This is a genomic window from Longimicrobiales bacterium (assembly GCA_035764935.1).
Classification (GTDB): domain Bacteria; phylum Gemmatimonadota; class Gemmatimonadetes; order Longimicrobiales; family RSA9; genus DASTYK01.
The window spans coordinates 1-43,635 of the sequence record DASTYK010000043.1; the positions used below are offsets into that span (position 1 = coordinate 1).

Here is a 43,635-nt window from a genome sequence, read left to right on the forward strand (position 1 = left end):
ATATCCATGAAGCGGGCCGGGGCCCGGGGCCCAGGGCCCGGGCCTGGGGTGCAGAGCGGGAACAGGTAACCGACATGCGCACGAACCCGCCTGGATCCCCGGCCCCGGCCCAGGGCCCCGGGCCCCGGCCCGCCTAACTCACGTCGACTCCCCCACTGACATCGATCTCTGCAACTTCCGAGCGCTCGCGCGTCGGCTGCTTCAGGACGAAATCGGGGTCGCCGTAGTACAGGTAGTTGGTCCAGTCGCGCGAGCCCGCGTCGCGCACGGCCTTGCGGCCGCGCTGGATCGCGTCGTTCATGGTCGCACCCTGCAACAGCGCGTCATACAGCACACTCGCGAAGGTGCTTGCCGCGATGTCGCCCACCGGCCAGTACGTTCCGATGAAGCTGGCCAGCCCGCCACGCAGGAAGGCCTCTGCCATGCTGGCTGCCGCCTGAACGCGACGCAGCCGCTCGGCGTTGCTCTCGATGCGCGTGGTGCTGCTGCCCGTGTCGCGCGCGTCGCGGCGGCTGCGCAGGCGGGCGGACTCGCACGCATTGAAGAACATCAGCGTCGGCAGTCGGCCGATCGTGGCGAGGTCTGCGCCCGAGAGGACCGTGTCGTCCGCGCACAGGATGCCGCTGCGCACGGGCTGCGCCTCGTCGAACTGTGCGTGCCCTGCGTAGTGCACGGCGTCGTACTTGCCGGACCCGAACGCGTCCAGCAGCGCAGGCCGGGTGGCCTCGCCCTGGTACAGCAGGTCGATCTGGACCCACGCGCGTCCCGCGAACATCTGCTGCACTGCGCGTCCTTCCTCGCGCGCGCCCTGGAGATCGCGAGTCGGGTCGACGACGAGCAGCATGTTCAGGACGTCGTCGTGGATGCGTTCCTCGAGCCACTTGGCGACGGACAGGTTCTCCGCAGCGTACAGGTGGCTCAGTCCCGCACCCGCCGCGGGCATGAAGGCGCTGCTGCCTGCGCCGATGCTCAGTGTTTCCCATGGCACGCGCGCCAGAAACGAGTCGTGCACGACGACGAGGTGGTTGCTCGAGAACTGCGGCAGCACCTGCGCGATCTCCGGAGCAAGCACCAGGTCGGCCATCTCCGCACCGGCCGTCGCGAAGTCCGGTGTCTCGTCGTCGACCAGTGCGCCGCGCACGCGCTCGAAGTCGGTGACCTTCACCTCGCATGTGCCGGTGACGATCGTCGCCTTGCGGCCGGCAGTGAGCAACGACGAGCGCACCGTGAACTCCTTGTCGCCGCTGCGCTCGCGGCGCACGATCAGGTAGACGGGTTGTGTGCGCGGCAGTGCGCGGGGGCGGCGCGTATCCGCGGCAACCATGGGCGCGGGAAGCATCACCTCGTCGAACGTAATCTCGACGTCCTCGGTGAGCACCGTGCTGGACAGGCGGAACAGCTCTTCCTTGAGTTGCGTGTAGCGGGCGGGATCGTTCTCGCACAGCACGATGCGGCGGAACTGGTGGTCGCGATCCGCGTCGCGCAGCCCGCGCAGGAAGCCGATGAGCAGGTTCCGCAGCCCGCTGGCGGGCGATGCGCCCGACCCACCGCCGAACAGCACCGTGGAGAATTCCTCGACACGCGCGCGCACGAACGTGCGCATCAGGTTCTCCGCAGCGACCTGCAGCGCCTGGTCCGTGAAGCGGTCGAAGGAGCCGAGCCCCACGAACGAGATGATCTCGGCGCTCAACGGGTGTCGTCCCGTCGGCAGCATGAAGATCTCGCCGACTTCGCCGTTGAACATGCGCCGCCGGGTCATCTCGCCGATCGCGCCGTCGAGCCGTGCGTCGAGCGCGCTGGCCGCACCCGCGGGCGCGACGTCCTGGAAGATGCCGAGCGCGATCGCCCGCGTATCGGCCTCCGTGATGCTGCCGAGCGCGAAACGCAGATCGAGGCGGTGCTGTTTCCTGCGACCGACGATCACCTGCTCGAAGCGGTGTGCGTAGCCGGAGGCGATCGCGGGTGCGGCGGCATCGATGCCGGGTGCGACGGCGAGCACCGTGCTCTCGTCGCGCGCATCGGGTGCGGCAAAGTCGTCGATGATGTTGCGCAGCTCACTGCGCGGCACCGTCGCACCGCGCTCCACGCTGAACGGCGGGATCGCCCGCAGCGCGGACTCGCTCACTACGATCGGCGCGGCGCGTGTCGGCGTCCACGTAGTCGGCAGCTGTGACGTCTCGCCGCGCGCCAGGATGTCCGCAACGGCGGCAGCGACGATCCGGTTGTTCGCCAGGCTACCGTGCTTCTCGACCACGTACCACGTGCGCACCGCGCCGGGGAGCAGCGCGAGGTCGAGCGGCACGGTGCCGTCGCCGTCACGCGTGATGATGTACTCGAACTCGCTGCCGTCGCCATTCGGCCGCATGCTGGTGACGGTCTCCTGGTCGACGCCCGCGATCATGTACACGTTCTCGCCCCCGTCGGCGAGGGCAGCGCGGACTGCCGCAACCTGTTCGAGCAGCGGTCTGCGCGGGCGCAGCCGGTCGTCGGGCCAGCTGCCGGGATCGTACAGGTCGACGTCCGCCCACTTCTCCGGAGCGGGCAGCATCTGCGTCAGGCCGGGGAACGTGTTGAACACCTCGCTCGCCAGCTCCTCCGCGCTGTTGCCGAAGTCGAGCCAGCCGGCCTTGCGTACCGCGTCGTTGGTCGCGCGCAGTGCGGCGACGGGCGCGAACGAGCCGAAGTTCGGCGTGCCGAGCATGATGAGTCGCCGCATCGGTGTGCCCGCGCCGAGGGCGGCACGTGCGACCAGGCCGCCCATGCTGTGCGCCACGATCGACACGCGACCGTGACCGTCCGGGTCGTCCTGCCTGATGCGTTGAGCGAGCTGTGCACCCAGCTCATCGATGCTCTGGCGCCAGTCGAACGGAAAGAAGTCGGCATCGTAGCCGGCGGAGCGCAGCCGCAGCTTCAGCTTCAGGTACGAAAAGAGGATGACACCCAGCGGCCGGATCGCGCGGCTCTGCGCGTTGGTCGGCGGCAGTGCGAGCTGCCGCAGCCGACCCGCGATCACGTCGATCGGGTCGATCCACACCACGTCGTCGAACCAGCCGGCGCGCTCGCGGCCGAGCTTGGAGCCCATGATGCCGGGCAGGATGAGGACGCGCGGCCCGCCGCGTACGCTGCGCGCCGCCGCCTGGCGCGCGAGCTGGCGCAACTCCTCGTACTCGTCGCGCCCGAAGTAGTCCTCCAGCAGACCGGCGTGCTCGCCCGTCTGCAGCGCGATCTCGACCTGCTCGTCGCTCAGCTCCCACTCCGAGTGGCGGAGCTGGTCCTGCTCTGCCGGCTGTGCTGCAGACGTGCGCCGGGCTCGCTTTGCTGGACGCCTGGATGCCATGAGCAGCTCCGGGAAGGGTTGGCGATGCGGCGCGGGCCCGCCGGCCGGCGGGCCCGTGAAGGTCTGCTAGCGCAGCGTCTCGAACGTGCCGGCCTCGCGGTTCTTGCGCACGTTGTCCCACGGGAACCAGCGACCGCTCATCGCGACGTAGACTCCTTCCGGCAGCACCTGCACGAAGGAGAGCGCGCTGCCGAGGTTGAACAGCCCGTCGGAGCTGCCGAACGCGTAGGGCACCATTGCGCCGGTGAGCACGATCGTCTTGCCGCTCATGCCTTTCGCGAGTGCACGCGCCGTGTCCACCATGGTGTCCGTGCCGTGCGTGACGACCACGTGTGATTCCTCGCAGTCGCGGCAGGCCGCGACGATGCGCTGCCGGTCGGCCTCCGTCATGTCCAGGCTGTCCATCATCATCAGCGTCTCGATCGACACGTCCAGCCTGGAGCGCCCGAGCTGCAGCATCTCGGGCAGATGCGTCTGCTTGAAATAGAGCGTTCCGCGCAGCTCGTCGTATTCCTTGTCGAACGTGCCGCCCGTCACGAAAATGCGGATGGCCGGCGGTTCACCGGCAGGATGCTCGTGCCTCATTCCGTTCCCTGTGATCACCCCTCGGGGACGGGCGCAGGCGCACGTTCGTCGGATTCCAGCGTCAGCCCGACCAGCTCGACGTAGCCGCCACCCGTCACCTCGTGCGCGACCAGCCGCGCATTGCCGATCTCAACGGTCGCCCCGGCCCGGAGTCTCTCGCGAGGGAGCCGCTGGCGGAAGAGGTCCGCGATCGTGAGATCGGGCTTCACGTCGATCTCGAGATCGTAGAGCTCCCGCAGGTCGCGGATCCTGGTGTCACCGTGCAACGGGAACTCGCCCGGCGCCAGCTCCGTGTCCTGCGACTCGGGCACTGCCGCGAAAATCCGATTGACGGCGGGCCGCAGCATCGAGCGCATCACGACGAACACGTGGTCGCCCGCACGCAGGATGGTGCTGCCGCTCGGTGGAATGATCTCCTCCCCGCGCGCGACCATCGCGACGACCACGCCCTGGGGCATGCCTAGCTCCATGATCGTGCGGCCGACCGCCGCCGACCTGTCGGTCAGCGTGAAGTCGACGATGTCGCCGTTGACGTGCTTGAGCGACGTGATCTCGAGGCTGACCGGTGGTGTCGCCGCGAAGGGCAGCTCCAACCCGAGACGACGGGCAAAGGGCGCGAGGGTCATGCCCTGCGTCAGAGCGGACAGCAGCACCACGAAGAAGACGACGTCGAAGATCAGCTCAGCGCCCGGAACTCCCAGCATGAGCGGAAACGTGGCGAGCGTGATCGGTACCGCCCCCTTGAGACCGACCCAGGAGATCATCGCCAGCTCCCGCCGGTCGTAGCCGAACGGCGTGGCAGTGAGCAGCACCGCGATCGGCCGTGCGACCAGCATCAGCACGAGCGCGATCAGCAGTCCGTCCCACCACACCGCGAGCAGTCGGCTGGGAAAGCTGAGCAGCCCCAGCACCACGAACATGACGATCTGGCTGAGCCAGGCGCCCGCGTCGTGGAAGAACAGGATCCCGCGCTGGAAGACGATCCGGCTGTTGCCGATGACGACGCCTGCAATGAACACGGCCAGGAAGCCGCTGCCGCCGAGCGCCGCCGCAATACCGAAGCAGATCAGCCCGCTCGCCGTGATGATCAGCGGATACATCCCCGCCGCTTCCAGGTTGATGCGGTTCACGATCGCGACCGCGCCCCTGCCGACGAGAACGCCAACGATGGCGCCGACCACCATCTGCTGCAGGAAGAACCCGACCAGCCCCAGCCCCAGCTCGGTCGTGCCGAGCAGCACCTCGATGATCCCGACCGTGAGGAAGATCGCCATCGGGTCGTTGGAGGCGCTCTCGATCTCCAGGGTGTTGGCCAGCCGCTCGCGCAGCCGCACCCCACTGGAGCGGAGCACGGAGAACACGGCGGCGGCATCCGTGGACCCGACGATCGAGCCGAGCAGCATGCCCAGCAGGATCGGGATGTCGAGAATCCAGGCGGCGGCCGCACCGGTGACGACCGCCGTTATCAGAACACCGAGCGTCGCCAGCGAGAACGCCGGCTTCCATGTCGTCCGCACCGCGTCCAGCGACGTGCGCAGGCCGCCGTCGAAGAGGATCACGGCCAGCGCGATGGTACCGATGCCGTGCGCGAGCACGTAATTGTCGAAGGCGATCCCGCCAATGCCCTCGGACCCGGCAATCATGCCGACGACGAGGAACAGCACCAGGACCGGCAGCCCGAAGCGCGCGGAGAACTTGCTCGAGCCGATGCCGATCAGCAGGAGCAGTCCGGCAACCAGGATCAGACGGTCGACAGCAAACATTCAGGTCCGGATAAATTGTTGCGGCTCAAAGGGCTGCGTCGCCGGTCAGGGACGGTCGCAGCCCATGCTTGCAGGAAGATGCGCGGCAGGTGTCCGGCGGAAAAGTATGCGCGGTGCAGGGTGGCGGTCCAGTATCGTCTACCCGCCCGCCACGCACGCGCTGCCCGGACGGTGGTCCTCTAGGGCCTGCGGGTCCGCAGCGTGCGCAACGCACCCTCCCACCGCACCATCTCGTCCAGCATCACGGCGGCGGCCTTCTCCTGCACGGGCCCCGGCTCGAAGAGACCCGACTCCGCATCGATCTTTTCCGTGAAGAACGGGATCGCGACCGCCTCGAAGATCGGCACGAGCTTCAGCGTCGTCGCGATCTGCTTGGTCATCTGCACGCCGCGCGTGCCGGCAGACACACCACCATAGCTGCAGAAGCCGAGCGGCTTGTACGCCCACTCGTGCACCAGGTACTGCAGTGCGTTCGCGAGCGGGGCCGGGATGCCGTAATCGTACTCCGGCGTCACGAAAACGAATGCGTCTGCGCGCTCGACGCTGCGGCTCCACGCCTTCGTGTGCTCGTGCTCGTAGTGCCGCAGCCGCGGATGACGCGGCTCGTCGAACATCGGCAGCTTCACTTCGGCAAGATCGACGCGCTCCACCAGGAACGCGCCGTGCTTCTCCGCTTCACCGATGAACCAGTCGGCGACGAGCTCTCCCTTGCGTTCCTCGCGCACGCTCGCGATCACCACCTGGAGCAGCGGGCGCTGCTCCCCCTCCACGGATTCCTGCATCAGCGAAAATTCCCCTCCGGTGTGTCCGTCGCGTCTCGAAAGCGCGTTCCGACCGGGAAAGTGGGCAGGTTCGGTGCCGTCGCAAGCAGGAAGGGCGCCGGCCCGCATGGACCGACGCCCTCCGGAGACTGGCTGCGCGGCGAAGTCGAGACAGCGACGTCAGCTCGCGCGTCCTTCGCTCAGCTGCCCTCTGCGGGCGCCTCCGCGATGCTCGTGACCGTGAACTCCAGCGTCGCGTCCTCGTCCGCGTTCAGGTCGAACGTGTACGGCGTCGCGGGATCGGTCGTGATCACGAACCCTTCGGGCGGCAGGATCGTGATCGTGCGCTCGCCGGACACCAGGTAGCGGAGCAGCGTGCTGCCGTCCTCGTCCACCGCGATACCGGCTTCATCGTCAATCGAGATCCCGAAATCGGCGAGGGTGACGCCTTCCGGCAGCGTGACCGTGTCCGCCACGGCAAGATTCAGCGTGATGTTCGAGCTGACCTCGAAATCCGTCGCGTGAATCACCGGGTGCATGACCCACATGCCCGAGTTGCCCGCCACCTGGCCGAAGCTCTCGGCGACGTCGAAGTCGAGCAGCACGATCGTGTGCCCCTCGGTCCGCACCTCCGCCTCCGGCGGCAGGTTGATCTTCAGCCCGCTCGACCCGAAGCTCGGCATCTGCAGCTGCCCCGTCGGCGTGCCACACGCGTCGAAGCCGTCCGTCGCGTAGATCTCGCCATCCACCGTTTCGATGCACCCCTCGGGGATGCGCAGGCGGATCTGGTTGTAGCTGCCGACCGGGACTTCCTCGTCGTCAACGAGCTCGATGAAGCTGTTGCGCAGGTCGAGCAGATCACCCTCGAAGCGGTCCGTGTCCAGGATGATCGCGCCGATCTCATCATTGTTCGTCATGACCGACACCTGGTCGATCACGACGATCGCCTGCACGACGTCGCCAGGTGCGTCGGTCAGCAGTACACTGACCCGCGGCTCCCCTGCGTTGTCGAACGGATCGTCGCCGCAGGCCGCAAGCCCTGCCGTCATCGCAAGCAGCGCGGCTGCGCCGCGCATCCAGTTGGTCTTCATGATGCTCCTCGTTCGGTTCCGTGCTGCTCGATCCGGTCGCCCACCCGGATCGTCCCGTTTCATCAGGACGATGCAACCTCGATGAAGTCACATCGCGGAACCGCGTGCCGGAGGCAGGTATCGTACCGAAGTGTCAGCGAGGCAGTCAGTTACGTGAGGCACGCAGCGTTCTGAGCCGTGCCATCGCGAGGATGCCGAGCGCCGGGCCGGCCGCCAGCATGCTGAACGCGATGCCCCAGCCGAAGCGACTCGCGACCTCCATTGCGATCCAGATCGAGAATGCCGTCAGCAGAAAGCCTAGCGACGTCTGCAGCGTGAGCGCGGTGCCGACTGCGTGCGCCGGCGCGACTTCCGTTACCAGGGCGGAGAACTGCGCGGAGTCCGCAACGATCGCGAATCCCCACACGATCGCGACGGCGACGATGACTGCCAGTGGTGCGTCGATCATCCAGCCGACGAGCAGCGAGCACGTTCCGCTCATTGCCATGGACCAGATCGTGACGCGCTCGCGCCCCATTCGGTCGGCGAATGAGCCGGCCAGCACGGAGCCCAGCCCCCCTGCAGCAATCACGACGAATGCGACGATGCCGGCGCGCGCGACGCTTGCTGCCGCTGTCACCCCCTGTGCCGTGAATACGTCAAAGAAGTAGACGGCGACGAGCGACCACATCGCGTACAGCTCCCACATGTGGCCGAGGTAGCCGCCGATCGCGAGTCGCGTGGGCCGGTCCCGCAGCACGGTACCGACCAGGTGCAGCGAGAAGCGGCGCTGCGGGAACGCGTACGGACCGTCGCGATAGGCCAGCGCGATGAGCGCCGCCGCCACGAGCGCGCCGATCGAGGACGTCGCCACGACCCACTGCCAGTCCATGCCGGGCAGTGCGCTCGAGAGGTATGGCATGGCCTTGCCGATCGTGAGCGCGCCGACGACGGTGCCGATCGCGAGGCCGCGAGCGGAGCGGAACCACGTCGCGGCCATCTTCATCGCCGGTGGATATACGCCGGCGAGAAAGAAGCCGGTGAATGCGCGCGTGACCAGGGCGGCACCATACCCCGGCGCGACGAGCAGTGCGGCATTGGCGAGCGCGGCGAGCACGGCCGACACCGCCAGGTATCGCCGGGCAGGCAGCACGTCGGCGAGGTTGAGCAGTGCGGCGGTCGCCGTGCCGAGCACGAAGCCGAGCTGCACGACGGTCGTCAGCATCGCGCTCGCACCTGCATCGAGCTGCCAGCGCGCACTCAGTGCGGGGGCCGTGGCTCCGGCGGTGAACCAGAGGGACATGCCGAGCAGCTCGGCCACCGAAAGCAGGGCGAGAATCGTCCAGCGGTGGGCGTCAGCGTCTCTCGATGAGGACGGTCGGGTCGTCGTGCTGGTGGCCATGTGCCGCCCAGAGTAGGCGGTCCCAACGATTTCGGGAAGTTTCGCGAATGGAATGGTCCTTGCCCTTTGACTGAGCCAGCAGCCAACCCTCCGGACTGGAGGCCGTGATGAAGGATTACCGACCGAGCAGCGCACCCGAGTTCGACATGGAGGAGGGTCTCTCGCTCGCGCTTTCATACCTCGAGGATCCGTCAGACGTCCCGTGCCCGCGCTGCGGGGAAGGGACGATCGAAGTCGTGTGCTACCTCGACGCACGCAGCATGGAGGACGGCAGCGTGGTGCCGACTTCGCCGGACCAGGATTACACGGTGGTCCTGTACTGCCACGGCTGCGGCCGTGCGGCGGCGCTGGACCTGAGCAGGGACGAGCAGCAGGAAGGCCGCGAGGCCGCGTAGCATGACAACGTCTGCTTCACGGCCTCGCGAGCCGGAGCGATCCTCGAGGGTCGTCCGGCTCGACTTGTATCCGCGTGGTGCCCCGTCTCAGAACACGTAACCGCCGTCGCCCGGTGTGCGATCGAAACGCGGGTTGACTGCGCGGTTGCTCCGGCTGCCGAACGAGTAGCTCAGGCCGATCCGCATCTCATAGCTGAAGTCCGTGGCGAGGCGGCCTCCGCGCAGCAGGATCTCTTCCTCGCTCAGCTCCCGCTTGCGCAGCGAGATCTGGTCGGCGATCCAGCTGAAATCGCCACCGACGTCGAGCGAGAGTCCGCGGAACAGGTTCACCTCCGTGCCGATGGACGCCACGAGCCGGCGTCGTGACAGGTCGTGCAGGTACTGCAGTGCTTCCACGCTGAGCTGCACGTCACCCCACGGCTGCGTCACCCCGGCGGCCGCGGTGAGTGTGTGGCGCAGCAGTGTCTGCTGCAGCTCGTCGTAAATCGTGATCTCCTCGTAGTCGACACGATTCACGCCGGCCGTGTAGAGCACGGTCACGTATCGCGTGGTGTACTCGCCGTACGGGTACAGGTTGTACTCGATGGCGGGCGCAGCGCCGAAGCTGAGCTGCAGGTTGTCGAACGTGTTCGAACGCAGTGAGCCGAGCATGCCGACCGACCAGTGCCTGCTGATGCTGCGGGCGATCAGGCTGCTGATGCCCCACTCCCGCCTGACGCTCTTTGCGGTGGTGACGGAATCGACGTCGAAGCGCTCTTCCTCATAGTTGTTGTTGAACGCGAGGGAAACCTTCCAGTGCTCGGTCACCCGCTGCGCGGATGCGCCCGCGTACACCTGCCCTTCGAAGAACGAGGATTCGCCTTCCAGCTCCGTCTCGCCATAGACGTTGAAGATCCATGCGTTCCACGGGTCTTCGACACCGTCCGTGGCGACCGCTGCCGGCGCGTCGACCTCCACCTGCACGTATTGACCCCATCCCGCGTCCACCAGGAAGGGAACCAGTCCGACCTGGAGCTGCTGCAGCACGCCGCGTCGGATCTCATCGTCCGTGGCCGTCGCTTCGGCAAACCAGGAGAGGGTGTCCGTTCGCCCCTCGAACCGGTCCAGCCCGATGAACATCAGCTCATAGCGTTCGCCTCCTCCGCCCGTGTCCGTGTCGTTGACGAGCACGTGCACGTCGGCATCGGCCCGGTCTCGCATCCACTCGAGGTAGTCGAGCTCGGTGCGAAAGAAGTCGACGTCGCAGAAGGCGTTGCACGTGACGTAGATGCGGAGGGGTGGCTGCTGTCCGGTGGCAGGCCGGACGAGGGCGAGCAGCGCGAGCAGGGCGATTCCCAGGCTCGGCGTACGACGCATGGGCGACTCCGCGGCAGCGAGCATCAGTTCCAGGTCGCAGTGTACGTTATCAGGTGCCACGCCGCGACCCGGCGCGTTGCCGATCGAAACCTGGCGGGGTATCCATTCGCGGGAAGCGGAGCGAGAAAACGGCTGGAGGAGCTGTGAGCAAGTTTGCCAAGGGCAAGAGCTGGATCGAGAACCGGCTGGCGGATGACCTGGAGCTGGAGGGGCGCCACTTCACGGCGAACCTGCTGGCCCGCAAGGGAACCGGCGTGCAGGGCTTCCGGGTGAGCGTGGTGTTCATCGATCACGCCGGCGGACCGGACGTGGAAGCGGCACTGCCGAATGCGGCCTCGACGGCAGAGGTGCATGGCGTGACCCGCGACCTGCAGGCGGACCGGGACCGTCTGCAGTCCCTGCTGCGCGAGGCAAGCGCGGCAGCCTCGGGATGAGCACGGCCCCGGCGCCCGCGCCGCGATCGCGGTTCGCCGCTGTCGTCGGGCAGCAGGAAACGGAGGTCGACCTCGCGCTCGCTGCGCTGCTGATCGCGGCAGAGGAGTACCCGCAGCTCGTCCCCGAGCCCTACCTGCGGCGGATCGACCTCCTGGCCGAGCGCGTGCGCGACCGGCTCGGCGAGGAGACTGCACCACTCGTCGTGCTGCAGGAGCTGAGTCGCGTGCTCTTCGAGGAAGAGGGGTTCCGCGGCAATGCGGAGGCGTACTACGATCCCCGCAACTCCTTCCTGAACGATGTTCTCGACAGGCGCGTGGGCGTGCCGCTCACGCTCAGCCTCCTCTACCTCGAGGTGGGCTGGCGGCTGGGGCTGCCGCTGCACGGCGTCAACTTCCCCGGTCACTTCCTCGTCCGCTACGACGGCGAAGCGCTCAAGCTGCTGATCGATCCATTCCAGCGAGGGGAGATCCGCTTCGAGGACGAGGCGCAGGCGCTGCTCGACCGCGTCTACGGCGGCACGGTCTCGCTGCAGCCGAGCTACCTGCGTCCCGCGGATCGCAAGGACATTCTCGTCCGGCTGCTGTCGAACCTGAAGGGTATCTACCTGAACACGCGCGACGATCGGCGTGCACTCGCCGCGACCGAGCGCATCCTGCTCGTGAGGCCCGATGCGGCCGAAGAGGTGCGCGACCGCGGCATGCTGCTCGCCCGCCTCGGATTCGCCGACGATGCCGTCCAGGAGTTGCGCGACTACCTCGCCCGCGCGCCCGGAGCCGACGATGCAGACCGTGTCCGGCTCCTGATCCGGGAGCTGGGTGGGTCCGAGCAGGAGTAGAGCATGAGCATGACGACAGACACGAGCGAGCGTCGCGGCGAGCTGTACGGCAGCGACGTCGTGCGCAGCTACGGCGACGCCGCCAACGAGTACGCGGCACTGCGCGCTGACGCCGGTGTGGTGGTGCGCGAGGACCGTGTGGTGCTGCGCGTGCACGGCCGCGATCCGGTGAAGATGGTGCACGGCCTGGTCACCAACGACCTGGTGAGTCTCGCACCCGGGCAGGCGACCTACGCCGTGCTGCTCACGCCCAAGGGCAGGATGCTCGGCGAGATGCGTGTGCTGCGGCGCGAGGACGACCTGCTGCTGGATGTCGACGCGGCCGCACTGGACGGCGTGCTCACACACCTGAAGAAGTTCGTGCCGCCGCTGTTCGCCCGCTTCGAACCCGCGGAGTACGCGGTGCTCGGCGTCTACGGCTCGCGTGCATACGACGTCCTGCGATCCGTGTGCGACGCGCCTGCATCCGCCCTCGCGGAGGACCAGGCTGCAACGGGCACGTTCGCGGGCGACGTCGTACACGTCATCGGCAGCGGCTGGTCGGGCGGCGCGGGTGCGGACGTCTTCGTGTCTGCAGCACACGCCGATGCGCTGCGCGACGCTTTGATGGCTGCGGGTGCGCGCGCGTGTGGGCATGCTGCACTCGACGTGCTGCGCATCGAGGCGGGCGTGCCTCGCTGGGGCGCGGAGCTGGACGAGACGACGATCCCGCTCGAGGCGGATCTGGGCAAGCGCGCGATCAGCACGACCAAGGGCTGCTACACCGGGCAGGAAGTCATCATCCGCATCCTGCACCGCGGCCACGTGAACTGGCATCTGCGCGGGCTGCTGCTCGGCGACGCACCCGTCCCCGCCAGGGGCACGACCCTGGCACGCCCTGGCGAAGACCGGGCGGTTGCGCGTATCACCAGCGCATGTGTGTCACCCCGTTTCGACCAGACGATCGCCCTGGGGTACGTGCGTCGGGAGATCGAGCCGCCCGCTGAGCTGGTCCTTGCAGACACCAACGCACAGGCACAGGTAGTCCTGCTCCCATTCACAGAATGAGGCGCACATGGCCGATGACGCAGGCGGAGTTACCACACTCGCAGTGCCCGCCGCGTCGCGGTCGCGGCTGAGACTCCGCGAGATCGGGCCCGGCGCTGTCGTTGCCGCGGCCTTCATCGGTCCGGGGACCGTCACCACCGCAACACTCGCCGGGGCACGCTACGGCTACGCTCTCCTCTGGGCCGTCGGCTTTTCCATCATCGCGACGCTCGTGCTGCAGGAGATGGCGGCGCGTCTCGGCCTCGTCACCGGCGCCGGACTCGGCGAAGCCGTGCGCGCGCGATTCACCGGTGTACGGCGCATCCTCGCCGCGGGGCTCGTATTCGGCGCGATCGTGATCGGCAACGCTGCCTATGAGACCGGCAACCTGCTCGGCGCATCGCTCGGCATGAACGGCATCGTTTCCGGAGACGTACGGGCCTGGGCGCTGGGATTCGCCGCGCTCGCCGCAGTGCTGCTGTGGACCGGCCGCTACCGCACGATCGAGCGGCTGATGATCGCGATGGTCGTGATCATGTCGATCGTCTTTCTCGCGACGTCGTTCGTGCTCGCCCCACCGCTGATGGAGATCGTGCGTGGCATGTTCGTTCCGCGACTGCCCGCAGGCCAGGCGTCCCTGCTCGTTGCACTCGGTGTCATCGGCACGACCGTCGTGCCGTACAACCTGTTTCTGCACGCGGTGATCGTGCGCGAACGCTGGAGCGGCGCCGAAGACCTGCCCGCCGCACGAGCGGACGCCGCCATCGCCATCGTTCTCGGCGGTGTCGTGACCTCGGCCATTGTCGTCACTTCCGCCGGCGTGCTGAGCCAGGGCGGAGGAAGCGTGACCGGTGCCGCGGACATGGCCGCGCAGCTCGAGCCGCTGCTCGGCCGATGGGCACGGCTGTTCTTCGCGGCTGGCCTGCTGGCGGCGGGCCTCACGTCGGCGATCACAGCACCACTTGCGGCAGCCTACGCCGCCGCGGGCGCACTCGGCTGGTCGCGCGACCTGCGTGACCGCCGCCTCCGGATGGTCTGGGGCGCCGTGATCCTTGCCGGAGCGGCCTTCGCACTCGCGGGCGTCCGGCCAGTGCCCGCCATCCTGTTCGCGCAGGTCGCCAACGGCATACTGCTGCCTGCCGTCGCTGTGTTCCTGCTGCTCGCGGCGAACGACGCGCGCATGGGCCGGTGGCGCAACGGTGTCCTGGCGAACACGGTCGGCGTGGTGGTTGTGCTGGTCACGGTGGTGCTGGGCGGCTGGGCGATCTGGCGGGCAGTCATGGGATGAACTTTCACGGCGGCGCCGCTCGCCCACGAATCGCGACCCACCCACGCATTGCAGCGCCCCGGCGGGCCGGCCATCTTCCCGCACGTCGAGCAGGGAGGCAACGATGAGCGATCCGGCAGTACGTGAGGCGCGACGCGCATTGCAGCGACTCAAGCGCGCAGCTGAAAAGGTGGACACCGAGCTCGCCGCCGTGCGCGGCGCACTCCGCCACGCGGAAGGCGATGACTTCCCGCACGCGGACTTCGAGTCCGCCGCGGACCACGCCGCCGCGCTCCTCGCCTTCTGCGATGACCAGGCCGAGCGCCTCCAGGACAAGATCCTGCACGCTGGCGGCCTGGAGCCCGGGCGCGTGCGCCGGAGCGCGGGATGACCACTCCGCCGATCCAGGACCGGGGCTTTCACCTCTTCGCATACGGCACGCTTCGCGACGTCCGCAACGCTCCCGTCCCGTTGATGCACGGCGCCCGGCGCGTTGCGGATGCGACCGTCGCCGGAACTCTCTACGATATCGACGGCAAGTTCCCGGCGCTGATGCTGTACGGCACGACACCGGTCGCGGGAACGGTGTGGCACATCCCCGAGTCGGCTCGACTGGCCCTGCTGGACGAGTACGAACAGGTCGACCGTGGCCTGTACCGACGGGTGGCCGTCGAGGCCGCGGGCCTGGCCTGCTGGGTGTACGTTGCGGGCCCGGCGCTGGCGAGCCGGCTCACCCCGGAACGGCGGGTGGCAGCAGGCGCGTGGGGGCCCTGATCCACACCGACCGCCCCTGAATCCTCCCCCCGCAAGCTCCGTAGTGCCATTATATTGCGCAGTCACTCCGACCCATCAGCAAGGAAGACCGAATGGCAGCGCCGCCGACCGGTCCCGCACTGGAGCTGCGGGGCGTGAGCAAGTACTACGGCCGCTTCCCGGCGGTCCGCGACCTCGACCTCACCATTCCTCGCGGTGCCACCTACGGTGTGCTCGGGCCGAACGGCGCGGGCAAGACCACGACGATCCGCATGGCGCTGCGGATCCTCGAGCCGGACAGCGGTTCGATCGACCTGCTGGGGCAGACGCTGTCGCAGGAGGGTCTGGACAGGGTCGGCTACCTGCCGGAGGAACGCGGCGTCTACCGCCGCATGAAGGTCCGCGACCTCCTTTCCTTTCTGGCCGAGCTGAAGGGAATGAACCGGCGTGATGCGCGCCCGGAGATCGACCGCTGGCTCGAGCGGATGGACCTGGGGGCGTGGGCCGACCGGAAGGTGCAGGACCTCTCCAAAGGGATGCAGCAGAAGATCCAGTTCATCGGCGCGGTGCTGCACGACCCGGAGCTGATCGTGCTGGACGAGCCGTTCAGCGGCCTCGATCCGATCAACCAGCAGGTGCTGCGCGAGATCGTGGTCGAGCTGAAGCGCGCGAACCGCACCATCATCTTCAGCACGCACATCATCGAACATGCCGAGCGCATCTGCGACCACGTGTGCATCATCGCACAGGGTCGCAAGGTCGCGGACGGCACGGTGAAGCAGCTCAAGCAGGAGCATGGCGGCGACTACGTCGCGATCAGCTTCGAGCGGCCCGACATCGAGGCCGAGCGGCTCCTGGGCGCACTGCCCACGGTCGCCGGTGTGCGACAGCACGGGACCGTCGCCGAGGTCGGCCTGCAGGCGGGCGCCGATCCGCAGGAGCTGCTCGTGCACCTCGTGAACCAGGGCGTCCGGCTGCGCAGGTTCGAGTGCACCGAGCCGTCGCTCGAGGAGATCTTCCTCGAGCGCGTCGCAGCAGCAGAGCCGCGGCCCGAAGTGCGGGAGGAGGAGCTCGCCCATGTCTAGAGCATTCGTCGTCGTCAAGCGTGAGTTCACCGAGATGGTGAAGACGCGCTCCTTCATCATCGCTACGCTGCTCGGGCCACTGCTGATCGTCGGCTTCTTTGCGCTGCAGGTGCTGATCATCTCCCAGAGCAGTGCTGGCGGACGCCATACACTCGTGATCGCCGACGCCACGGGAGCCGGCGTGGGTCCGCTTGCAGCGCGCCTGCTCGAATCCGAAACCAGCGATGGCGGTGTCCGCCGCGATCCGCAGACCAGCTACGAGATCACCGTCGAGGAGGTCGTCCCCGCCGAATGGAGCACGCACGAGGCAGGGCTGCGCGAACGGGTGATCGCCGAGGAAATCGCAGGTTTCCTCTACCTGGCGCCGGATGTCGTCACCGGTGACGCAGCGGCACGCTACCACGGCAGCAACGCCACCAACTCCACTGTCACGGCGGATCTTCGCGCGGCCGTGCAGTCCGCCGTACAGACGACCCGGCTTTCACGCGCGGGCATCGATCCCGACCAGGTCGGGCCGGCGCTGCGCCCCGTCCGCATCGACGCCAACAAGCTCGACGCGCGCGGCACGACCGGCTCCGCCGAGGCTGCCATCTTCATCGGCATCATGATGGCCTTCGCGATCTACATGGCCGTGCTGCTCTACGGCGCCGCGGTCATGAACGGTGTGCTCGAGGAGAAGCGAGACAAGATCGTGGAGCTGATTCTCAGCTCGGTGCGCGCGCGCGACCTGCTGATTGGCAAGGTCCTCGGCATCGGCGGCGCCGGAATGCTGCAGATGGCGGTCTGGGTGCTCGTGGCGGCCTTCATGCTGAGCTACGGCGTCGCTCTGATCGGCTTCATCGACGTCGACCCCGCCGCGGTGCAGCAGGTGCAGGAAACGCCGCTGCTGGACATCATGCCCGCGTCGGCAGCGCCGATTTTCCTGGTGTTCTTCGCCGCAGGGTTCCTGATCTATTCGACGCTCTACGCCGCACTCGGCGCGGTCACGAACACCGCGCAAGAAGCACAGCAGTTCGTCTTCCCGGTCATGATGCCGCTCCTGGTCGGTGTGCTGATCGCCATGAGTGGCGCGCAGAACCCGGACAACACCATGGTCGTGGTCGGCTCGATCTTCCCGCTCACGTCTCCGCTCGTGATGCCCGTGCGCGCCGTCGTGACGAACGTGCCGCCACTGGAGCTCGTGCTTTCCATCCTCCTCGCGTTCGCCACCGCCGCGGCGATCGTCTGGATGTCGGCAAAGATCTACCGGATTGGAATCCTGTCGAGCGGCAAGCGGCCGACATTTGCCCAGCTGGCGCGATGGGTGCGCTCGTCGTGAGCGCGGGGAACGGATTTATGGTTGCACCGCGGAGGCGCTGAGGACGCGGAGATTGCGCTCGAGTGTGTGCGCACGCAGCCGACGACTTCGGCGCGGCACACGCGTTCTGTAGTGGGTCGGAGCTGACGCAGCGCAAGTCTTCACTACACAATGAATCTATGAAGAGGGTTCATCGCAGCGTACGCGATGAACCCTCTGTGCAGGTGTAACTCGGCGCTCTCAGCGCCTCAGCGGTGAACACAAGTCCGTACCCTAGTCCGCCGCAAGCTCCTGCGCCGCCACCGAAAACCCGATCCGCTTCGGTCCGCGCGGACTCTCGCTCTTCAACGTCTTCAGCAGCTCCTCGTACTCCTGTTCCATCTCCCTGGTGACCGACGCCCTCGTCTCCGTCAATGCAGCTTCGAAGTGGCTCGCGTCGACGATCTCGCTCTCGATGTTCTCACGCAGCGCCTCGAGACCGGCGCGACGTACGAGGTCCTCGAGATCCGCGCCGGTGTAGCCCTGCGTGCGATCGGCGAGCACGTCCAGGTCCACGTCCTTGGCCAGCGGCATCCCGGACGTGTGGATCTTCAGGATGTGCAGGCGCCCCTCACGTGCGGGGACGGGGACGTACACGAGGTCGTCGAAGCGCCCGGGTCGGAGCAGTGCGGGATCCAGCAGGGCGGGCCGGTTCGATGCGGCGATCACGACGACACCACGCAGCTCCTCGAGCCCGTCCATCTCGGCGAGCAGCGTGTTGACGACGCGCTCCGTAACCGCCGGCTCACCCAGGCCACCGCCCCGGGCGGGCGCGAGCGAGTCGATCTCGTCGATGAAGATCACGGTCGGTGCGACCTGGCGCGCGCGCTGGAACAGCCGCGCGATCTGCTGCTCGGATTCGCCGTACCACTTGGAAAGCAGGTCCGAGGACTTGGTCGCAATGAAGTTTGCTTCCGCTTCGCGCGCGACCGCCTTGGCGAGCAGGGTCTTGCCGGTGCCGGGCGGGCCAAAGAGCAGGAAGCCCTTCGCCGCCCGGATGCCGAGCCGCTGAAACGCTTCGGGATGCTTGAGCGGCAGCTCGATGCCCTCGCGCAGCTCGCGCTTGGGTCCCTCCAGCCCGCCGATATCCTCCCAGCCGACGTTCGGCACTTCGATCATGATCTCGCGCAGTGCACTCGGCTGGATGCGACGGATCGCGTTCATGAAGTCGTCGCGCGTCACGCGCAGCTTTTCCAGGATCGCCGAGTCGATCTGGCCCGACTCGAGATCCATCTCCGGCAGGTAGCGGCGCAGCGTTTCCATGGCGGCTTCACGGGCCAGCGCGGCCATGTCGGCGCCGACGTAGCCGTAGGAGATGCGCGCGAGCTCATCGAGGTCTACGTCGCTGTCCAGCGGCATGCCGCGCGTGTGGATCGCAAGGATCTCGCGCCGGCCCGTGATGTCCGGCACGCCGATGATGATCTCCCGGTCGAAGCGCCCAGGCCGGCGCAGCGCTTCGTCCACTGCATCGATGCGGTTCGTCGCGCCGATGACAATGACGTTCTGCCGCGGCTCCAGCCCGTCCAGCAGCGTCAGCAGCTGCGCGACCACGCGTCGCTCCACCTCGCCGGTGACTTCCTCGCGCTTGGGTGCGATCGAGTCGATCTCGTCGATGAACACGATCGACGGTGCCTGCTGCTGCGCCTGCTGGAAGATCTCGCGCAGGCGCTGCTCCGATTCGCCGTAGAATCGGCCCATGATCTCGGGCCCGGCTATATGGAAGAATTTCGCGTCGCTCTCGTTCGCGACTGCACGCGCCAGCAGCGTCTTGCCGGTGCCCGGCGGGCCGTAGAGGAGCACGCCCTTCGGAGGATCGATGCCCAGACGCTGGAACAGCTCCGGATGCTTGAGCGGCAGCTCGATCATCTCGCGGACGTCACGCAGCGTGTTGCCGATGCCGCCGACGTCGTCGTAGGTGACGTCGAGCCGTTCTTCCTCCTCCTGCTCAACGTACTCCGGCAGCAGCTCGATCTCCGTGTCCTGCGCGACCTGCACGATGCCGCGCGGCGCCGTGGAGATCACCTTCAGGCGGATTTCCTGCAGCCCGAACGCTGGCTGGTCGAAGAACATGCGGAACAGGTCCTCCGGCATGTTCTGGCCGGGCGCACCCGCGTTGCGCTGGTAGATCGACGTGGAGATGACGTCGCCAGCGACGAGCGGTCGCTGGAACAGGGTCCGACGCAGCATGTCGCCCGAGCCGACGAGTCGCAGGTTCTTCTGCGCGGGCGCAAGCTGGATGCGACGCGCCGGCTTTGCATCCGCCTTCCGGATCTCCGTGTGGTCGCCGATGCTCACACCGGCGTTGCCTCGCTGCAGCCCGTCCAGCCGCAGCACTTCCAGCCCCTCGTCTTCCGAATACGGTCGCAGCGCCAGCGCAGCCGTCGAGCGCTTGCCACGAATCTCGATCACGTCACCCTCGCGCGCGCCGATCGACTCGAGCGCCTTGCGTCCGACCCGCGCCGTGCCGGTGCCGACGTCCTGCGGCTTTGCGCCGGCAACCTGCACCTTCACCCCGCCCCTGCTCTCCTGCTCGGCCATCGCCTCTCGTCTCCCGCCCGGAAATCGCTGGTGTGGTCGGGCCACCGGGAGCAAGTTCCGTGCGGCATGCCGGCCTGCTCACCAGACCCGTGGCGGGCCGTCGGTCGACCGTGTGCGCAAGTGGGCTGTCGTCAAAGGCTTAGCGTACCTCACGAGTTCCTGACAATTGCCGATCAAACTCTGACACGCCTCTGACCCGCGTGCCACCCACGGCAACACCGGCGGGGCTACCTTGGACTGTGCCGGGGCTACCCCGGCTCGTCCTCGCACGGACGTGGAGTCACCCTCGGGATGGTATGGCAGGGCCATCCCAGACTTCACGTCCGTTGCTTTTCCCCCCGCGCAGGTCCGACTCCCGCACTCACTACGGCCGGCATCTGCCGTGGGCCGCCGCTCACGACCGCGGGGCTCCGGCTGATCTCTTGCATTGCGGCGCATCAGCAACCGCAGGCAGCGATCACCACGGAGGAATCGCGTATATGGTCGTACTGCTCGACGTCGACGGCACGCTGATCGACAGCAATGATGCCCACGCGCGCTCCTGGGTGGAGATCGGCAGGCGAACCGGTCACCCCATCGGATACGACCACATCCGCTGGCTGATCGGCATGGGCGGTGACCGCGTGCTGCCGCTGCTGACCGGTCTCGACGCCGACTCGAGCGAAGGCGAGGCACTGCTCGAGCAGCGCGGCGATCTCTTCCGGACGGAGTTCCTGCCGAAGCTGAAGGCGTTCCCGGGTGCGCGGGAAATGGTCGAGCGTCTGCTCGATCACGGGCATGAGCTCGTCGTCGCAACGTCGGCAGGCGAGGAGAGCATGAAGGCGCTGCTCGAGCAGGCCGGACTGGATGATCTGATCCACCTGAGGACGAGCAGCGATGATGCGGAGGAGTCCAAGCCTGCGCCGGATATCGTGCACGCGGCGCTGCAGCGCGCGGGTGCGTCGGCCACGGACGCTGTCATGATCGGTGACACCCCCTACGACGTCGCCGCCGCGCGCAACGCGGGCGTTCCGATCATCGGGGTGCTGTGCGGCGGATGGACGCGCGTCAGCCTGACGGGGGCACGCGAGATCTACAGCGGCCCGCGCGAGATCCTGACTGCGTTCGACCAGAGCATGCTGTCCGGCAGGTCCCGGTAGCGGGTCATTCGCCCCCGTCCAGCACGGGCTCGAGCGCTGCCCACACGCGGTCCGCGATCAGCGCGTGTCCTCGCTCGTTCGGATGGATGCCGTCCTCCTGGTTGAGTGCCGGCTGTGCCGCGACACCTTCGAGCAGGAACGGGATCAGCTCCGCGTCGTACCTGCGCGCAAGCTCCGGAAACACCTGCCGGAATTCGCTCGTGTAGCGCGGCCCGAGATTGGGGGGCGCCTCCATCCCTGCGATCACGAGCCGCACGTTCGGGTAGCGCTCCCGGGTCCGCTGCAGGATGTCTTCCAGGTTGGCCCGCATCCGCTCCACCGGCAGCCCGCGGAGCCCATCGTTCGCACCCAGCTCCAGCACCACCACGGCAACGGAATCCTGCAGCGACCACTCCAGCCGCTCGAGCCCGCCCGCACTCGTCTCGCCGCTCAGCCCGGCGTTCACGACCCGGTAGGGCAGGCCTGCGGAATCGATTCGCTGCTGGATCAACGCCGGGTATGCGACGTCCGCGCCGATGCCGTAGCCGGCTGTCAGGCTCGTGCCGAGGAAGAGCACCGCCGCGCGTCCGTTCCGTGCGGCCACACCGGTTCCGTGCGACGTTCCTGCCGCAGCATTGCTCGCGCCGGCCGTCGCGTCCGTTGCCGTGGCAGCCCCGCTCGCTGTGCTGCCGGCGGCCGCGCGCTCGGCATCGCGCGCCGGGTCCGCCTGGCACGCGATTAGTGACGCGACGAACAGTGCAACTATCTTCCGCCTCATGAGAATCATCGCCGAAGGGCTTACACAGACCTACCGGAGCGGCGGCAGGCCGCTCACCGTGCTGGACAGTATCGATCTTTCCATCGAGGCGCAGGAGTTCCTCGCGATCGTCGGCCCGTCCGGCAGCGGCAAGACGACGCTGCTCGGCCTGCTTGCCGGGCTGGATCGCCCGAGCGCCGGTCGCGTCCTGTTCGACGACGTCGACCTGGCCGGACTCGACGAGGATCAGCGTGCGCGCCTGCGCGCCGAGCAGGTCGGTTTCGTGTTCCAGAGCTTTCAGCTCGTCCCGACGCTGACCGCACTCGAGAACGTGCTGGTACCACTGGAGCTGCGCGGACGTGCCAGTGGCGCTGCGGCGCGGGCGCGCGAGCTGCTCGCGCGCGTCGGCCTGGAGGAGCGCATCGACCACTACCCGGCGCAGCTGTCCGGCGGTGAACAGCAGCGCGTCGCCATTGCCCGCGCGTTCGCCAACGACCCGCGCGTGCTGTTCGCAGACGAGCCCACCGGCAACCTCGACGCCCTTACCGGCGGCCGCGTCATCGACCTCCTGCTCGAGCTGAACGAGGAATCGAGTGCGACGCTCGTCCTCGTCACCCACGATCCCGAGCTCGCAAACCGCGCGCACCGCATCGTACGCCTCGCCGCAGGGCGAGTCGTCGATGACAACGGGGCGGCATGATGGCGTCGTTTGCCGTGCGGCACGCCCTGCGCGAGGCCCGCTCCGGCATGCGACGCTTCGGCATGTACACCGCCGCCATCACGCTCGGGGTCGCCGCGCTCGTTGCTATCAACGCATATCGTGCGAACATCGTGGACGCAGTGCGCACGGATGCACAGCGACTCCTGGGCGGCGACGTTCGGCTGCAATCGGACAGCCCGTTCCCTGACAGCGCCGGTGCGCTGCTCGACTCGCTGACGCAGTCCGGGGCGCGCGTGGCACACGTCACCGCGACGCTGTCGATGGGCACGATTCGCCCCCTGTCCGCACCCGACAGCGGTGGCGCGCGACTCGTCCAGCTGCGCGCAATCGACAGTGCCTACCCGTTCTACGACGAGTGGCGCACCACCCCGCCGGCCGCATGGCCACCACACGCCGAACACAGGGAGGCGCTCGTCGAGCCCTCCCTGCTGCTGCAGGCCGACGCGCAGATCGGCGACAGCGTACAGCTCGGACGCACGCGCTTCCGTATTGCCGGAACGGTCGACAACCTGCCCGGCGAGCTCGGCTTTCGCGGAGCGGCCGGACCGCGGGTCTACATCGCGCGCGCGCATCTCGAGGAAACAGGCCTGGTCACGCTGGGCAGCATTACGAGGCACCAGGCGTTCGTGCAGCTCGACAGGCCGGCAGACGCGCAGCGCTTCGTCGATCGCTACCACGATCGGCTGCGTGGGATGCAGATCAGCTTCGAGACGGCGGAGCAGCAGGGAGAAGAGCTTGCCGAAGCGGTGAGCACACTGTCTCGCTTCCTCGGACTCGTCGGACTCACCGCCCTGCTGCTCGGCGGACTGGGCGTCGGCAGCGCCGTGAACGTGTTCGTGCGCGAGAAGCGGGCAGTCATCGCGACGCTCCGCTGCCTCGGCACCACCCAGGCGCAGGCCTTCACGGCCTACCTGCTGCAGGCCGCCCTTCTCGGCCTCGCGGGCGCAACGGCCGGTGTGGTGCTCGGCACCCTGGTACAGGCAGTGCTTCCGCACCTGCTGCAGGGAGCGCTGCCGTTCGACGTCGATTTTCGCGTGCGACTCGTGCCGATTCTGTCCGGCCTCGCCGTCGGTCTGCTCGTCGCCGTGCTCTTCGCGCTGCTGCCGCTGCTGGAGATCCGCGGCATCACACCGCTGCAGGCGATCCGCCAGGAGGTAGAGCCGGTGCGTCGCCGCCTCGACCCCCTGCGTGCGGGTGCGTGGCTGCTGCTCGCTGCTGGCGTGACCGCACTCGCAATCTGGCAGGCCGGCGACTGGCGACCCGGCATCGCGTACGCCGCGGCGATCGCAACGGCGATCCTGCTGCTGCTGGTGTGCGCGTCCGTGCTCGTCAGGGTGACACGCCGATGGTTCCCGGAACGTGCGAGCTTCGTGGTCCGACAGGGCATCGCCAGCCTCTTCCGCCCGCACAATCAGACGACGGCCGTGACGGTCGCGCTCGGCTTCGGCGTCTTCATCATCAGTGCAATGCTCCTGGTGCAGCACAACCTGGTCAAGCGGTTCGACGTCCGTGCACTCGGAAGCCAGCCCAACCTGGTCGGCTTCGGCATCCAGGCGGGCCAGCGTGACTCCATCGCAGCCACGCTCAGTGCAGCGGGTGCGGGCGCGCGCATCGAGCCGATCGTGACCGCGCGCATCGCAGCCATCAACGGTGTGCCCGTCGACAGCCTGCTGAACAGCGCACGCGCCCGCGACATCGAGCCCTGGGCCCTCCGCCGTGAGTATCGCAACACGTACCGCGATACGCTCACCGCCACAGAGACGCTGGTCGCAGGCGAGTGGTTCGACCAGCAGGAGAGGGGCGTCCGGGGAGCTTCCCTTGACGTGCCCGCCCGGGTTTCGATCGAGGAAGGCGTTGCCGGTTCACTCGATGTGGGGATCGGCGATCGCATCACGTGGGACGTGCAGGGACGCGAAGTCGAGAGCGTGATCACCAGCGTTCGCCAGGTCGACTGGGCACGCCTCGAGACGAACTACTTCGTCGTTTTCGAGCCCGGCTCGCTCGAGCGCGCGCCCCAGAGCTTCGTGCTGCTCGCCCGCCTGCCCGGCGACACGGCGCGCGCCGACATGCAGCGCGTCCTCGCACGCGCCTTTCCGAACGTCACCACGATCGACCTCGCCGCCGTGCAGCAGACGTTCGAACGCATCGTCTTTCGCGCGACGCTCGGCATCCGCTTCATGGGCCTCTTCACTGTGATCGGCGGTGTCCTCGTCCTCGCCGGCGCCATCGCGGCATCACGCTACCAGCGACTCCGCGAGACCGTGCTGCTGCGCACGCTTGGAGCGCAGCGCGGACAGATACGCGCCATTCTGCTCACCGAGTACGCTGCTCTCGGGGCTCTTGCCGCCCTGGCCGGCGGGGTGCTCGGCACGGGAGCAGCATGGGCACTCGTCCGCTTCGTCTTCGAGTTCGATTTCGCGGTGCCGCTGCTGCCGCTGGCGCTGCTGATCGGCGGGACCGTGCTGCTCGCGGTGCTGGTGGGTGCCGCCGGAAGCCGCCCGATCGTGCGGAATACGCCGCTGGAGGTACTGCGCGGACTGAGCTGAAGTGGCGACTGCTGTCCTCCCAGACGGACAGCGGAGGTGCAGGGTTCCGGACAGTGGCGCTCCCGCACTTCCATCATGGACGTGCGGCGGAACGCTGAGGAAGGACGTCGCATACAGCGCAAACTGCTCGCACACAGCCACTTTTTTCCCCCTGCGCACGAGAGACGGCACGTCACCGCGCAGCTTTTTCCGTGCGCCCCGTGCTGGCACCGGGTTTGCCACTTCCTGCGACGGACACCAATTCTGGTCCCAACCAAATGGATGGACGGATAATGCGGACGATGCTTCGGACGAGCGCCGGAACGGTGCTGACGCTGGCAGTGATGGTCCCCTTCGCGGCGGGCTGCAGCAGCCTGTCTCAGACCCAGAAGGGTGCAATCATTGGCGCGGCGGGTGGTGGTGCGGTTGGCGCGGTGGTCGGCAATGCGACCGGATCGACGGCGCGCGGCGCGATTATCGGCGCGGCAGTCGGTGGCGCGGCCGGTGCCATCATCGGCCGGCAGATGGAAAAGCAGGCCGAGGAGCTGGCCGCTGATCTCGACAACGCCACGGTCGAGCAGGTCGGCGAGGGCGTGCTCGTCACATTCGATTCGGGGCTGCTCTTCGACTTCGACTCGGACGTGGTCAAGGGTGCGGCTGCGGACAACCTCACCACCCTGGCAAACAGCCTCAAGAAGTATCCGGAGTCCGAGCTGCTGATCGTCGGTCACACGGATTCGCGCGGGACGGACACGTACAACATGGGCCTGTCGGACCGGCGCGCCGCGTCGGCCCGCGCGTACCTGACGAGCCTGGGCGTCGACGGCTCGCGTATCCGCACTGCCGGCCGCGGCGAGGCCGAGCCGGTCGCGTCCAATGAGACCGACGCCGGACGCGCGCTCAACCGCCGCGTCGAGGTCGCGATCTTCGCGAGCGAGGAGTACCGCGAGCGACTGCTGCGGCAGAACCCGGGTAGCTGAGCCCTCTCCAATTCGAGGCGAACGCCCGCGGACCGATGGTCCGCGGGCGTTTCGTTTATCTCGGGTTTGGCTGCACCGCGCTGCGCTGTGCACGCGCGGCTGTCGGGGCGCTCACCGGTGTGGGGAGCGGCCTCGTTTCACGCAGAGATGCGGAGGAGCAGAGGCGCGGGGGAGCAGAGGCGCGGGGGAGCAGAGGCGCGGGGGAGCAGAGGCGCGGAGGAGCAGAGGCGCGGGGGAGCAGAGGCGCGGGGGAGCAGAGGCGCGGGGACCGGATGTGCAGGATTACGACTCGATTGTCGCCCGCACGCGAGCACCTCGCTGGTGCGAAGCCGGTCGCGCGATCGCTGCTCCCCGGTGCTGGCCACAGACGGCGTGATCGCGGCCAGCCTCGCACGGTCATCCTCCTGCGAAAATCTCAGTCAACGTTGCTCGGGTTCGATTCGAGCCGGATGCGTGCAACATTGCCTTTGAATATGACAGGCAACGTTGCTCGGGTTCGATCCGAGCCGGATGCGTGCAACGTTGCCTTTGAATATGACAGGCAACGTTGCTCGGGTTCGATCCGAGCCGTACGTGTGCAACGTTGCCTTTGATTATGGCAGGCAACGTTGCTCGGATTGGAATCGAGCCGTACGTGTGCAACGTTGCCTGCGATGATGCCAGCTCACGTTGCTCCAGCCCGATCCGCCGCCAGCGCGTGCAATGCTGACTGCGATCCCACCAGAGGCGAGGAGCTTTGAAACGAGCTCCGCGCCCTCCGCGTCCTCCGTGGTGAATTCCAGTTTCAAAAATGCGAAGACGCAGCAACAATCGGACGAGCCTGCCGCTCACGCTCCCACAGCAGCAGCACCACGGCCAGCGCGATTTCGGCCGGCACGGTAGCGGCCAGGATTTCTCCGTTCTGCTGGAACAGCCCCGGCAGCACCTGTGCGATGACGCCGATGACCGCGAGCAGCGCACCGACGCCTGCTGCAATGGCCGCGGGTTGGCGCGCGCGGCGTGCGAGGAGCGCGGGCAGCAGGAGCACGGCCACGACCAGCCAGAGCGGGTTGACGGCGAACAGGTTCTCGTTGGCGAACGTCGTGGTGTGGTCGGTGAATGCCCAGAGTGAGCCGATGATCGTGCCCAGCACCCCGACGGCGAATGTCCAGAGGAAGGCGAGGGCGGCGAGGGCGATCCGGGCGGCTGTACTGCGCCCCGCGACATGGCCGAGTCCCAGGAACAGAACGGCGAACAGGACGCCGATGCCCAGGAAGATGCCCAGTCGCTCGGGTGGCGCCGTAGGCTCGGGCTCGCGCATGGCCTGGTGCCAGGTTTCCTGCGCCAGCACGAGCGGGCCGGTCGAGCCGTCGACGCGCTCGATCTCGATGCGGCTGACCGCATCGCGCAGCTCCATCGGGATGAATGCGGCTTCCCACTCGGTGAGCGGCACGTCGGTCGGCTGGCCGAGCGCGAGCATCAGGCCGGCATGAGGCGCGGGGTCGTGTGCGAGCAGGCGCAGCGAATGGGAGCGAAACGTTTCGCCTGTCGTGTCCGCCTCGAGCTGCCGGCGGAGCTGGCCGCCGAGCACGCGGTTCAGGGCGTCGCGCACGCGGGTGGAGCAGTTGTCGCGGAACGGGTCGTAGAGATACTCGGCGTTTGCGGGCTGTGCGTTCCACTCGAGGAAGCGCGCCATCTCGTACTTCTGGCCGGGTGTGAGTGCGAGCTCCTGCGCGACGACCTCGCGGTTGCGCAGCTCGTACTCGCGCAGCATCCGGGTCCCGTCGAGCGGCGCCATCCAGTAGAGCATGCGCCCCTGCAGCAACCTTCCGACGAAGCCGGGTTGATCGAAGGAGAACATGCCGTAGTTGTACGCGACGTCGATGCCGCGCGTGCTGTCGCGCAGCAGGATCGCGTTGTGGCCGAACCGCTCCCATACCGCGTCGCCGGGTCCCATTGTGAGCAGGTAGACGCGCAGCGAGCCCCAGGCGTCCAGCCGTGCGCGCGGATCATCGGCAGGTGTGCTGTCCGGTGCGGGCACGCCGGCCTCCGCGGCCTCGCCGGTATCGCGCACCTGCGCCGCAGCGGGCGCGACGGCCGCAATGAGCACCGCCGCCGTGCCTGCGAACATCCACTTCATCATGCCGGCTCCGCTCATTCCTGCGGTGCCCGCGGCAGCGGCTCCGGCAGCTCGGCCACGGCGTACGCCATCACCGCGAGCGACGCGACGCACTCCAGGAACTCGCGCATGTCGAGCTTGTCGATGGTGTCGGCATCGGTGTGGTGGTACCAGAAATAGCGGCTGCCTTCGACGTCGAGTCCCATGCCGGGCACGCCGAGCCGCATGATCGGACCGATGTCGGCGCCGCCGCCGCCGCGCGTGATCTCGCCCGCGTCGATGCGTTCCAGCAGCGACCCGATCGCGGATACGATCGCGAACGCCTCGTCGCTGCCCGTGAAGCCGTACCCGAGCGGCTTGAACACGCCAGCGTCGGACTCGATCGCGAGCACGTGGTTGTCGAGCTCGTCGCGGTGCGCGTCGCGGTATGCGTTTCCGCCGCGCAGCCCGTTCTCCTCGTTGGTCCAGCCGACCACGCGCACCGTGCGACGGGGACGCAGCCCCAGCTCCTTCATGAGGCGCACCGCTTCCCATGCGGCCACGACGCCGCCCGCATCATCCATTGCGCCCTGCCCGACATCCCACGAGTCCGTATGTCCGCCGAGCACGACGATCTCGTCCGGGAACTCGCGACCGCGCAGCTCGGCAATCACGTTCTTCGACTCCGCGTCCGGCAGCGTCTGCGCGCTCATCCTGAGTGTCACGACCACGCGCTCACCCTGGTCCTGCAGCCGGTGCAGCAGCATCGCGTCCTCGACCGTGATGGCCGCGTGCGGGATGCGCGGTACGTCGTCGCTGTATGCCATGCCGCCCGTGTGCGGCGTCTTCATCGAGAATGGCGTGACGGACCGGATCAGCGACGCGACCGCGCCCACGCGCGCCGCGGCGATCGCACCCTGCGAGCGGTAGCGTACCGTTTCGCCGTACGTCGTGAACGGGGCGTCGAACAGGACGATCCTGCCGCGTGCGTCGGCAGCGCGCTGCTCCAGCTCGTCGAAGCTGCTCACGACCAGCACTTCGGCGGTGATCCCCTCGGGTGGCGTCGCAACACTGCCGCCGAGCCCCAGCATCGGCAGCTCCTGCTGCCGCGGCTCGATCAGCGCTGCCGATTCTTCGCCCCGAACCCAGTGCGGCACCATGACCGGCTCGCCGCGTACGTTCTCGAGTCCGTCCTGCTCCATCTCCGCGAGGATCCAGTCATGGGCGGCCTCGAGCGAGGCGCTGCCGCTGAACCGGCTGCCGAAGCGGTCGACGAAGTGCGTCAGCCGCTCCCATGCCGCGGTGTCGGCCAGTGCGGCATCGATGAGCCGATCGGCTGCCGGCCGGAGTGCGGCGACCGCATCCTGTTGTGCAGTGGCGGGCACAGCCAGGAACGCGAGTGCGCCGGCAGCAAGAAGGACAGGACGTCGCATGGCGCTTTCCGTGTTGCGGGTCAGGCCGGCGCTCGTGCGCCGGCCGCCGGATTATGCGGAAGCTGCCATGCAGACGCCAGCGCGCGCGGGGCGGCCGCGCGCTGCGGGAAGGTATCCGGACGTTGCCTACTTCTGTGACAGATTGTGCACGTACGCGGCGACGGCCCGGACCTCGTCTGCCGAAAGTCTTGCCCCGCCCATGGGGGGCATCGGAGCCGGGTGCTTCTTCGGCTTCGCGACGCCCGCCTTGATGATCGACTCGATGCCGGCCAGCGAGCCGTCCGTGTTCAGCCACTCGGCGTCGGTGAGATCCGGCGCGAGCGGCGTCCCCTTCGCGTTCACGCCGTGGCAGGTGTAGCAGTTCCCTTTGCCGGTGAAGATCTTCTGCCCCTGCTGCGGATCCTGCACCGCCACGGGCGCGGCCATGGCCACACCGCCGGGCATGATCATGTCAGCCGGTGCATGCGCCGCGGCCACGGTGTCGGGAGCGTACTGCGAGCAGGCAAGCGTCGCCGCAAACAGAACGGCGACGCCGGCCAGCATCCATTCCCATGTCGCTGTGTACTTCATGGCAGTTCTCAGAACGCAGACACGACGCCGAGCGTGATGCGGGCACGCTCACGCTCGAAATCCCACTGCGTCTCTCCGAGGATTCGTACATTGCGCGCGAGCAGCCACGTCGCCCCCAGCGCCGCGGTCTCGTAGCGGTCCAGCAGTCCGTCCTCGCCCTGGCGCACGGTAAAGATGGGGTCGTCCGCCCAGACGCGATTGTACAGGCCCATCAGGAACCAGCGGCCGGTGGGGCCCTGGGGTCCCCAGACCAGCTCGCCCAGCACTGCGTCGACCGTCGTCTCCTCGTCACTGTCGAGGAAGAAGGGGCGCGTGTCCGTGCGTCGCAGGAACTGGCCGTTCAGCTCGAGCTGCCCGGCCGTGAGCGTCAGGTCCGGTCCCCACACGACGACCTCGTTGGACAGGTCGCCACGATCCTCGGGGCCGTACAGCGCATACCCGCCGACGCGCAGCGGCCCGAGCGACTGCGACACGCGGCCGGCAACGGTCTTGAACGCATCTCCGTCGAAGAGCCGGTTCTCGCCCGCTTCGTCGATGCCGCGCCCGTTGACGAGCTGCAGCGTGACGTCACCGCCTTCCCAGGGGGAAGCGAACGCCATCAGGCCGCGGTCGTACGTCAGGTCGAGCCGCGTATCGCCGACGCGGACGCGGTACACGTTGTAGTCCTCGTACTCCAGGCGCAGCTCGCGCTTGAACAGCGGGTCCGACAGCTGGAACTGCCCGACGATCAGTGCCACGCCGCTGCCGAACAGGTCGGTGAACTGGATGTAGGCATCCTCGAGTCCCGCGACTGCACCGCGCTCCGACATGAAGAAGTACAGGTAGTAGCTCACGTTCTTCGCGATCGGCATTCCGGACAGCAGCTTGACGCCGTACGGCGTCTGGAAATCGGCGCGGGCGTCCAGGTCGTCACTGCCGGTCACCACCTGCGCGAACAGGTCGAGCCGCACTGCCAGCGGCAGGCTCTCCGCCAGCACGAGCAGCGGGTCCCCCGTGTTGATCGTGTCGGTCGGCACCTCGCCGGGCGCCATCTGGAAGCCGTTGCCCGCGAACGCCTCGCCGAACTCCGTGAGTCGCGGTGCGGGCGCGTGGCAGAGCGAGCAGGTTACGCGGTAGCGTCGCGCGAACGCCGGGATCGCCGCTGCGGGCGCTACCGAGGTGAACAGGAGTGCGGCGGCGCCGCTCAGAACGACCAGGCCCTTCAGGCCGGCACGCATGGGCCCTCCTCGCATGAGAATCCACCCTCAACATGCGAGCTGCGTCCGGCGGTCCTATCGGAGAAGTCCCGCGCCGGTGACGGGGGAATCCCTACCGCCGCACGGCTCCCCCCTGTTCGTGCAGATGCTCGCGGAAGAACTGGATCGTCAGCGGCCAGGCCTGCCGCGTCGCCTCCGCGTTGGCGCCCTCCTGGCCGCTCTGCTGACGCAGGAAACCGTGCCCGGCACCATCGAAGACGTGCACGTCGTAGGTCTTCCCCAGCGCCTCCATCGTCCGCTGCGCCGCGGGGATCGTCGCGTTCACGCGCTCATCATTGCCGCCATACAGCCCGAGCACGGGAGCCTCGATCCGGCCCAGGAGTGTCGTGTCCGGCGACGAGCCGTAATACACGACCGCCGCATCGACCTCGTCCGACTCGACGGCATGCCGGAACGACGTCGAGCCGCCCCAGCAGTAGCCGACGATGCCGTAGCGGTCGGTCGCCGCCGGCAGTGCCATGCCCCACTCTGCGACTGCCGAGAGCTGCCGGTGGACGTCGGCCGCATCCAGCGTGCGGATCTGCTGAGTCGCCTGCTGCCGGTCCGGCTCGCCGTTGCTGTCCACCGGCACGCTCTTCATCGTGAGCAGGTCGGGCGCGATCGCGATGAAGCCGTCGGCGGCCAGCTGGTCGGCAACCGCACGCACCCAGTTCGTCAAACCATAGATCTCGTGCACGACCAGGACGACCGGAGCCGGCTCCGACGTCTCCGGGTAGACGACCCAGGCACGCACCGAGTCGTTCTCACTGGTCCGTACGACGCTCCACTCCGCGTGTCGCGGCGAGCTGTTCAGCCGGTCCAGCGCCGACTCCGCATCCGGAGGCAGCGGATCCTGTGCGGCGGTGGGCGTCGTGCTCGCGCAGCCGCAGGCAAGCAGCAGGACAAGCGGGCCAATGAGACGATCGCGGACAGGCATGGGGGCCTCCTGGGGGATCCGGCCAGCGGTGCGCGGGCCGCGCGACGTTCTCAGCGTAGACGGACGGGTGAGCCGCCGCAACGCCGGGACACTGTCGTTGTTGCGACCGGCCGCGCGACGGGGCAATATGCGGACCTGATTCCCTCACACACCTCGAAACGCCGGACGGACCGATGAAGCCCATCCTGGCCCTGAGCCTGCTCCTCTCCGCCGCCTGCGCGTCGGCACAGCAGCCGCCACAGGCAGCAGACCCGCACATGCAGACGGCACTGCGCGTGCTGTCACAGACCCCGCTGTTCGACGGCCACAACGACCTGCCCTGGGCGATCCGCAACAATCGGCGGGCACCCTTCGACGTCGCCGCCTACGACCTGCGCGGCAGGACCCCGGGGCATACGGACATCGAGCGGCTGCGCACGGGGCGTGTCGGCGCGCAGTTCTGGTCGGTCTACATCCCCTTCCGTGCGGTCGAGGAGGGCGCCGCCAAGGTTCAGCTCGAGCAGATCGACATCGCCCAGCAGGTCTTCCAGCGCTACCCGGACGTCTTCGAGGAGACACTGACGCCGCAGGAGGTGATGCCGGCGTTCCGCAGCGGCAGGATCGCGTCCGTCATGGGCATGGAGGGCGGTCACGCGATCGAGAACTCGCTGGGCGCACTCCGCTCGTTCTTCGACCTGGGCGCGCGCTACATGACGCTCACCCACTCCAACAACATCGACTGGGCCGACTCCTGCTGCGAACCGCCGCAGCACGGCGGACTGACCGAGTTCGGCAAGGAAGTCGTCCGCGAGATGAACCGGCTCGGCATGCTGGTCGACCTTTCGCACACCTCGCCGGAGACGATGAACGACGTGCTCGACGTCGCCGTTGCGCCCGTCATCTTCTCGCACTCCTCCGCACGCGGCGTGACAGATCACCCGCGCAACGTACCCGACGACGTGCTGCGCCGGCTGCCGCAGAACGGGGGCGTGGTCATGGTCACCTTCGTGCCCAGCTTCATCAACACCGAGAACATGCGCTGGTCCAACCTGCCACCGGAGCAGCGCCGCACGACGCCCGAGCCGGAAACGACCATCGCCGATGTCATCCGGCACATCGAGCACGTGCGCGACGTCGCCGGCATCGATCATGTCGGCATCGGCGCGGACTACGACGGCATCGATTCCGCTCCCGTCGGGCTGGAGGACGTCTCGACCTACCCGAGCCTGTTCGCGGAGCTGGCGCGGCGCGGCTGGTCCGAGGCGGACCTGCGCAAGCTCGCGGGCGAGAACGTGCTGCGCGCCTGGACGCAGGCTGCTGCCGTGGCCGAACGCCTGCAGAGCGAGCGCGGTCCCTCCGTCAGCACGATCGAGGAGCTGGACGGCCGCTGAGCCTTCGCGCTCGTCCGCCAGAACCCGCCGCCTCAAACGAAACGGCCCTCGCCGGTGCGAGGGCCGTTCTGCATGTGCACGAAACGCGAGCGGGACGCCAGCTACACTTCGACCGCCCGGCGCTTCGCGGCCGCCGCGCGTCGCACGGGAACCGACGCCGTTGCTGCCGTCAGTGCCGTGATGTTCACGATCTCGTTCACCGTCGAGTAGTAGTTCAGCACGTTCACGGGGCGGTTCAGTCCCATCAGGATCGGCCCGATCACGTCAGCACCAGCCAGCCGCTGCACGAGCTTCAGCGAGATGTTGCCCGATTGCACGTTCGGGAAGATCAGCACGTTTGCATCGCCCTTGATGCGCGAGTGCGGGAAGTTGGTCTGCGCGATCTCCGGCATGAGCGCGGTGTCCGGCGCCATCTCGCCGTCGACGACCAGGTCCGGCATCCAGCTCCGTGCGATCTGTGCCGCGTCCCGCATGCGCTGCGCAAACTCGTGATGCACGGAGCCGAAATTGCTGAACGACAGCATTGCGACGCGCGGCTCGACGTCGAAGTGGTTGCGCGCGATCGCTGCCGCACTGATCGCGATCTCCGCGAGCTCCTCCGATGACGGCTCTATGTTGACCGTCGCATCCGCGAAGAAGAGCACACGGTCGCCCACGATGACGCAGTACATGCCGGCGACCCGGCGCACGCCCTCCTTCAGCCGGATGATCTGCAGTGCGGGCCGGATCGTGTCCGGATAGGAGCGATGCAGCCCTGCGACCAGCCCGTCCGCATCCCCTCGCTCCAGCATCATGATCCCGAAATAGACCGGGTCGGACAGCAGCAGTGGCGCCTGTCTCGGCGTGACGCCGTGACGCTGCCGCAGCTCGTAGAGGCGCTGGCCGTAGCGGCGGCACAGCTCCTCGTCGCGTACGTCGACGATGGTCGCGCCACGCAGCTCGAGGCCGAGCGCCTGCGCGCGTTCACGGATCGCATCCGGCTCACCGATCAGCACCGGCTCTGCGATCTCCTCCTCCACGATGACCTGGCACGCGCGCAGGATCTTCTCTTCCGTTGCTTCCGGGAAGACGATGCGTCGCGTCGAGGAACGTCGTGCCTGGCTGATCAGGTTGCGCACCACCTTGTGCGACGTCCCCTTGATCCTGCGCTGCAGCGCCTCCACGTACTCGTCCCAGTCCTCGATCGGCTGCCGCGCAACACCGGTTTCCACCGCAGCGCGTGCGACCGCCGGCGCAACATGGGTGAGTACGCGATCGTCGAACGGCTTCGGGATGATGTACTCGGGCCCGAATGAGAAGCGCTCTCCGCCGTATGCATCCGCGACCGAATCAGGCACGTCCTCCTTCGCCAGGTCCGCAAGCGCGCGCGCCGCGGCGATCTTCATCTCCATGTTGATCGCACGCGCCCGCACGTCCAGCGCACCACGGAAGATGAACGGGAAGCCGAGCACGTTGTTGACCTGGTTCGGGTAGTCCGAGCGACCCGTGGCCATGATCACGTCGCGACGCGCGGCGACCGCCTCCTCGTACGTGATCTCCGGGTCCGGGTTCGCCATTGCCATGACGATCGGCGTGTCCGCCATCGAACGGATCATCTCGCCCGTCACCGTGTTCGCCTGAGACACGCCGACGAACACGTCAGCTTCCCTCAGCGCGTCCTCCAGTGTGCGCGCGTCGGTCCTGCGCACGTACCTCTGCTTGTACTCGTTCATCGCGTCGCCGCGACCCTCGTACAGCACGCCCTTGCTGTCCGTCATGAGCACGTTGGCCGGGTCGACACCGAGCGCGACCATCATGTTCGCGCAGGCGATGCCCGCGGCGCCCGCACCCGCGAACACCACCTTCACCCTGTCGATCGACTTGCCGGCGATCTCGAGCGCGTTCAGCAGCGCCGCACTCGAGATGATCGCCGTGCCGTGCTGGTCGTCGTGGAAGACCGGGATGTCCATCTGCCTCTGGAGCTGCTCCTCGATGTAGAAACATTCCGGGGCGCGGATGTCCTCCAGGTTGATGCCGCCGAACGTGGGCTCCATGAGCTTGACGGCACGGATGATCTCGTCCGGGTCCTTCGTCGCCAGCTCGATGTCGAACACGTTCACATCCGCGAATCGCTTGAAGAGCACACCCTTGCCCTCCATCACCGGCTTGCCGGCCAGCGCGCCGATGTCGCCCAGCCCGAGCACCGCAGTGCCGTTGGTCACGACAGCGACCAGGTTGCCGCGGCCGGTATAGCGGAAGGCCGCGTCCGGATCCTTCTCGATGAGGCGGCAGGGAAGCGCCACGCCGGGCGTGTAGGCGAGGGAGAGATCACGCTGCGTCATGCAGGGCTTGGAGGCGATGACCTCCAGCTTGCCCGGCCGCTGACCCTCGTGATACTCGAGTATTTCGCGCTCCTGGATCTTCATGGCACATCCCGTTCTGCAGGTCCACGTCTCACGCGTGGCGGTTTCACTGTTTGTTGAGATGTCATCGTACGTCCCATCGGCGGCTGGCTCAAGCCGGATCGGCTGACCGGGCTGTGGGGAAAATACCGCGTGCCCGCCGCGGATCGGGCGCACGAGCCGTTCCAGCCGCTCACCGCGGTGCCCCGGTCGCCTGCCTGCTGAAACCTGCGTCCCGGCACGACCGCATTGACGTGCGGGTCACGAGGATCAATCCTGTGAGGTATGCGGCACAGGTACGCCCCGGCCGCACTTCCGGAGCCCATCACCACATTTCTTCCTGTCATGGAGAGGTACAGCATGATGCGCAGCACGCGCGCGTTATGGCCGGCCTTTGCGCTTGCCGCATGTGCGGGCAATCCGCAGCCGGCGCAGCCCGACGCGGTCGGCGGTGCAGATCGACCGGCAGCGACGACTGCGGCCCCGGTCGCCGCAGCGGCGACACCGGCCGCCCGCCCATCCGCGCCGGTCACGATCCCGGTCGACTACTACACGCTGGACAACGGGCTGAGGGTCGTTCTCTCGCAGGACAACAGCGCGCCGACTGCGACCGTGGCCGTCTACTACAACATCGGCTTCCGCATCGAGCCACGGGATCGCACCGGCTTCGCCCACCTGTTCGAGCACATGATGTTCCAGGGATCGGAGAACCTCGGCAAGAACGAGTTCATCCAGCTGGTGCAGAACAATGGCGGCAACCTGAACGGCTCGACGCGGTTCGACTTCACGAACTACTTCGAGATCGTGCCGTCCAATGCGCTGGAAACCATGCTGTGGGCCGAGGCGGACCGGATGCGCGGGCTCGCCATCACGGAGGAGAACCTGACGAACCAGCAGGGCGTGGTCATGAACGAGGTCAAGGTCAACGTGTTGAACCAGCCGTACGGCGGGTTCCCGTGGATCGATCTGCCGATGGCCGCGAACGAGAACTGGCACAACGCGCACAACTTCTACGGCGACCTCGAGCACCTGCAGGCTGCGACACTCGACGACGTCCGACTCTTCTTCGAGCAGTACTACGCGCCCAACAACGCGGCCCTCGTCGTGGTCGGTGACTTCGAGCCGGCACGGACGAAGGCGTGGATCGAGCAGTACTTCGGCGACATCCCCGCGGTCGAGCTCGCACCCCAGCCGGACATCGGCGAGCCGCGCCAGACCGCGGAGAAGCGGCATACGCGCGTGGACCCGCAGGCGAACCGGCCGGCCCTGGCACTCGGCTACAAGGCCCCGGAGTCGGGCACGCCCGAGTACTACGCGCTGGGCGTGATCGAGCAGATCCTCTCGGCCGGCCGCGACAGCTGGCTCTACCAGTCACTGGTGCAGGACCAGGCGCTGACGGGCAGCGTGTCGTCGAGCATGAACCCGCTCGGCAACATGCACAACATCGATGGCCCGACCCTCTACCAGGTCTGGCTCTTCCACGACAGCGACAGGACCGCCGACCAGATCGTCGCAGCGATCGACGAGCAGATCGGCCGGCTGCAGGCCGCCCCCGTCGACCAGGAAACCCTGGACCGCGCACTGGTCAAGATCCGCTCCGGCCTCTACAGCATGCTCGAGAGCGGCTTCGGCCGCGCCGACCTGCTCGCGTCATTCGCGCTCTTCGACGACGATCCGCAGAAGATCAACCGCCTCGAAGCGGAGTTCCGGAAGGTCACGCCGGAACTCATCCAGCGTGTCGCCCGCGAGTACCTGCGCAACACCAATCGGACCATCGTCACTGTCGAACCGGCGAGCGCATCATGAGGGGCGTGGACATGAACCAGGTATCGAATGGGGCGGGGCGCTCGCAGATGGTGAGGCGGGCCGGGGCCCGCGCCCGGGCCGGGGCCGGGAACTGCGGGTTTTCTGGGAGCGCTGCTCGTGGGGCCGCGGCAACCGCCCTGGTGCTCGGGCTCGCACTTCCCCTGCCGGCGGCCGCACAGAAGGAGGCGCCGCCGGAGCCGGGGCCGGCGAAGAACATCACGCTGCCGACGCCGCGCACATTCACGCTGGACAACGGGCTCGAGGTCAAGCTGCTGGAGTACGGGACCGTGCCGAAGGTGGCGGTGCAGCTCGTCATGCGGGTCGGCAACGTGGACGAGGCGGCGGACGAGGTGTGGCTCACCGACCTGATGGGCGACATGATGATCGAGGGGACTGCGTCGCGCAGCGGGGAGCAGATCGCGCTGGAGGCCGCGAGCATGGGCGGCTCGCTCAACGTCGGGGTCGGCCTGGACGAGACGACCATCGGCGGTGACGCACTCGCGGAGTTCGCGCCGGCCATGATCGCGCTGGTTGCGGACGTCGCTCGGAATCCGGCGTTCCCCGCGACCGAGCTGGAGCGGCTCAAGGCCGACATGCTGCGCTCCCTCGCGATCACGATGAGCCGGCCGCAGTCGCTCGCGCAGCAGACATTCATGGCGGCGCTCTACGGTGATCACCCGTACGGCCGGGTCTTTCCGACGCCGGAAATCGTGAGCGCCTTCACACTCGACCAGGTGCGCGCATTCCACGACGAGCATTTCGATGCGTCACGCGCGCGGCTGTACGTCGTCGGGCAGTTCGATGACGCCGCCGTCGAAGAAGCGGCCCGCCAGGCGTTTGCCGGCTGGGCAGCGGGCAGCGAGGTCGCGCCAGCGCCTGCGACTGCACGCGCCAGCTCGCGGGGCAGGCCGGTCATCCACCTGGTGGACCGACCCGGCGCCGTGCAGTCCTCGATCTACATCGGACTGCCGGTCGTGGACCCGACGCACGCCGATTACGTTCCCCTGCAGGTCACCAACACGCTGCTCGGTGGCGCGTTCTCCTCACGCATCACGCGCAATATCCGTGAGGACAAAGGCTATACGTACTCGCCCTTCAGCATGGTGAGCAGCCGGTACCGCACCGCCTTCTGGGCCGAGATCGCCGACGTGACCACCGCGGTGACAGGCGCGTCCATCGGCGAGATCATCAAGGAGATCGAGCGACTCGCCGCAGAGCCGCCACCGGTCGAGGAGCTCCAGGGGGTCCAGAACTACATGGCCGGGACCTTCACGCTCAGTGCAGCGTCGCGCTTCGGCATGCTCGGTCAGCTCCGCATGCTGGACCTGCACGGACTGCCGGCCTCGTACCTCCGCAACTACGTCCAGAACGTGTACGCGGTCACACCCGCTGACGTGCAGCGTATCGCGCGCCAGTACCTTGCCACCGACCGGATGGTGATCACCGTCGTCGGGGATCGGTCGCAGATTCTCGAGCAGGTCCAGGCGTTCGGTGAGGTGATAACGGACTGAGGCCACAGGAGCGTCGCGCCGGCACCGGTTTGACCCGGTGCCGGCATCGCTCTACCCGGCGCATCACGAGACTGCCTCGAACGACGATTCCTCCTGCAGCTCGCCCGCGTCGTCCAGCTCGCCTGCCCCGCCATTCGCTGAAAGCGTGTCGGCTCCCGCCTGCAGGCGCCACGACATGATGCCCGAAAGCGCCTGTCGTAACCGTCGCAGGGTGCCGCGAGACGACGTGGCGGATAGGTTAAGCTGCAACCACAGGATTGCCGGGACGTGATGACGCGCGAGTATGGCCGAACGACTGTCGCGAGCGGCTGTCGGGCGGCGCATGACCCGCTGATGCGAAATCTGCACTCAAAACAAATTTTCGGGCGGAGTGGCGCATGAAGAGGATGTGCGGTGTCGTACTGCTGGGCGTGACGGTCGCATGCGGTGATACGACCGGCCCTGGTGCCAACCCGGCCGGAGCGGTTGTTCCTGCAAGTGCGCAGGCGCAGACCGGTGTAGTGGGTCGGATCGTCGATCAGGCCCCGGCCGTACTGGTCACGGATGCATCGGGAAGCCCGATGGTCGACATGCAGGTGCACTGGACCGTGACGGCGGGTGCCGGCTCCGTCAGCGGCGGCGGCCGGACCGGAGGCGACGGAGTCGCGCGCGCCGCCTGGACACTGGGTCTCGGGGCCGGTACACAGACACTCGAAGCGCGGGTCGGGACTCTGCCCGCGGTCACGTTCTCGGTGAATGCGCTCGCCGACGCTCCGTTCGCGATCCGACCCAGCCGGGATACGGTTGCTTTCGACCTGCCGCTGGACAGCCTGCGGCTGTCGGCGGTCCTTGTGGATCAGTACGACAATCCTCTGCCCACCGCATCCCTCGCCTGGACGTCGGGCGACATCGACGTCCTCTCCATCGACGGTGATGGGTTGGTGCGAGTCCAGGGCGGCGGAGCGACCACGCTCAGCGTCTCCGATGGAACACTGTCGGCTGATGTCCACGGCCTGGTTGACATGCCGACATTCTCCGTGCCGTTCGTTGACCTGGATCTCGTTGTCTTCTTCTCGCCTTTCGGGGACCCGCTGAGCGAGCAACATGATAACGTTGCGTACGAGCTTTACATGGACGACGACAGCATGGCAGTGAGGTCCGTATCCACTGGCGTCGTGGAGCGGGTGTGGTACCAGGAGGACACGAACGACTACGAGGTTTTCGTTCGCTACAGCGACGCATGGCTCGTGCTCTACGATCACCTCGTTGCGCCTGCTGTTGCGGCAGGCGACGTCGTTCAGCCGGGTGATACCCTGGGGCTGGTCGCATACTTCGGCAACTACCAGGTCGGCAACGACCTCCTCCCGATGGGGCGCATCGAGCTGCAGGTCAACTACGAACGAGGCAACACAGGTATGGCGTGGTGTCCCGCCCTGTTCGGCACGCCATCGTTCAATGCCGCTCACGACGAGGCGCTGGCGCGCGTCAGCAGCAGCCCTGCCACGTGCTCGAAGATGATGGCCGCGCCCTGAAGAACCGCAGGCCACTTCAGTCGACGCGAACGCCGCGTGGCCGCCACGCGGCGTTCGTGTGCGGATGCACTCGTGAGCTGCTGCCGCCGTCGCCCCTCCACCACATCCGTGCTGGCGCCGCCCGGATCCGCCCGCTATCCTGTGACGACGAGCCGTAGATTGACACCTCTCACGTCGTTCTTCCGTACTGCATAGCACACGTCGCCACCACGGGACGTGCTCCGATCCACTCCGGCTCCGGGGTGATACATGCACACGATGTTCACCATCGCGCTGCTGACGGGCGGGATCATCCTCGCGATCCAGGTGCTTCTCAGCCTGGTTGGCATCGACAGGTCGTTCACGGACACCGACTTCGATGTTTCGGACGGGCACAGCCCCGCGCTGAGCGGGGCGGAGCTGCTGAGCGTTCGTTCGCTTGCGGCCGCGGCGGCGCTGTTCGGCGCGACCGGGCTCGCCCTCGACCGGTACATGCCCGCCCTCGTTGCGGCGTTGCCCGCCCTGCTGGCCGGGTTCGGCGGTGCCGTCCTGAACGCGTACCTGACCCGGTTCATGCTGCGGGCCCAGAGTGACGGCTCGCTGCGCCTCGCGAACGCAGTGGGTGCCACGGGCAGGGTCTACCTGCCGATACCGGCCGCAGAGACCGGAACGGGTATCGTCCAGTTCGAGCTGCAGGGTCGCACGGTGGAGCTGCGCGCGGTGACGCGCGAGGGTGCCGACCTGCCCACGGGTGCAGCAGTTCTCGTAGTCGCCGTCGATCCGGCAGGGGAGACGGTCGAAGTCGTATCCACCTCCAGCATCGAGGCACTGTCATGACACGAATCCATGCCATGATCGGTGTGCTGCAGCTTCCCGACGTCAGCACGCTGTCGCCGGCAGTTCTCATCACGGGCGTGCTCGTGCTGCTGTTCCTCAGCATCACGATGCTGTTCGTGAGCCGCTACCGCCGCTGTCCGGCGAACCGCGTGCTGGTGATCTCGGGACGCGTCGGAACGGGGCAGTCGGCCCGGGTGATCAACGGTGGCGGTGCATTCATCTGGCCGGTCATCCAGGAGTACGCGTTCCTGGATCTCACGCCGCTGCAGATCGACATCAACCTCACGGATGCGCTGTCGCTCGAGAACATCCGCGTGAAGGTGCCCAGCCAGGTCACGGTTGCCGTGGGTGATACGCCGGAGTTCCAGCAGAATGCGGCGGCCCGCATCCTGAACCTGTCGGCCGATGCGACGCGCGAGCTTGCGGCGAACATCATCTTCGGCCAGATGCGGCAGGTCATCGCTTCCATGCGGATCGAGGACATCAACCGCGACCGCGACCAGTTCCGCGCGAACATCGAGCACGCGCTCGAGCCGGAGCTGAAGAAGATCGGCCTCAAGCTGATCAACGTGAACATCAAGGACCTGAACGACGAGTCCGGCTACATCGAGGCGATCGGCCGCGAGGCGGGTGCGCGGGCGGTGAACAAGGCGAAGGGCGACGTCGCGGAGCAGGAGAAGCTCGGCGCGATCGCCGTCGCACAGGCGGAGCAGGAGAAGGACATCGAGGTCTCGAACGCGAATCGTGAGCGCGAGATCGGGGTGAAGTCGGCAGCGCGTGACACGGCGGTTCGGCTTGCCGACCTGGACCGGGAGACTGCAGTCGCGCAGCAGCGCGCGGAGTTCGCGCGCGACACGGAGATCGCGCAGGCGGACCAGGAGCGGCGCATCGCGGTGTCGGCTGCGAACGCCAACGCGATCACGGGTGAGACGGAGGCGCAGGCCAGCATCGCGGCCGCGCAGGCGAAGCTGCAGGTGAAGCAGGCCGAGGCGTTCGAGCTGGGCGAGACGCGCAAGCGTGTCGCGTCCGCAGCGGTATCCGAGGCGGAGAACCGGGCGCAGGCCAAGGCCGCTCTCGCGGAGGCGGAGCGTATCGAGGCCGAGCGACGCGCGGCGCTCGAGGCGCCGGCCAAGGCGGAAAAGGCCCGTCGCATCGTCGAGGCCGAAGCACTGGCCGAGAGCAGGCGGCTCGAGGCGCAGGGCGAAGCCGCCGCGATCTTCGCGCGGCTGGAAGCGGAAGCGCGCGGTGAGTACGAGAAGCTGTCGAAGAAGGCCGAAGGTCTCGAGCGCATCGTCGCCGCGTGCGGCAGCGCCGACGAGGCGTACCGCCTGCTCATGCTCGAGAAGATCGAGTACCTCGCCGACAAGACCGCCGAGGCGGTCAGCAACATCCGGTTCGACAAGGTCGTCATGTGGGGCGGCGCGAATGGCAACAGCGCGGGTTCGGGCGTCAGCAGCTTTGTCACCGACCTGATGAGCACGATTCCGCCGGCGCTGCACACGATGATGAACATCGGTGGCGTGAAGCTCGGCGACGGCGTGGTACAGCTCGTGGAGGACGAGCCCTCGGTCGCCGCGCCTGCCGGGGATGGGACGAAGAAGGTGGTGGAGCTGCCCGAGTAGTTACTGCTTGAACTGCGGGTTATGGGCGGTGGGTGGTGGGAGACGCGCGCTGTTGCGCGCTTGGGTGGCGGACACTTCGGGATGAGTGGCGGGTGGTGGGCGGTGGGGTTGTCGCCCCATGGAGTCGCCCTCGCCCCGTGGAGTCGCCCTCGCCCCGCGGAGTCGCCCTCGCCCCGTGGAGTCGCCCTCGCCCCGTGGAGTCGCCCGCGCCCCGCGGAGTCGCCCTCGCCCCGTGGAGGCGCCCGTTGGAATGAAAGCGGGCGGATCCTTTCGGATCCGCCCGCTGCTTTCTGTTACACCAATTGAAGCAATGTCGCGGTT

34 protein-coding genes are annotated in these 43,635 nt (G+C 67.7%); 19 read left to right on the plus strand and 15 right to left on the minus strand.

What is annotated here, in order from left to right:
* Positions 1 to 133: 133 nt before the first annotated feature.
* From VFU06_03210 to VFU06_03235, 6 genes are all read right to left on the minus strand, one after another.
* Positions 134 to 3,337, minus strand: a complete 3,204-nt coding sequence (locus VFU06_03210; protein HEU5208396.1) for a CHAT domain-containing protein — start codon at positions 3,335 to 3,337, stop codon at positions 134 to 136.
* A 66-nt stretch (positions 3,338 to 3,403) separates the two neighbouring features.
* The gene (locus VFU06_03215) at positions 3,404 to 3,922 is read right to left on the minus strand and encodes an asparaginase domain-containing protein (protein ID HEU5208397.1); all 519 of its coding nucleotides are present in this window, start codon (positions 3,920 to 3,922) and stop codon (positions 3,404 to 3,406) included.
* Positions 3,923 to 3,936: 14 nt separating this feature from the next.
* On the minus strand, positions 3,937 to 5,685 hold the full coding sequence (locus tag VFU06_03220) for a potassium/proton antiporter (protein ID HEU5208398.1): 1,749 nt from the start codon (positions 5,683 to 5,685) through the stop codon (positions 3,937 to 3,939).
* Positions 5,686 to 5,864: 179 nt separating this feature from the next.
* Positions 5,865 to 6,467: an NAD(P)H-dependent oxidoreductase gene (locus VFU06_03225; protein HEU5208399.1), complete on the minus strand. Its 603-nt coding sequence runs from the start codon at positions 6,465 to 6,467 to the stop codon at positions 5,865 to 5,867.
* A 179-nt stretch (positions 6,468 to 6,646) separates the two neighbouring features.
* Positions 6,647 to 7,537, minus strand: coding sequence for a DUF4382 domain-containing protein (locus tag VFU06_03230; protein ID HEU5208400.1), 891 nt, complete (start codon positions 7,535 to 7,537; stop codon positions 6,647 to 6,649).
* Positions 7,538 to 7,682: 145 nt separating this feature from the next.
* Entirely contained in the window at positions 7,683 to 8,918 is a 1,236-nt protein-coding gene (locus VFU06_03235; protein HEU5208401.1) for an MFS transporter, read from the minus strand.
* A gap of 107 nt (positions 8,919 to 9,025) precedes the next feature.
* On the opposite strand from VFU06_03235, the gene VFU06_03240 reads away from it, so the two are divergent.
* Positions 9,026 to 9,313, plus strand: coding sequence for a hypothetical protein (locus VFU06_03240; GenBank protein ID HEU5208402.1), 288 nt, complete (start codon positions 9,026 to 9,028; stop codon positions 9,311 to 9,313).
* A gap of 87 nt (positions 9,314 to 9,400) precedes the next feature.
* Here the strand turns inward: VFU06_03240 and VFU06_03245 are convergent, their stop codons facing one another.
* Positions 9,401 to 10,669 carry a hypothetical protein gene (locus VFU06_03245; protein HEU5208403.1) on the minus strand — a complete coding sequence of 423 codons (1,269 nt, stop codon included), beginning with the start codon at positions 10,667 to 10,669 and terminating at the stop codon, positions 9,401 to 9,403.
* A 143-nt stretch (positions 10,670 to 10,812) separates the two neighbouring features.
* On the opposite strand from VFU06_03245, the gene VFU06_03250 reads away from it, so the two are divergent.
* From VFU06_03250 to VFU06_03285, 8 genes are all read left to right on the plus strand, one after another.
* Complete coding sequence (locus tag VFU06_03250; protein ID HEU5208404.1) at positions 10,813 to 11,103, plus strand: hypothetical protein; 291 nt, start codon at positions 10,813 to 10,815, stop codon at positions 11,101 to 11,103.
* Complete coding sequence (locus VFU06_03255) at positions 11,100 to 11,939, plus strand: transglutaminase-like domain-containing protein (protein ID HEU5208405.1); 840 nt, start codon at positions 11,100 to 11,102, stop codon at positions 11,937 to 11,939. Before VFU06_03250 ends, VFU06_03255 begins: the two co-directional genes overlap by 4 nt.
* 3 nt (positions 11,940 to 11,942) lie before the next feature.
* A complete protein-coding gene (locus VFU06_03260) occupies positions 11,943 to 12,986 on the plus strand; it encodes a glycine cleavage T C-terminal barrel domain-containing protein (GenBank protein ID HEU5208406.1) in 1,044 nt (347 codons plus the stop codon).
* A 7-nt stretch (positions 12,987 to 12,993) separates the two neighbouring features.
* Positions 12,994 to 14,253 (plus strand): Nramp family divalent metal transporter, encoded by a 1,260-nt coding sequence (locus tag VFU06_03265; GenBank protein HEU5208407.1) that lies wholly within the window; start codon positions 12,994 to 12,996, stop codon positions 14,251 to 14,253.
* Between the two features lie 103 nt (positions 14,254 to 14,356).
* Complete coding sequence (locus VFU06_03270; protein HEU5208408.1) at positions 14,357 to 14,623, plus strand: hypothetical protein; 267 nt, start codon at positions 14,357 to 14,359, stop codon at positions 14,621 to 14,623.
* Positions 14,620 to 15,006: a gamma-glutamylcyclotransferase family protein gene (locus VFU06_03275; protein HEU5208409.1), complete on the plus strand. Its 387-nt coding sequence runs from the start codon at positions 14,620 to 14,622 to the stop codon at positions 15,004 to 15,006. The genes VFU06_03270 and VFU06_03275 overlap by 4 nt, the downstream gene beginning before the upstream one ends.
* Before the next feature lie 92 nt (positions 15,007 to 15,098).
* A complete protein-coding gene (locus VFU06_03280) occupies positions 15,099 to 16,070 on the plus strand; it encodes an ATP-binding cassette domain-containing protein (protein HEU5208410.1) in 972 nt (323 codons plus the stop codon).
* Positions 16,063 to 17,388 (plus strand): ABC transporter permease, encoded by a 1,326-nt coding sequence (locus tag VFU06_03285; GenBank protein HEU5208411.1) that lies wholly within the window; start codon positions 16,063 to 16,065, stop codon positions 17,386 to 17,388. Before VFU06_03280 ends, VFU06_03285 begins: the two co-directional genes overlap by 8 nt.
* A 252-nt stretch (positions 17,389 to 17,640) precedes the next feature.
* Here VFU06_03285 and VFU06_03290 read toward each other — a convergent pair whose 3' ends face one another.
* Positions 17,641 to 19,944 carry a CDC48 family AAA ATPase gene (locus VFU06_03290; protein HEU5208412.1) on the minus strand — a complete coding sequence of 768 codons (2,304 nt, stop codon included), beginning with the start codon at positions 19,942 to 19,944 and terminating at the stop codon, positions 17,641 to 17,643.
* A 479-nt stretch (positions 19,945 to 20,423) separates the two neighbouring features.
* Here VFU06_03290 and VFU06_03295 point away from each other — a divergent pair, with 479 nt between their 5' ends.
* Positions 20,424 to 21,083: an HAD family hydrolase gene (locus VFU06_03295; protein ID HEU5208413.1), complete on the plus strand. Its 660-nt coding sequence runs from the start codon at positions 20,424 to 20,426 to the stop codon at positions 21,081 to 21,083.
* Between the two features lie 4 nt (positions 21,084 to 21,087).
* Here VFU06_03295 and VFU06_03300 read toward each other — a convergent pair whose 3' ends face one another.
* A complete protein-coding gene (locus VFU06_03300; GenBank protein ID HEU5208414.1) occupies positions 21,088 to 21,840 on the minus strand; it encodes an arylesterase in 753 nt (250 codons plus the stop codon).
* Here VFU06_03300 and VFU06_03305 point away from each other — a divergent pair.
* From VFU06_03305 to VFU06_03315, 3 genes are all read left to right on the plus strand, one after another.
* Entirely contained in the window at positions 21,839 to 22,519 is a 681-nt protein-coding gene (locus VFU06_03305) for an ABC transporter ATP-binding protein (protein ID HEU5208415.1), read from the plus strand. The genes VFU06_03300 and VFU06_03305 overlap by 2 nt on opposite strands.
* On the plus strand, positions 22,516 to 25,086 hold the full coding sequence (locus tag VFU06_03310) for an FtsX-like permease family protein (GenBank protein ID HEU5208416.1): 2,571 nt from the start codon (positions 22,516 to 22,518) through the stop codon (positions 25,084 to 25,086). Before VFU06_03305 ends, VFU06_03310 begins: the two co-directional genes overlap by 4 nt.
* Before the next feature lie 281 nt (positions 25,087 to 25,367).
* Complete coding sequence (locus tag VFU06_03315; GenBank protein ID HEU5208417.1) at positions 25,368 to 26,045, plus strand: OmpA family protein; 678 nt, start codon at positions 25,368 to 25,370, stop codon at positions 26,043 to 26,045.
* Positions 26,046 to 26,829: 784 nt separating this feature from the next.
* On the opposite strand, the gene VFU06_03320 is transcribed toward VFU06_03315, so the two are convergent.
* From VFU06_03320 to VFU06_03340, 5 genes are all read right to left on the minus strand, one after another.
* The gene (locus tag VFU06_03320; GenBank protein HEU5208418.1) at positions 26,830 to 28,167 is read right to left on the minus strand and encodes a DUF4105 domain-containing protein; all 1,338 of its coding nucleotides are present in this window, start codon (positions 28,165 to 28,167) and stop codon (positions 26,830 to 26,832) included.
* An 11-nt stretch (positions 28,168 to 28,178) separates the two neighbouring features.
* Positions 28,179 to 29,555: a M28 family metallopeptidase gene (locus tag VFU06_03325; protein ID HEU5208419.1), complete on the minus strand. Its 1,377-nt coding sequence runs from the start codon at positions 29,553 to 29,555 to the stop codon at positions 28,179 to 28,181.
* 126 nt (positions 29,556 to 29,681) lie between these two features.
* Entirely contained in the window at positions 29,682 to 30,125 is a 444-nt protein-coding gene (locus VFU06_03330) for a c-type cytochrome (protein ID HEU5208420.1), read from the minus strand.
* A gap of 8 nt (positions 30,126 to 30,133) precedes the next feature.
* A complete protein-coding gene (locus VFU06_03335) occupies positions 30,134 to 31,342 on the minus strand; it encodes a hypothetical protein (GenBank protein ID HEU5208421.1) in 1,209 nt (402 codons plus the stop codon).
* 91 nt (positions 31,343 to 31,433) lie between these two features.
* Positions 31,434 to 32,297, minus strand: coding sequence for a dienelactone hydrolase family protein (locus tag VFU06_03340; protein ID HEU5208422.1), 864 nt, complete (start codon positions 32,295 to 32,297; stop codon positions 31,434 to 31,436).
* Positions 32,298 to 32,470: 173 nt separating this feature from the next.
* On the opposite strand from VFU06_03340, the gene VFU06_03345 reads away from it, so the two are divergent.
* Positions 32,471 to 33,667 (plus strand): dipeptidase, encoded by a 1,197-nt coding sequence (locus tag VFU06_03345; protein HEU5208423.1) that lies wholly within the window; start codon positions 32,471 to 32,473, stop codon positions 33,665 to 33,667.
* A 101-nt stretch (positions 33,668 to 33,768) separates the two neighbouring features.
* Here the strand turns inward: VFU06_03345 and VFU06_03350 are convergent, their stop codons facing one another.
* On the minus strand, positions 33,769 to 36,072 hold the full coding sequence (locus tag VFU06_03350) for an NADP-dependent malic enzyme (GenBank protein ID HEU5208424.1): 2,304 nt from the start codon (positions 36,070 to 36,072) through the stop codon (positions 33,769 to 33,771).
* 336 nt (positions 36,073 to 36,408) lie between these two features.
* Between VFU06_03350 and VFU06_03355 the strand changes: the two genes are divergently transcribed.
* The 5 genes from VFU06_03355 to VFU06_03375 all read left to right on the plus strand — a co-directional run bounded on the left by VFU06_03355 (position 36,409) and on the right by VFU06_03375 (position 43,314).
* Positions 36,409 to 37,854: a pitrilysin family protein gene (locus tag VFU06_03355; GenBank protein ID HEU5208425.1), complete on the plus strand. Its 1,446-nt coding sequence runs from the start codon at positions 36,409 to 36,411 to the stop codon at positions 37,852 to 37,854.
* A gap of 140 nt (positions 37,855 to 37,994) precedes the next feature.
* Positions 37,995 to 39,365, plus strand: coding sequence for a pitrilysin family protein (locus VFU06_03360; GenBank protein HEU5208426.1), 1,371 nt, complete (start codon positions 37,995 to 37,997; stop codon positions 39,363 to 39,365).
* 377 nt (positions 39,366 to 39,742) lie between these two features.
* Positions 39,743 to 40,876, plus strand: coding sequence for a hypothetical protein (locus tag VFU06_03365; GenBank protein ID HEU5208427.1), 1,134 nt, complete (start codon positions 39,743 to 39,745; stop codon positions 40,874 to 40,876).
* A 249-nt stretch (positions 40,877 to 41,125) separates the two neighbouring features.
* On the plus strand, positions 41,126 to 41,692 hold the full coding sequence (locus tag VFU06_03370; GenBank protein HEU5208428.1) for a hypothetical protein: 567 nt from the start codon (positions 41,126 to 41,128) through the stop codon (positions 41,690 to 41,692).
* Complete coding sequence (locus tag VFU06_03375; GenBank protein HEU5208429.1) at positions 41,689 to 43,314, plus strand: SPFH domain-containing protein; 1,626 nt, start codon at positions 41,689 to 41,691, stop codon at positions 43,312 to 43,314. Before VFU06_03370 ends, VFU06_03375 begins: the two co-directional genes overlap by 4 nt.
* Positions 43,315 to 43,635 lie beyond the last annotated feature (321 nt).

What these genes read in the sequence shown, in the direction of transcription:
- VFU06_03210 (HEU5208396.1), bottom strand. Translation starts at nt 3,337, where the DNA reads ATGGCATCCAGGCGTCCAGCAAAGCGAGCCCGGCGCACGTCTGCAGCA.
- VFU06_03215 (HEU5208397.1), bottom strand. Translation starts at nt 3,922, where the DNA reads ATGAGGCACGAGCATCCTGCCGGTGAACCGCCGGCCATCCGCATTTTC.
- VFU06_03220 (HEU5208398.1), bottom strand. Translation starts at nt 5,685, where the DNA reads ATGTTTGCTGTCGACCGTCTGATCCTGGTTGCCGGACTGCTCCTGCTG.
- VFU06_03225 (HEU5208399.1), bottom strand. Translation starts at nt 6,467, where the DNA reads ATGCAGGAATCCGTGGAGGGGGAGCAGCGCCCGCTGCTCCAGGTGGTG.
- VFU06_03230 (HEU5208400.1), bottom strand. Translation starts at nt 7,537, where the DNA reads ATGAAGACCAACTGGATGCGCGGCGCAGCCGCGCTGCTTGCGATGACG.
- VFU06_03235 (HEU5208401.1), bottom strand. Translation starts at nt 8,918, where the DNA reads ATGGCCACCAGCACGACGACCCGACCGTCCTCATCGAGAGACGCTGAC.
- VFU06_03240 (HEU5208402.1), top strand. Translation starts at nt 9,026, where the DNA reads ATGAAGGATTACCGACCGAGCAGCGCACCCGAGTTCGACATGGAGGAG.
- VFU06_03245 (HEU5208403.1), bottom strand. Translation starts at nt 10,669, where the DNA reads ATGCGTCGTACGCCGAGCCTGGGAATCGCCCTGCTCGCGCTGCTCGCC.
- VFU06_03255 (HEU5208405.1), top strand. Translation starts at nt 11,100, where the DNA reads ATGAGCACGGCCCCGGCGCCCGCGCCGCGATCGCGGTTCGCCGCTGTC.
- VFU06_03260 (HEU5208406.1), top strand. Translation starts at nt 11,943, where the DNA reads ATGAGCATGACGACAGACACGAGCGAGCGTCGCGGCGAGCTGTACGGC.
- VFU06_03265 (HEU5208407.1), top strand. Translation starts at nt 12,994, where the DNA reads ATGGCCGATGACGCAGGCGGAGTTACCACACTCGCAGTGCCCGCCGCG.
- VFU06_03270 (HEU5208408.1), top strand. Translation starts at nt 14,357, where the DNA reads ATGAGCGATCCGGCAGTACGTGAGGCGCGACGCGCATTGCAGCGACTC.
- VFU06_03275 (HEU5208409.1), top strand. Translation starts at nt 14,620, where the DNA reads ATGACCACTCCGCCGATCCAGGACCGGGGCTTTCACCTCTTCGCATAC.
- VFU06_03280 (HEU5208410.1), top strand. Translation starts at nt 15,099, where the DNA reads ATGGCAGCGCCGCCGACCGGTCCCGCACTGGAGCTGCGGGGCGTGAGC.
- VFU06_03285 (HEU5208411.1), top strand. Translation starts at nt 16,063, where the DNA reads ATGTCTAGAGCATTCGTCGTCGTCAAGCGTGAGTTCACCGAGATGGTG.
- VFU06_03290 (HEU5208412.1), bottom strand. Translation starts at nt 19,944, where the DNA reads ATGGCCGAGCAGGAGAGCAGGGGCGGGGTGAAGGTGCAGGTTGCCGGC.
- VFU06_03295 (HEU5208413.1), top strand. Translation starts at nt 20,424, where the DNA reads ATGGTCGTACTGCTCGACGTCGACGGCACGCTGATCGACAGCAATGAT.
- VFU06_03305 (HEU5208415.1), top strand. Translation starts at nt 21,839, where the DNA reads ATGAGAATCATCGCCGAAGGGCTTACACAGACCTACCGGAGCGGCGGC.
- VFU06_03300 (HEU5208414.1), bottom strand. Translation starts at nt 21,840, where the DNA reads ATGAGGCGGAAGATAGTTGCACTGTTCGTCGCGTCACTAATCGCGTGC.
- VFU06_03310 (HEU5208416.1), top strand. Translation starts at nt 22,516, where the DNA reads ATGATGGCGTCGTTTGCCGTGCGGCACGCCCTGCGCGAGGCCCGCTCC.
- VFU06_03315 (HEU5208417.1), top strand. Translation starts at nt 25,368, where the DNA reads ATGCTTCGGACGAGCGCCGGAACGGTGCTGACGCTGGCAGTGATGGTC.
- VFU06_03320 (HEU5208418.1), bottom strand. Translation starts at nt 28,167, where the DNA reads ATGATGAAGTGGATGTTCGCAGGCACGGCGGCGGTGCTCATTGCGGCC.
- VFU06_03325 (HEU5208419.1), bottom strand. Translation starts at nt 29,555, where the DNA reads ATGCGACGTCCTGTCCTTCTTGCTGCCGGCGCACTCGCGTTCCTGGCT.
- VFU06_03330 (HEU5208420.1), bottom strand. Translation starts at nt 30,125, where the DNA reads ATGAAGTACACAGCGACATGGGAATGGATGCTGGCCGGCGTCGCCGTT.
- VFU06_03335 (HEU5208421.1), bottom strand. Translation starts at nt 31,342, where the DNA reads ATGCGTGCCGGCCTGAAGGGCCTGGTCGTTCTGAGCGGCGCCGCCGCA.
- VFU06_03340 (HEU5208422.1), bottom strand. Translation starts at nt 32,297, where the DNA reads ATGCCTGTCCGCGATCGTCTCATTGGCCCGCTTGTCCTGCTGCTTGCC.
- VFU06_03345 (HEU5208423.1), top strand. Translation starts at nt 32,471, where the DNA reads ATGAAGCCCATCCTGGCCCTGAGCCTGCTCCTCTCCGCCGCCTGCGCG.
- VFU06_03350 (HEU5208424.1), bottom strand. Translation starts at nt 36,072, where the DNA reads ATGAAGATCCAGGAGCGCGAAATACTCGAGTATCACGAGGGTCAGCGG.
- VFU06_03355 (HEU5208425.1), top strand. Translation starts at nt 36,409, where the DNA reads ATGATGCGCAGCACGCGCGCGTTATGGCCGGCCTTTGCGCTTGCCGCA.
- VFU06_03365 (HEU5208427.1), top strand. Translation starts at nt 39,743, where the DNA reads ATGAAGAGGATGTGCGGTGTCGTACTGCTGGGCGTGACGGTCGCATGC.
- VFU06_03370 (HEU5208428.1), top strand. Translation starts at nt 41,126, where the DNA reads ATGCACACGATGTTCACCATCGCGCTGCTGACGGGCGGGATCATCCTC.
- VFU06_03375 (HEU5208429.1), top strand. Translation starts at nt 41,689, where the DNA reads ATGACACGAATCCATGCCATGATCGGTGTGCTGCAGCTTCCCGACGTC.